Consider the following 57,050-nt stretch of genomic DNA (forward strand, 5'->3'; position numbering starts at 1 on the left):
ACGAAAGGGCTCCCACTTCCTCGCCTTCCTCGGCCTCGCAGCTGCCCTGACCTGCTACAAGAAGCTCGCAAAAATCGCCACATGAGACACGCTCTTAGCGCGAACTCACCGAAGGAATCTCCCTGAATCTCCATCGGTGCATCCGTACTTCGCCAGACTTCCCAGATCATCACTGGGTACTCTCCGCGGTCATCGGGACGGGAGGAATCCAGGACATAGATGCCTCCCATTCCATCCTGCTGGATCGCGATCAACTCATGCGCCATTCCAACATTCCTGGCGTTAAGGGTCTCGTGAGAACTTCCCCAGAGCGTGTCGCCACCCATCGGCGTCTTGTATACGCCCAGAAAATCCTCAGCCGCAATGTCCAGCGAACCGAACTCTTCGATGAAGCGTCGATACGACGGAGGAAATCGCACCCCCATAGCCTGTTCCGCTGCATCGATCAGGCGAAAATCACAGACGCCAAGGTGGTTGGCTTCGTCCTCATTCGCATGAACAAGGCTGATCAACTCCTCCACGGCTTCCAATGCACGGGAGGTCATCCGCCTAGCTCCTTCAGTCTTGCGCGCCAATATTTCTTCCGTCAGTTTTTGGAAGCGGGGCGGTAAATTCTGCTTGGAATATCGGTTCCACTCTTCCAGTGGAGCTGATGTGAATTTCCAGAGTGCATGCTACCCGAGACCTCTCCGACGGGTCCATCCTGCATCTGGAGCATGTGGCGAAGGTTGCCGTAAGGGGAGGCTCAGCCGCAGCGGAACTGGGAGGTCGTTGGGTGAATGGTGAGCAGGGTCGACCTCGTTTTCGTCGCCGTGTGAAGGAGTTTTGCGCGCCGGCTACGCCGGAGGGTTTGTTCGGGGAGCTGCCGCGTACGCGCGCGCCGGACGTGTCCGTGAAAGGCGGTTGAGGACCTTGTCGTGGCGGGTGGCGATGCCGCGCCATTGCTTGAGGCGGTTGAAGCACCGTTCCGCGACGTTGCGTTGTTTGTAGGGGTCTTTGTCGAAGCGGGGCGGGCGTCCGCCCCGGCTGCCGCGCCGGGCCCGGTTGCGGACCGGGTCGGCCCGTTCGGGGATGGTGTGGCCGATGCCGTGGCGACGCAGCCAGGCCCGGATCGCCTTGGAGCTGTAGCCCTTGTCGCCCAGCAGATGGGCGGGCCGCACCCGGGGGCGCCCCGGGCCGGTCCGGGGCACCCGTATCGCCTCCATCACGGCGGTGAACTGGGTGCAGTCGTTGGTGTTCCCGCCCGTGAGAGTAAAGGCGAGCGGGCGGCCGAGCCCGTCGCAGGCCAGGTGGATCTTGCTGGTCAGGCCGCCGCGCGAGCGTCCGAGCGCCGGAAGGCAGAGCCCCCTTTTCGCGCTCCGGCGGCATGCTGGTGGGCACGCACGACGGTGGAGTCGACCGACACCAGCCAGTCGATGTCGCCGATCGCGTCCGCCTTCGCCTGCGCGACCCGGAGCATCCGCTCGAAGGTGCCGTCCCTGGCCCACCGGCGGAACCGGGTGTGCAGCGTGGCCCACGACCCGTACCGCTCGGGCACATCCCGCCAGGCCACCCCGGTGCGGAACTTCCACACGATCCCGTTGAGGACCCTTCGGTCGTCCAACCGCTTGCGGCCCCGGGACGATACCGGCAGCAGCGGACGGACGAACTCCCACTCGGCATCGGACAGTTCATGGCGACGAATCACCCGACCGTGATCCACCACTCAAGATCACCATTTGACGACAGGCCCTAGCCCGCCCCACAGCGTCGCGAGTTCGGCGAGCTGTGCGAGCTGCTCCGCGCTGAGTCTGCCGCGTCGGCTTTTCTGGTTGAGACCTGGATGCCGCGGCGTGCGGATGTCCTGTTGGGGGAGGCGTGTCCTGGTGTCGGGCCTGGAGTGTCAGGCAGGCGGAGTGGGGTTGTCGACGTCAGCCGACGCCGTCCTCGCGACCGTCGTCGGCTTTGATGCCGGGGCTGTTTGAACGGCTGGCTGAAGGAAGTTGCTCGTGAAAGCCTATTGGTCCTGGCCGCCCCGAAGGGATGACCAGAACCAATAGGGAGAAAGCCGCGAGGCTTTAACTAGTTCCTTGTGCCTACCAGTTCCACTTGTTCGAGTTCTTCATGTATTTGTAGCACGCGATGGCCAGTGCGAGAGAGGCTACGCCTATCCCTGCCGCCACCAGTCGCCCGCCGATTCCGAGACCGGATATTGGGCTTACGGAAGTTCCGAACCCTCCCAGTACCCCAATACAGGCGAGGAACAGTGACCGCCAGTCAAAGATGATTGGACTGGCCGCGTTTATGACTCTTTTGGTGGCCCTTCCAGATTTGGTTGAGTTGAGCCAGGGGTTCATGGGTTTCATGGCGTTGGGTTTCAGATGATGGGGGGCTTGGGCCGCTGGTCGAGCGGGCCGGGTTCGAGGTAGCGTACAGGCCCGCCGGCGGGGAGCAGATAGTCGACGATGGTGCAACCGAACGCGACGGGCGAGCCGAAGACCCTGGCTGCCATAGCTCCGCCCGGTCCTACGACGAGTCCTACTTTCTGGCCGCCGCTGATCGCGTACCCGAACCCCTTGCCTGTGATGTATGGGCCGATGAAGCCCTTGAAGGACTCCTTCGCTTCGTCGGTCCGCCCGATCAACGAGAGGGCCGCAGCGTCAAGTGCTCCTCGATAGCTGAAGAACCCGACGACGTTGCGTACGCCACTGGGTATTCCTGCGTCACTGTGTGAGGGGAATTGCGAGGAGTGGTCGTTCTTGGGGTCGTCCTGTGGCTTGTAGTTAATCTTGGCGTTCTCTTCCGCCTTCTTCCGGGCGGCTTCGGCCGCGGTGCGCTGTTCCTGGTTGCGCTTCTCGGTGGCGGAGGCAAGTGCCTGCTGAGCGGCACGGCTGGCTTCGGCCGCGTCCTTGCCTGCATCCAGGGCGGCCTGGCGTGCCGTGGCCGCTGAGGCTGCGGCGGAGTCGGCGTAATTGCTGGCCTGGGCGGCGGAGTTGGTGGCCTGGGCTGCCGAGTAGTTGGCTGCCCTGCTGGCTTTCTGTGCGGTTGCTGCGGCGTCCTTGGCGAGTTTCGCGGAGGCGGCTGCTTCGGCGGCCGACCTGTCGGCAGCCTGCGCGCTTTCCTTGGCTCGCAGAGCGTGGCCCTGGGCGTCCGCGGCGGACTTCTTGGCAGCGGCCTCGTACTGTTTGGCGTCCTCGGCCCGGCCGCGGGCAAAGGCCGCTGCCTCGGCTGCAGTGTTGGCGTTCTCGTATGCCTCGGCAGTGGTGCGGGCCGCGATGCTGATCTGGGTGCTGATGGCTGCTTCGTGGGTGTAGGTGTCCTGGTCGGCCTGGGCGGCCTTGTACTGGATCCGGGTGACGAAGACGTTCCTCATCCAGTCCGGTCCAGCCATGGCGATGCGGGCGGCGGCCTTCACATACGGTCCGCCCTTTTCCAGGATGCGGAGGGTTTCCACCTTGTTGTCGTCGGCCAGGACGCGCGGGTACTCGGTGGTGAGAAAGGTGTACAGGGCCTTGGCCGAACCGTCGTTGAGTGCCTTCTTCCCTGCTTCCCGCACACCCTTGCCGGCGCCTTCCATGACGCGTAGGACCTGGATGCGGTATTCGTCTCGCTGGCCTTCGAACATGCCAGTGGTCAGGAACTCCTCGACCGCCCGGGGGCCGTCCGTGAGGGCCTTCTCGGCCGCGGCCGCGGTCTTGGCGGCGCCGATGGTGGCGAGGTGGACGACGGTTTCGCGGTCGTCCTCCTGCTCTGCCGCAAGGCGCCCGGAGCTGAGCCAGGCGAGCGTGTCCGTGTTCGTACCGGACAGGGCGTTGCCCGCGGCCTTCTGGGTCCAGGGCCCGTCGCTGCCGAGCAGGTTGAGCGCGGCCCGGCGCGCCAGAGCCACCCCTGCTGTCTTGTCGCTCGCCGCCTTCTCTGTCGCGTCGGCCAGGAGCTTCTTGGTCTCCTCGCTCATCCGGGCACCCTGGGTCTGCGCGCGGTCCTTGGCCTGGCCGATTTCCTGGCCGAGGGCCGTGAGCTGTTTGGCGTCTGCGGTTGCGGCGGCTTCGTCCTGTTCGAGCCGGTACTGCTCGGCCTCTCGGGCGACCTTGCTGACGGTAGTGGCTTCGGTGGTGGCCTTGGCAGCGGCCTCGGCGGCCTTCAGCGCCGCCTCCGCGTGGGCGGTGGCCTTCTTGGCCTCCGTGTCGGCCTCGCCCGCATGGTCGGCCGCCTCGTCGGCGGCCTCGGCTGCCTGCTGGGCGTGGCCGGCCGAGGAGTTGGCGTATTGATGGGCTGCGCGCGCGGCGCTGGCGGCCTGGGCGGCCAGGTTTTGCGCACGACTCGCGGCCCGGGTGGCCTGGCCCGCTGCAGTACGAGCGGTCGCGGCTGCTTCACGAGCGCGCTTGGCCTCGCTCGCAGCAACCCCGGACTGCTCACTGGCGCTGGCGGACGCGGCGGCGGCCGCGGCGGCGTTCTGCCCCGCCCGTGCGGCTGCTGCGGCCGAATCCCCGGCAGCAGCACTCGCGTCCGCCGCGTGACTCGCGGCTGCGGCGGCATCCTTGGCCCCGGCGGCTGCCTCCCGCGCTAGTTGGGCTGCTTTGCGGGCATCGGCGGCCTTGTTCCGGTCTCCGATCGCCGCGTTCGCCGCGTTGTAGGCCCGGGCCGCTGCTTGGCCCGCCGCTGCAGCCGCGGACGCCGCGTTCGAGGCGGCCCTCGCCGCGGTCCGGGCTGCGGCGACCGCGGTGTTGGATGCGTCTACCGCGGCCCGTGCCGCTCCCGCTGCTCCTTCGGCGGCCTGTGCCGCTCGGCTCGCCGCCTCACCGGCCTTGTCGGCATCCCCCTCGGCCTCAGTGGTCTCCTTGGCCGCTTTCTCCGCTGCCTTCTTCGCCAGGTCGGCGGCCACATCAGCCCGGGACGCGGCCTCCTTGGCCTGCTCAGTCGCGGCCTTGGCCTCCTTACCAGCCTCCGTCGCGGCCTTGGCCAGCTGAGTTACGGTCATCAGCTCCTGGTCACGCGCCTGTGCCAGATACTGACCGTTTTCCAGGAAAGCGACAAGGTCCTGAGGCGTGCCGTTCATGGCGCGCTTCCCAGCTTCCCTCAGTGCGGGACCTCCCGTTTCCATCAACTGCAGGACTCTGATTCGGTTGTCCTCGAAGGCGGCCTCAGACCAGCCGCTTTGCAAGAACGCGTCCAATGCCTCCGGACTGCCGTCGTTCAGCGCCTTCTTGCCTTCGCGGTTGACCCCTCGGCCACCCTCGCTCATCGCCCTCAAGACCGCGATCCTGCGGTCGTCCTGCAGAGGCTTATCAAAGCCGGACTTCACGAAGTCCAGTACGTCCTGAGGGGAACCCGACAGAGCCTTCCGTGCAGCCTCGGACACCCCCTTCCCGGCAGTGGGCATCATCTTCAGGATCGTCACCCGCGCATCCTCCACCGAAGCGCGGCGAAGGCCTGTGGCGAAGAACTTCCGCAACTCTTCGTCACTGCCCAACAGGGCCTTGGCTGCTTCGCGTTTCACCCCCTTCCCGCCCGCCAGCCACTCATCCACCGCTTGCGCACGACTGCCCGCAGGCGGGGTATAGCCCGGCTCCGCCGGTGCGGCCTGTGCCGCCGTGGTGGAGAACACGACTGCCGACATGCCGAGCGCGACCAGTGACGCGCGCTTACCTCGTATGCCAGACACGGCGTAGCGAGGCCGCTTGGACCATTTCATGATGGGGTGTCACCATCCTAAACGAGACGGTAAGGAACGGGAGTTCAGTCAGGACTGCCTGAGCGTCAACCTCGAAACACCATCACGTCTAAGTCACAGGTAAATAAAGGACCAAAGGCCCGTGTGGCACCCGCTCAAGGGTGGGGGGTGACGGGCTGGAGTCGCTTTGACCTGCACCTTTGATGCAGGGTCTTTGGTCCCGCAAGGAGCGGCCGAACTGGCGGTAACCGGGTACGGGTTGATGTTGATCACAGCGAGTTAACCGGTTGGACTCCAAATCCTCGTGCTACTTCTGGAGTGTGACGCCGCCTCGGCCTGGGCTCGGAGCCTGACGTCTCCTTGCCCGGTTGGCGGTGTTTTCCTGAACTCCCAATAAATCTAGAGAGGGTCGTTTGTGATGCGTGTGCGATGGCGGTGGATGATTCCGGCTGTGGCGAGCGCCAGCCTGCTGGTCGCGGGGATAGCCGTCGCGGCAGACCTCGACACCGACGAGTCCGCCGGTTCCGGGAAGACTGCCGATACGGCGATGCCCTCGACGGTGGAAACCTTCGACTACCCGGATGCCGCGAAGATCCTCAAGGAGAAGAACCTCAAACTCAAGCGCGGGGACGGGCACATCGTGCTGGCTGAATGCGGAAGCGCCCCGAACCTCATGCAGTTCATCGGCCGTGATCAAGACGACTTCTGCTTCCGAACCATCGGCGACAACGGCTACCTCAGCCTGGAAGCCCCGGCCGTCGCCGGTGTGCAGACCACCGACCATACGGCGCACATCAACATGACGGTCGATGACAAGACCAAGTCTTACGACATAGGCAAGAACGACTTCCGGGGCATCGGCGAGACCACCGACCCCGAGGGCCGCAACCACACCCTCGTCGAAATCCGCACCGCCAAGTAGCCCAGCCCCGCACGGTTCTACGGACTAGCGACTGTGCCCTTGTTCCCTTATGCCGCTACTTTCACTCTCGCCCAAGGAAGCCTTGATATGCCCTTCACTCCCGCCCGCACCGTCGGCGCCGCCGGGCTCATAACCGCGGCGCTCGCCGCCAGTCTGGTCACCGCGGCTCCGGCCGGTGCTGTCGTCGGTGAGAAGGCCACAGATGCCGCGTACGCGGCGATGGCCCAGCTGAAGATCGGCGACACCCAGCGGGCCTGCTCCGGAGTGCTGGTCGGGGCGCAGTGGGTGCTGACCGCGAAGAGCTGCTTCACCGACGGGACTGGTGAGGCCAAGCTCACGGCCGGGGCGCCGAAGCGGAAGACCACCGTCACCGTGGGAGGTTCCGACCTGACGCAGAAGGGGGGCGCCACCCTGGCGGCGACCTGGCTCGTGCCGCGCCAGGACCGGAACGTGGTGTTGGTCAAACTCGCCCGCCGCGTCCAGGGCGTCACCCCCCTGCCTCTTGCCACCAGCGCTCCGAAGACAGGCGAGCAGATCAGTGCGCTCGGATTCGGACGGACCGCCGACAGCTGGGTCCCCGACAAGCTCCACCAGGCCACGTTCACCCTCAGCGCCGTCGACGCAACCAGCATGCAGCTCAACGGATCCACCAAGGCCACCCTGTGCCAGGGAGACGCCGGAGGCCCGGCCCTGCGCACCAAGAACGGCGGCTACGAGGTTGTCTCCGTCAACTCCCGCTCCTGGCAGGGTGGATGCCTGGGCACTGACCCGACAGAGACCCGCACCAGCGCCAGCAACACCCGTGTCGACGACATCGGCGACTGGACCCGGCAAGGGATCGGCGTACCGGGCGACCTCACAGGCAGCGGCCACCCCGACATGCTGGCCATCGACGATAAGGGGCAGCTGCGGCTATACCCCGGGCTCGGCAACGGCCAGCTCGGCGACATGAAGGTCATCGGCACCGGCGGCTGGAGCGGTGCATCGATCGCGCACCGCGGCGACTTCACCGGCAACGGGCACGAGGACGTCGTCGCCCGCATCGGCACCACCTTGCGCGTCTACCCGAACCAGGGTGACGGCACCCTCGGCTCCCCGATCACCATCCGCACCGGCCTCCCCACCGAGGCGCAGGTGGTGGCCACGGGCGACATGACCGGCGACCGGATCCCAGACCTCATGATCCGCCAGGGCGACCAGCTTTACTTCTACGCAGGCGACCCCGACCATCGGCCCTTCGTGAAGGACCCCGTACTGCTCGGCGGCGGCTGGTCCCCCTACACACTCTCCTCGCTCGGGGACGTCAACGGCGATGGCATCCCCGACCTGCTCGCCCGCAACACCAGCACCCACCAGCTGCTTTTCTACCCCGGCCACGCCGACGGGCGCTTCGGTGACCGCAGCGTCTTCGGCGCCGGCGGCTGGGGCACCTCCTGGCGGCCCCTGGTCACCGGCACGGCCGACGCCGCCGCTACCGGCAGCCCCAGCCTGTGGGCCACCACCCAGGACGGCAAGCTCCTGTACTACGCGGGCGGAAAGAATGCCGACAGTACCCCCAGCCACGGCACCGCGACCGTCATCGGCAGAGGAGGCTGGAGCACCATCCGCGCCATCAGCTGACCCGGGCTGACTCCCGCCCGCTCATGACAACCAGGCTTTCGGCCTCAGTAGAGAAAGTGTGCACGGCCGGGTCGGTCATCCCGTCCCGGGCTGTTGGGCGACGCTCAGCTTGAGTACGTACTCGGGGGTTGGCGGCGTTCGCGGTGGCCACGGCCGGAGTGCGTCGTGTTGAGGTTCGTGTGCGACGACATCGTGCACATCAACCTTGCCTTTGCCGGAAATCTCGTCCGTGCAGGTCAGGCCGTATTCTGGTACTGATGGAGGCTGCCGCCGAGGCGATCGCGTCGTCGTATGTCGAGGCGGTCTATGACGTCCGGATCGGTGATCGGCACCGGCAACGGTTGCAGCGGGCGGGTGTTGGCGATGCCCTGATGGGGCCGGTGGGAGTTGTAGAAGTCTTCGAACTCCCGCAGCGAGTGCAGCAGGTGGCGCTGGTTCCAGATCAAGGTGCGGTCCAGCAGCTCGCGTCGGCAGGTCTGCCCCCACCGTTGCGTGATCGAGTTCATGCGCGGCGTCCGCACGCCGCTGAGCACGACCTCGATCCCCGCGTCCTTGAGGACGGTGTCGAACAGGGCGGGGTACTTCCCGTCGCGGTCCCGGATGATGAATCTCGCCCGGCAACCGGCGTCTTCGAGATCCATGACGAGGTTCCTCGCGGTCTGTGTCACCCAGGATCCGGTCGGGTGCGCGGTGGCACCGAGAATCCGGATCCGCCGGCCGGCGTGCTCGATCACCGCGAACACGTAGAGGAGCACTCCGGACAAGGTGACGTCTCCAGGAAGTCGCACGCCAACAGGGCGTCGGCCTGGGAGCGCAGAAAGTCCGCCCACGTGCTGGAGGCCCGTTCGGGCGCCGGGTCGATCCCGGCATCCTTCAGGATTTCCCAGACGGTGGATGCGGCCACCTTGATCCCGAGAACAAGCAGTTCGCCGTGGATGCGACGGTATCCCCAGCTCGGATTCTCGTGGGCAAGCCGCAGAACCAGGGAGCGGATAGAGCGCACGGTCCGCGGTCTTCCCGAGGGCTTCGGCCGGGAAGCGGCAGCGTGGCGGCGTGCGAGAAGGTCCCGGTGTCAGCGCAGCACCGTGTCCGGGCGCACCACCAGTCGCACCCTGTGCAGCGCCTCCGACGTCAGGCGGTGCGGCAATGCCGCCAGGAACGCACGGTCGCCCGGGGTGAACCGCGCTCTCTCGTTCCCGAGTTGGTGCTGCAGCACCGTGATCTGATGGCGCAGGGCGAGGATCTCTACGTCCTTGTCTCCGTCGCTCATCGGCAGCAGACGCAGCATGGCGAACGCGTTCGTCACGGTCAGGTAAGCCAGTCGCAGCAGCACGATCGACCATCATGCCGGGACGATCACCAGCGGCGTGAGAGGAGCAATTCGAGATCCCGCGGCCGAGACCCCGCATACCCCCCGCACCAGCTCTCACCACAGCGGATGAGGTTTTCGGCAAGGGCAGCTCAACAACTTGCGCCAGATCGTCGGTTCGGCGGCGGGGAGGGCGTTGAGGCAGGCAGGACGACAGTGGCCCGGAGGGCGAAGCCTCCGGGCCACTTTGGTTTCGGCATGTCGAGCCTGCCGAAATGCGTTGCGGGGGCCCTCGCGCCAACGCGGCCGCCGCGATTGTCCCGTATGTCGAGGTTGGAGCCACAGACCGGCGGGAGTATCCGTACCTGTGCGCGTGTGCACGCGAACAAGGCTGTGCCCAGAATCACGGCCTTGAGCGGGTGGCTCAACTGTGTTTGGGACGCTCCTGCGCATTCATTTCTGGATCAAGGTTCTGATCTGCAGCGATGCTTTCCCCTCGGAGTGAAAGGAGCGTGCCCAGCTTGAGACGCGGGTGCTCGCTATCGGGGCCTGTGCGGTGCTGGTACGTCGTGGGCGGCTGATGGTGCGACAACATCTGATGAGTGCCACTCGCACGGGCGACGCCAACCGCCCCTGGGTGCACGCCAGTTGGAGCCACAACCGATGGAGGAACCATGCCCAGCCGTCCCGTTCGCGCGGCGTGTGTGCAGTCCGGGCCCGCCCCGCTGACCGCCCCCGAGACGACGATCGTCGTCATCGTGCTGATCCTGGCCACGATCCTGGCGCTGGCCGGCTTGCCCAGCCTGTCCGTCACCGTCCTGCTGACCGAGGCTGCCGCTACCGGAGTGAAGCTCGCCCATAAGTTGCGCTGCGTCCAGTCGGCCGCACTGTCGGGGAGCTGACGATGGGACGACGGGAGAACCCGATAGCCCCGTGCGACAAGGCGCTCTTCGCGCTGGCGCGCTGGCTGCGCAGTCAGCGCGAAGCCGCTGGGCTGAACTACACCCAGCTGGCCCGCCGTACGGAGAGGGTCCGCTGGGCTTCGCTCCCCGCGGAGGAATCGGCCAAGTGCAGCGCAGACACGCTGTTGCGTGCCGCCTCCGGGGCCAGGGGGGTTCCGAGGCGCAAGGTGGTGCTGGCGTATGCCGCCGCGTGCGATGCGAATCTGGCCGAGGCCGATCGGCTGTGGCGCCGAGCGCGCTACCGGCAGATCCAGGAGGCTGAGCCGCTGAAGGAGAAGCCCAGGCACATCGCCTACGTGCGGGACTTCGCCGACTTGCTGCTTGCCATGATCGATCAGTACCGCAAGGCGGGCTGTCGCTCCTACCAGGAGCTGGAGGACCTCAGTGGTGGCAAGCTGTCGCACTCCACGGTCTGGCGGGTGCTCACCGAGCAGACCAAGCGACCCACCCGGGACTTTGTCCTCCACTTCGCTCGGGCTTGCGGGGTGCGCGGCATCGCCCTCAGGGAATGGGCACAGGCCTGGGAGCGGGCAGAAGACCGGCGCACCGGCGGCGCCCGACGCCCCAACAGCCGCGGCCCGGTCGTTCCGGTGAACCGGGGCTCCCTCCCCGGCACTCGGGGGTCTCTGGTTGAGGGGTTCTACCTCGACCGTGCTCGCCATCCCACTGGCCAGGATGTGTGGACGCTGAGCCGAAGCAGGGTGATCTCCGAAACGGCGCTACGGCAGCGGCAGGAGGAAATCGTTCTTGGGCGCCGCGTTCTGCCCGCCGAGGAATTGGTGGCGGCGCGCAGCCTCAGTGCCCGTGCCAGAACTCCTTGAGCGTAGGCCCGGGCGGCACCGCGGCTCTGAAACCACGGTGCCGCCTCACGGCGTGAGCCCGGCCGTGCTCACAGGGTTCAGGCTCTCTAATGGAGGGAAGGGCCAGGCCACCTACCGTCAGTGTTGCGCCATCTTGTCGACGCGCTTGCGCAGTCGTTTGCTCTCTTCGTGCAGGAGGCGTAGGCGGCGGAGGTGTGCGCCGGCGGCAAGGAGGATGCCGGCGGCCAGGCTGCCGAGGAATTCGGGCAGGGCGGCGTTGATCACAGTCACTTGCCCACCACCTGGGAGACAGTCGTAACGCGAGCCGTGTGCCGGGCTCCGAGCCGCTTGAGTTTGCGGCGGACGCGCTCTCCGTAAGCTGGTGGGCAGCCAGTGGCGAGCGCCGCCTGGTCCCAGGTCTGCGCCGTTGTGGCCCAGGCCCGGGCCGTTGAAGCCTCGTCTGGCTCAAGGCTGCGGAGGACGGCACCCAGTCGGCTGTCGGCCAGCTCGGCGGCCAGAACCTCGGACTCGGGGGTTCGGTGCTCGACCAGCAGATCCTCAACCGTCCATGCAGTCCCCACCGGCTGGCTGAGTAGCGCGGTGCGCTTGCCCCGTACTCGGCGTTCCCACAAAGGCAGCAGCGCTCGGTGCTCAGCATCGGTGTGTCTGCGTAGCAGGTCCAGGATGAAGGGGTTGTCCGCGCAGCCGCGGCCGAGCACCTGGACCCAGTCACCGAGCAGAGCCATCTCCACGGCTTCCCGCCACAGCTCCGGCCGGGACAGACCCAGCCAGTTCCGGCTGAACATGTCGACTGCCCCGGTGTCGCCGTCGATGACGGCGCAGCGCGCGGCGAGCGCGGCTACAAGCGCCTCCCGGGGCTGCGGACCTGGCCGGAGCGAGTGCCGGGTGATGATCTTGGCGAAGCGGTCCAGGTACCGCACGAAAATCACGAACATGGGACGGAGCAGCTCGTCTTCCCGTGTGTCGTCATCGGCGAGGCTGTACAGACCGAAGGTCAACCACTCCTTGAGGGTCACGTCGGGCAGACCCATGCCAATACGGCTGAGCTCGATCTTTTCGTCAAGGACTGGCCTGCCATCTTGATGGCACGTCGGGCTGGGGCCGTGAAGCCCGGTGGTCGGCATGAGGAGGGGGCGCGTGCACAGCTCGGTGGCGTCGGTCGGGACGGCGGGTGTCATGGGCGGGCTCCTTGGCGGGATGGGAGAAGGCTCTGTCATCTCCAGACGTGGCACAGGGAACTTCCGGCAAACAATCTTGGGAACTGCCGTGTGCTGTACGTCACTTGAGGGGCGACTGGTGCCGTGCGGCTCAACTGCGTTGCCCATCCAGGCTGTTGACGTGCCGATTCCTGATGCATTCGCGTCTGGGCCACCGCTTGACGGGATGCTCTTGGCGGTCCTTCAAAAAATTTTGTTCCAGGCGGCGACGAAACCGGCGCTGGGTCGCACTACCTAGGTGCCAGGGCAGCGGCGGTGTCGCTGGAAGGTGTTGGTGCTTCACCCGGGGTCCCGGTCCTTGGTGCTGTCGCTACTAGCGCGGGTTCACCTCGCACGACGTTTTGAAAGGAACCGCCCATGGCAGCGCAACGCACCGAGCCGGGCGATATGCCTGGTTCACGCGTGAGGGTGCCGACGAAAAGCGGCCCAGCGCCCTACAAGTGGGGAGAGGAGGAAACCGCCGGCGCCTTCGTCGAGCACCTGACCGTTGTTGCGGCACGACGACTCGATGACCTCGACAAGGCCGTCGAGCTCGGGCAGGAGGCCTACAAGCTCCTGGGCGAGGCCCTCGCCAAGGGCGTCACCATCGCCACGAACGAGCAGGCGTACGCCGCCGGCATCCTCTACCACCTGATCAACGCCCATCTGCGGGAGCAGTACCGCCTCAGCGATGAGGAGGTGCCGGAACGGGCCGTATTCGTCAACCTCGGAGCGTCCGTCGAATTCGAGGAGACCCTCGCCGCGGTACGCAAGGTGCTGACACCCGATCAGTACGCCTGCTACGTGCTCCATTATGTCGACGACCTCGCCGCACCGGACATCGCCGAAATACTCGGCCTGCCTGTCGCCAAGGTGCACGGCTATCTGACCCGCGCCCGCGCGGCCCTCAGGCAGCCCGAGATCAAGGAACTGCTCGACCCGCAGGTATGACCTTCCAGTTCCCGCTTCGGGATCACGTCCCGCGGTGTGCGAGAGCCGCTGCACGCCGCGGATCGTGATCCCTTAACGGGGCCTGGCCGGCCCCGACGCAGAAACACTCGGAACCCAGGGAGAACCATGTCGGACCTGCACACACTGCTCCTGGAGCAGATTCGAGAGAGGGATGCACGCGTGCGTGATGCGCTGGCAGCCTCTCAAGCTGACTCTTCAGGCGGCCCTCCTCCTGAAGACGGCTCCAACGACAACATGCCGGATACTGCGGGCGACGTGACCAGCCCGGAGGAGACCGAGCACGGCCGTGACTGGAGGGGCAGCACACCGGTGCCCCGTGCCCGTAGCGGTTCGGCGATGAGGCGTCAGCTTGTCGCCACGGCCGCGCTCGCCGGACTCGGAGCGATGTCGGCCAACATGGTGGTGGCTGTGACCAACCTGAGCGTCCAGGCACTGACCTGGCTGGTGGTTCCGGTTGCTGTGGCTGCCCTTGTCCGTCATCAAGGAGGCCAGTTCGCTCGGGGGGACACCAAGGGCTGGCAGCCCCACGGCAGTGTGAACTGCTGACGCTGGCCCGCTGCGCTCCATTTCCTTACCCAGGCAGCGGGTCTGAGGGACACTGCGGGGAACGACCGTTGGGAGGTCGCCTACCTGATCACCGCTCAGCCAGGTCATGGTGGCTGAGTCGGCATGCACCGGCCCTGCCCGGGGCGTGCGCACGACCGCTAAGGGGGGTTGTCGTGCGCGCCCGACTGTGAGCAGGCGATCAGCGAGGACCGGTGGGCATCAACGCAACATGTGGGGGTTGGCAGGGGGCCGACTGCCCCGGTCCTTCACATCGGTCACGCTCCTGTACGGCGTGGCCTGCGAACTGTGCTGGTGGGTGACGAGTACGGGGAGTTGTCACCCACCAGCACGGGCAACACCACGCCGTGCCGCACCTGGCAATGGCGGAGAAGAGACCGGATGACTGAAAGAGAGCCCGCGATGCCGGAGATATCTATGACTGACCTGACCCGGCCGGCCCCAGCACCGGGGCCGGCCTTCTGCTTACCCGCGTTTCCCCGTCGATGGCTTTGGACCAGCAGCCCCACGTTGTGAGGCTTGGGCCGTGCCGCGACTCCACCGGAAACGCACTGCTTTCCTCAGTGGCTGTTGACGCCTGGCGTACCGCCACCACCAGTGTCCTCGCCGCAGTGCGCAGCTCGTCACCCGAGCGGTGGGAGGCGAGGACGTCCGCAATGGCCAACCGGCGGCGACTGTGAAAATCGCTGTCCGATCACCGGAGCACGGTGATAGACATCCGGCATGGAAAAGAATCTTGAGTTCCCTGACCTGTTGCGACTGATCGATGAACGGTCGACCGCCTTCCGCGCCGTGGTCGCCGCCGCGCCCGGTCTCGACGCGCAGGTGCCGACCTGCCCCGGGTGGACGCTGTTCGATCTGGTGAAGCACCTGGGTGGGGGAGACCGTTTCTGGGCCGCCATCGTCGGCGCGGGGCCTGCCGACGCTCCCCCGGCCGAGGCCGTCGCCGCGCGCGCCGCGCTGGAAGTGCCGCAGGAGCGTGAGGCCCTGCTGGCCTGGCTGGACGCGTCGACGCAGCTTCTGCTGGGCGCCCTGCGCACGGCGGGACCGGAGAGCGGTTGCTGGACGTGGTGGCCCGCGTCGCAGTCACCGCAGACCGCCGGCGGCACCGCCCGGCACCGGGTCCAGGAGACCGCGGTGCACACCTACGACGCCCAGCTCGCCGGGGGCGCCCCGCAGCCGCTGCCGGTCGAGCTGGCACTCGACGGTGTGGAGGAGTTCCTGCTCACCGTCTGCGCAACGCCGAGTGCCTGGCCGCACACGCCCACGGCCTTCGACTTCCACGCCGCCGAGGGCCGCTCCTGGCGCCTCACCGTCGACGGCGACGGCGCACGCACCACCCGCATCCCCGCGCCCACCGCCGCGACCGGCGAAGACTCGGACACAGCCGGCGCCTCCGTCCACGGCACGGCCAGTGAGCTGGTCCTCTACCTGTACGACCGGATCAAGGCCGACACCTTGCACGTTGACGGAGACGCAGGGCTCCTCGACCTGCTCCGCGCCTGGGAGCCGGAGGAGAAGTAGGACGTAGCGGGGGCCGTTGGCCGCGCCTCAAACCGGTAAGACACGACTCTTCGCCAGGTTCGTCAGTCGCGGCACCCCGGCTCAAACTCGCGAGGCGGCCTCGGGACGTCACCAAGCCGACCGTCTGCCTGGATGGCAGTGCGCATTTGTCCGTCCCAGCGATCACGAGAAGCGACGCGACTGCCGTCGTCCCGATCTCGTCGAGAAGTCAGTCGATCGGGAGACTGCGGTGGCTGCCGTGCATGAGAGCAGGGCCTCTTGATAGCTCGAAGGGTGTCGAAGCCAACGTGCGGGCGAACGCGTACGAGACCCGTTCGACAGCAGCGGATTGAAGATCAGGCTAAACAGTCCGAGTGCGCTATCGACCTGACGCCATCTCAGGCTCCCCGGACACCAGGGGATGGGAGGCATCATCCGAGCCAAGACGCAGGTGGCAACGTCTCGTCCTCGGGGGTCGCCGAAATTCACAGCGCTCACAGCCATCAATAGAGGCTGTTCTCGACACTTCCATGTCGAACGCGCCAAGGGCCTCTTGGCTGCGGTTGACCTTGGAGGACGACGATGGACCTTGAGATGGTCCGCAAGCAGGCCCGCGTGTACGTAGCCGATGTGCTGTTGATGAGCGCCTATACCCTCGGCTACGTGCTGACGGTGGCCGGCGGCGTGTTCGGCGCATATTGGCTGGTCTTGCTGAACGGGTCGCTGGCCGCTGCGGGCCTCGGTGGTGCTGGTGCGCTTGCCCAGGCCTCACGGACCGTGCAGAAGCATGTGCGCCAGCGGAGGGCTGCTCGCGTTGCCGCCTGGGCGGCGCATACCCCGCCGATTATCGAGGCCGACTTGGTTGGGGAGATCCGGTCGCTGCTGGGCGACTGGGTGCGTCTGGTGTCGCTGGTGTGCTCGGCAGTCCTGTGTCTGGTGGGGATTGGTGCCGGCGTCTTCTTCCTGGTCTGCCAAAACGCGGCGATGGGCGGGGGGTGCCTGGTCGGGGCGGCGCTCATGTTCAGGTTGGCGTGGTGGTTCTCGCAGCAGCTGGGGAAGCGGCGGGCTGGACGTGCAGTCCGGCTCCTCCCGGGCTGAACCGGTGCACGAACCGCCCATGCACCGCACTCAGTTCCCCAGCCCACGTCCTGACATCAGTAAGGACCCCACCCATAACCGCATCAACGACGAAGCTGGCCACCAGGCGTGGCAAGCACCGTTGTTGCGGTACTAACCCGGTATCGGATCGTGGCACAGTGGACCGCTGCGGAGCACGAGGGGGCCGCACGCTGACGCACTGCACGTACGCGCGGTCGTTGCAGGAGGCCGTGGCGAAGGTAGGCGCAGCGCACGAGAAGCCCGGCGGCGTTTACGGGGACCAGGGTCTGTACCGGGTCGTGGAGGTCTGCGAGGCCGGGCCGCAGGGCCGGGTGCACCAGGAGGAGGACGCCTGCCGGCGGTTTGTCAGCACGGTCATGCTGGCCGGGAGGCCGCTCAGGAGCTCACTCAACTGCCGCACCCGGAGATGTTCGGCATCCTCTGTGACTTCTTCACCCGCGCCATCGTCTTCCCCGGCCGGTTCGGCTTCCCCAGCGGCACTGCCGCCGGCGACATCCAGCCGCACACCAGCGACCCTGCCCGCGCACTGTCCCGCCTGCTCCTGGAACACCTCACCCAACACGCCCTGGACCTGGTGGAGGCCGACGACCGGGCCCCCGCCGGCCTCCCGGAATGGGAAGCCGAGGGCCAGCCCCTGGCGCCCCGCGACGATGAGGACAACGAGGCGTCAGCGGACCTCATCGAACAGGTCCTCGGTGTCTGCGAGTAGCACTACGCGGCCCTGACCGGCACCAACTCCGGGCAGTGGAACAGGGAATCGGCCCGGGATCTCGTGGACGTCGCCCTGCGGACCGTGCACATGGCGGAGCAGGAGACCTACCCGCAGGCGCTGGACACGTACCTGCACGAGCGCCGGGCGCGGCTGGAACGGCTCTGGCGCCGCTACAGGCCCGGCGGCATGTTCGCGGGCGAGCTCGTGCTGATCGACCTGTCCGGATGCCTCGTGCTGTGCGAGAGGATCGAGACGACCTGCTCAGGCTCGAAGGGATCTGGGCGAAGCACGGCCAGGAGGAAACCACGCTCGAAATGCTTCAGGCAGCTGGCTGTACGACACGGGTAAAAAGGACGGACGATGAGCAGGATTCCACTCAAGAAACACCAGATCGAGCAGAAGTCGAGTTTCCGTCGGTGGGTCGGATTCCCTGCAAGGTCATCCGTGCCCCCTCAGGGTGCCCGTGGCACGATCGTGTCAGCGACCGGGTCCGGGAAGACGATCATGGCCTCTGCGTGCGCGCTGGAGTGCTTCCCCGAGAGCCGGATCCTGGTGACCGTGCCGACCCTGGACCTGCTCGTGCAGACCGCCCAGGCGTGGCGGGCGGTGGGTCATCGCTCCCCCATGGTCGCGGTGTGTTCGCTGGACAACGACCCGGTGCTGACCGAGCTGGGGGGTGCGCACCACCACCAACCCGATCCAACTGGCCCTGTGGGCCGGGCACGGGCCCGTGGTCGCGTTCGCCACGTACGCCTCCCTCGTGGACCGAGAGGACTTCGAGAGCCCGATGGGTCAGGGGAAGGTTCGTGGGCCGCTGGAGGCTGCTCTGGCGGGCGGAGAGCGCCTGTACGGCCAGCGCATGGACGGTTTTTCACTCGCCATCGTGGACGAAGCCCACTCAACCGCAGGTGATCTCGGGCGGCCGTGGGCGGCAATCCACGACAACGCCCGCATCCCCGCAGACTTCCGGCTCTACCTCACCGCGACCCCGCGCATCCTCGCCTCGCCCCGCCCGCAGAAAGGCGCGGACGGCCAGGAGCTGGAGGTCGCGTCGATGGGCCAGGACTCGGAAACCTACGGGCCGTGGCTGGCCGAGCTCGGGCTCTCCGAGGCGATCGAGCGCGAGATCCTCGCCGGGTTCGAAATCGACGTACTGGAGATCCGCGACCCCTCCCCCGTCCTCGGGGAGTCGGAGGAGGCGCAGCGGGGCCGGCGCCTGGCCCTGTTGCAGACCGCGCTGCTGCAGCACGCCGCCCGCCTCAATCTCAAGACCGTCATGACGTTCCATCAGAAGGTGGAGGAGGCCGCCGCGTTCGCTACGAGGCTGCCGGAGACCGCTGCCTCGCTGTACGTGAACGACGTCTCCGACGACGACCTGGCCGCCGCTGACAAGCTGCCGAAGTCCTCCATCGACGCGGCCTTCTACGAGCTGGAGGCCGGCCGCCACGTCCCGCCGGACCGGGTGTGGTCGGCATGGCTGTGCGGCGACCACCTCGTCACGGAACGCCGACCGCCCAGGCATCCGACGCGGCGATCGACACCGCCTGCCGAATGGTGCGGCTGCCGACCATGCGGGCCCAGCCCGCTGACGCCATCGCGCGCGCCGAACGCAAGGGCCTGTCCTACACCGGGTTCCTCGCCGAGCTTTTGATGGCCGAGTGCGAGGACCGAGACCGTCGCAGGGCCGAACGCCGCATCCGCGCCGCACCCTTCCCCCGCGATAAGTCTCTGCGGGAGTTCGACTACACCGCCAACCCGAATGTCACCCCGGCGGTCATCCACGGCCTCGCTACCTGCGAATGGATCGCCAAGGGCTACCCGTTGTGTCTGATCGAGGACCCCGGCACCGGCAAATCACACCTGCTGATCGCGCTGGGCACCGCAGCCGCCATGGCCGGCTACCGCGTCCGCTACACCACCGCCGCCGCCCTGGTGAACGAGCTGGCCGAAGCCGCCCACGACAAGCAGCTCGGCAAGACCATCGCCCGCTACGGACGCGTCGACCTCCTGGAGATCGACGAACTCGGCTACCTCGAACTCGACCGCCGCGGCGCCGAGATGCTCTTCCAAGTTCTGACGGAAAGGGAGGAAAAGAACAGTATCGCCCTCGCCTCGAACGAGGCGTTCACAGGCTGGAGCAAAACCTTCACCGACCCGAGGCTCTGCGCGGCCATCGTGGACCGGCTCACCTTCAACGCCACCCTCATCGAGACCGGCACTGAGTCCTACCGCCTCGCCCGCACCAGGGCCAAGAACAACGGCACTACATAAGTAGCCCGTCCTCGAACAGCGGCGCATTCAACTCCCTTACCGTGTTTGACTTTCCCGCATGTCAACACCTCTCGGCGTTTCCCGACCTGACCAGGCTGCTTACATGCTGCGAGCCGCCACCAGCGCCGCCGGCCACGGCTACAAGCAGGAGCTGATGGAGCTACTGGACGTCCAGCCGGGCCAGACCGCGCTCGACGTGGGATGCGGCCCGGGCACGGACCTGCCGGCACTGGCAGAACGCGTCGGCGCGAGCGGCACAGTGATCGGCGTGGACCGCGACCCGGCGATGCTGGCCGAAGCCCGCCACCGCACCAGCGACCTGCCTGCGGTCCAGATCCGTGAAGCAGATGCCCACACCCTCCCCGTCGCACCCGCCACGGTGGACCGGGCCAAGATCGACCGGGTTCTCATGCATGTCACCGAGCCGGCTGGTGTGCTGGCACAACTCCACCTGGCCACCCGGCCAGGATCACGGATCGCCCTGGCCGAGCCGGACTGGGACACCCTGGCCATCGACGCGGAGGACCTCGAAACGAGCCGCGCGTTCACGCGTTACACCACGTCGGAAGTGGTCCGCCATGCCACGATCGGCCGCAGCCTCGCCCGTCACGCGGAGCAGGCGGGCTTCGTCGTCGAGACAGTACGAGCCACCACACCCGTCTTCCTGGACTTCCACGACGCGGACCACACCCTCGGGCTCGGTCGCAACATGCAGCAGGCCATCCAGAACGGACACATCGACGAAGCACGCGGCCGCCGATGGTTCGCGTCCCTCTCGAAAGGCCCCTTCTACGCGTCCTTCACTCTCGTCACCGTGATCTGCTCCCGCTGACGAAGCACCGGGACTCGCCCAGCGACACCCGCGAGTCCCGGTCATCGATCCCCGAGCCCGGCAGTCCCCAATCAAGCCGCCCCCAGGTCCACCTCACAACGCCCGATCTCCGCGAATCACCCACAAAATGGGGCCAGTTGGCGTCGCCTTGGTGGGGCCGATGATGAACGCCCTAGCCATCGTTAGGGTGAACGATGTCCGGGGCGGGTGGCTGGCAAGCCTGCCGGTGACGGAACTCCCGTTCCGGACAGTCCGGCTTCCACGCTATCGATCCTGGGGACACGCGCGTGAGTGACATCAAGGCTGCGGCGCATCCGGTGGCACCCGCCCTGCCCTGCCCGATCGGCGACCATCCCCGCCGGGACCTGGCCGTGCTCCTCGACATGCTCTGGGCCGTACTGTGCGGACTCATCGGCCTGTTCATCGGCGTGGTCGTACAGGAGAGCCTGGCGGCACACACCGGCGCGGACGTCTCATGGAAGGCGATCGGCCTGCGGGGCCTGGTGATCGCGGTGGCCGCGATGCTCGGCGCGTCCTTCGCCAACCAGGTTCTGCTGACCATGTGGACGGGGGCCAGTGTGGGAAAGCACGTCACGCTGCTGCGGGTGGTGCGGGTGGACACCATCGCGCGGCCCTGCTTCGCGCAGACGGTGCGCCGCTGGCTGTACGGCCTGGTCTTCGTCATCGCCGTCCTGCCCCTCGCCGCCCTGCAAGTCACGGACATCGGTGGGCCGGACGGGCCGCGCCACGACGCCATGGGACTGCGCATCGTCCGCCGCACATGCCTCGACCTGCGCGGACAGTGCCCGGACTGCAAGCAGGGCCACCCACGCCGGCGTGCTACCCGGACCCCCGCGCAGCGCTAGAGGGGCATTCCACCCGCCGCGCCCCTACCGTCGAGGCAGTCGGCGAGTACGTGGCGCTGTTCGGTTCAGACGGCAGAGTCACGGTGAGCAGCACCCGCCGTGCCCTGTGCGGGACTGTTCGGTAGCGCCCGCTACCGTTACGGCATCAACGACACAGATTCATGGGGGACGGCATTGGCCAGCGCGAGCGATGGGACTGCGGCAGTAGCCGGGACAGCGGGCGCGCTGCCCACTGTTGTGAAGGCCGGGGCAACCATCGCGCTGCTCGCAGCTCTGGCAGCGGTCGCTCTCGCTCTTATACCGGTGTTGGCAACGGCCCAGGGCGTGGACTCCTACGATCCCGACGGCACCGAGGAAGTGACCTGCGGATCAGTCCTGATGCCCTCAGGGGACGACGCCCTGGCCCACAGCACAAGCAGGACTGCGGCAGTGGTCTGCAGCTCTGCGAGGGTTCAGCGAGCGGGATGGTCCGGCGTAACCCTTGGCGGCTCCATCGTCGTCCTCGTCTTCTCGCTGCTGATGGGAGACGGCATGGCCAGCGGCCCTGACACGGGATCGCCACAGGCACGGCGTTCGCCCGCCCCGGACCCCGCCGAGTAGCGGATCAGTTCGCGTTCCGTGCGTCGCCTGTCCGGTCTGCCGGCACACCCGGCTGACGTCGCAGGCGACGTGATCCGGGCCGTCCCTCCTCCAGGGCCACCCGTGCGGGGTTCATCAGGGCGCCTGCAGACCAGTGCCTCGCCCCGGTCTCACCCGGTCCGGACCGGGTTCCGGTTTCGGCGGGCCGGTCGCCGAGATCAGCCAGGCAACGCACCAGCAGCAGACCCAGCTTCGCCATCTGCTGCGTCCGCGCCACCGTATGGGACCGCCCCGGAGACACCAGAAGACGTCGCGCCTCAGCCACCCCTAGCAGGAGCTGAGAGCGCAGCTCGTCGTCCCCGGGCAGCGGGGCCGCGGCTGCCTCCACCGCGGCGGACCGCCGGGTCAGATGACGGCGCATGCGGGCCCAGGATTTCCTCCGCCTGGTCAAGGCGTTCCACCGCCGGAGCACCCTGGCTGAGCGGGCCCCGGCAATACCCCCGTACGCGCCTGGCCGGGAACTCCGGTCCGACGACGTATTCATGAGCACCCCACGCTCGACCGAGGGAGCTCCCGGGGACAACTCCCGTGCCCACAAAGGCAGATATGCGGAGAATGCGCCGCCCGCCAGCCTCCACCGTGCCGGGTGTCGACCACGACTAGCACCACGACAGCGCCCAACAGCCCGACGTCGAGCACCACCGCTTCGGCCAGGCCTCGATCCCGTCGTCGTAGCGGCCTGTCGTCGGCAACTCCCGCGCTGAGACTCAGCCCTGCCCGTCCCGTGTCGGCGCCTCGATCCGGGGATGCTTCGAGTCCCGGCCTGGTTCGGCGAGTTCCCCGGCCAGGTCGGCCGGCTCCTGCCCCTCAGCACGTAACCACCAGGCAAGGACGGAAGTCTCTTCAGCACGTGCGCACACATGGGCGACATAGAGCGTGCCGCCCGCGAACTGGTCGTACACCGGCTCGGGATGCCACCCGAACGCGTCCACATCCACGTCATCAGCCGGTGACCACACCTGATTGAACAACAGGCAAGTGAACCGTTCCAGGTTCGGATGGAGCCCCTACCGAACCCTACCGAACGGCTCATCGGCGGTTCGCCGAGTGGAGTGCCTCACCGTCCCGCCATGGCGGCACAGCAGGTGGCCGCCCCGCGTCGGCCGCCGCCGTGATCGCTAGGGTGTCCCCATGATTCTTCACCGGGGGAGGGTGCGCCTCGCGGCGTACGCGGGGGTCGCCGTACTGATGCTTTCGATGTCGGCTTGCGGCACGCGCACGGCCGGCTCACCGCCCGGAGTGGGCGGTGCGGGGGCCGAGAAGCTGGGTTTCGAGCGCTACGCCGACCGTGTGCAGTGGCCCGGATCCAAGGACGAGGACTATGTCGCGCCAGGCGAGGGACTGCAACTCCTCGCCCGGCAGGGGAACTGCGTACTGGGCATCGGCACGTACGCCAACGGCTACGGGTACGTGCCCGTCAACTGGTCCGGCAACGCGGACTGCACCAAGCTCACCCTGCATCCCGACCCCGCTGGTTCACCCAAGGACGAATCCGGCGTGCCGAACTCGATGCGGCACGGAGCTCCCGGCGGCGGAGTGCCGGCCCAGGCGGTGGTCGACTGGGGTGACGGGTCGCAGTTCTTCGTCTCCAGCGTGGTCCGTGTCCGCGAACGCGACGGACAGGTACGGCAGTTGGCTGATCTCAAGTTGCCCTGGGCCCTCAAGGAGTCGGACACCTCGGACCGCGGGACGGTCAGCTCGGCGGTTCGCAGCGGGAGCCGGCTCCTCATCGGAGGCAGCGAGACCGTCTCGGGCACCACCGGACCCTTCCTGTACGCCTCCGACGACCGCGGTGCGACCGTGCACCGGGTGACACTGCCGGCACAGGCGGGCAGCGGGAGCCGGACACCGGTCGGCCCGATGGCGGCCGATGGCCGGGAGGTGATCGCCATCGGCAGCTACTCCTCCAACGCCTTTACAAACGAAGCCACAGGCACTCTGGTGGTCTGGCACTCCGCCGACAGCGGAGCGCATTGGACCAGCGCCATCGTGAACGGACTGCCGACGGGCACGAGAATGCGCGGCGCGTTCCGGGTGGCCGGACGCTGGTTCGCCGTGGGGGACATCTCGGGGGCTCCCACGAAGCCCAATGTGCCCGTGCTCCTCACCAGCACCGATGGCGCCACCTGGACGAAGACCGACACCGCAGCGATGGGTGCCGGTGGCGTCGTCGCGGCGACCGTCGACGCCCAGGGGCACCCGATCATGGTGGGCAGCCTGCGGGTGCCGGGGAAGTCCCCGCAGGCTCCGGCGACGTACTGCGGTGCGGTCTGGACCGGCGACGGAACCCCGGCAGGATGGCAGCGCGGCGAACTCGGCTGCCACTCCCAGCCACCCGCTGCCGTAACGACCCTGGCGAACGGAACGGTGGTCATCGCCGGTAACAGCGACCTGTGGCTGCGGCACTGACAGGGACTGCCGGGTTGAAGGAGATCGGCAGCCACAACGTGTTGTCGACTGATGGGCGGCAAGCGTCGCGATCGGCTGCTGGCCGGGTCGCGCTCGCCGCAGCCGCCGACGACCAGTGCACCTGCTCAGCGCTCCACCAACCTCCGCAACCTTGCCCGGAGTTGGAAACTCCCCAGGCCAAACCCTCACGCACTCCGGACTCTGCGCAGATTCAGCGAGCCACCAGGCCCGCACCTAGTTCGACCAAACTGCACAACACCCGGCCAGAAGCGTGACGACTGCTCAGTTTCGCTGACCGACGGCAGCACGCTACGGATGCACTGTGCAGCATTACGAAGTAAATGCGATGGCGGAGAGTGGGCCGCCAGCTGTGGCTGTCGCGGATGTGGGCAGCGCCGGCAGGACCGTGGTGGCAAACACCGAGCTGAAACCCAACACCGAACCACTGAAAACCCAACGCCGAGCATCACCGGCGGCAGACGATGGCGCTCGGGGACTGGTTCCGGCAGGTGACCCCGCTCCCAGGGCCGATGAGGTGCGAGAGGCGCGGTGCGAGGTCCCGCTCGCAGGACAAGGCCGGGCCCTCATCGGGCTCGGCGTTCGCCTCCCGGCAGACCCTGTCGATGACGCTGCTGCTGTCGACCTTCGGACCGGGCGGAGGCGGGTCCGCGGAAGCCGACGGGGCGAGCAGGCCCAGGCCGAGCACCGATGCGGTGAGCAGCGCTGCGACTTGGGCGCGGGTCGGCCTCAGGGTCCGTCGCGACATGACTTTCCTTTCGACTGGTTCATGCGGATTTCATGCGAAGCAAGGCCATGATCGACCGCAGCGGCATCGTGCGGCATGGACACGCTCGGAGCGTTCGCGTGAACTCCGGGGTGAGCGACGTCCGCGTCGTCCTCGGCATCGGGGACGGCTGACCCCGGCGGCCGGAATCCGTGACGAGTACTGGCATCTTTCGCTGTCGCCGAATTCGCTGTTTCCCCGCGGCGGGCGGAAAAGCTGGCCGCGCGTTCGCCCAAACCGGGCGTGGCCACAAGCTTTCTGGAACTGAATATAACCAAGTCCAAGAACGCGACTCGTCTCAAACGGTGGTCCAAGCCGGCGGCTGCGCCAGTCGGTGTGGTGCCTATCGACGCCAAGACGCTTTCCCCCATGCACGCCACGGTCCAGGCCACCACTTGGAATGAGGGGAACACGATCAAGGCCGGGCACGTGGAATATCGCCAATGTCACCAGCGAAAATCCGGACTACCGGTAGTTCGTTAAATCCGGCGGTGGTGTGGGTTGACGGCTGGCCGGGTTGGCCATAGGCCGGTGGTGGAAGTCAACTGGACTGGTGGAGGCTGCAGATGACCGCTCGCCGTCCGCGCCCGCCCGCGCCGGGGCCGTTGTACGCGGCCCGGTTCGACGACCTCTTCTTCAGCCTGGCGCAACGGCGGGGCTTTCGCGAGTACCTGACAGGGTTGCTGGCTCCGCGGGACCGGAACAAGACGCTGACCTGGCCGGTGCGGAGCCGGTGGCGGGTGCGGGAATGCCGGGGGTGCAGCGGCTGCAGTTCTTCCTGTCCGAGTCTCCCTGGGAGGCCGAGCTGGTCCACGACCGGCGGCTTGAGCTGCTGCGCGAGCGGCGGGCGACGGCTCCGCACGACGGCGGGGTCATCGTGATCGACGATTCCGGGGACCGCAAGGACGGCACCGCCACTGCACACATGGGCCGGCAGTGGCTGGGCCGGTACGGAAAGACCGACAACGGTGTGGTCACCGTGACCACGGCGTGGACCGACGGACGGATCTACTACCCGCTGCACGCACAGCCCTGCACACCCGCCCACCACTTCGCCCGCGGCCGGGCCGATCCCGCCTTCTGCGGCGTCTGGCAGTCGGCCCGGCGGCAGGTAGCCGCCGGGCCGCGAACGCGAACTGAGAGAGGGTCAGCCGATGTACTCGTGCTCGCGTCGTGCTGCGGGGGCCGACGTCAGGTACTTGCCCAGCTTCTCCCCCTCGACGTCGACGTTGGGCAGGACGGCGCCGAGCCAGCGCGGCAGCCACCATGCCGACCTGCCGAGCAGGGCGAACAGGGCCGGGACGATGGCCATCCGGACCACGAAGGCGTCGAAGAGGACGGCGGTCGCCAGGGCGAAGCCGATCATCTTGACGAGGGAGTTGTCATCCAGGATGAAGCCCGAGAAGACGCTGGCCATGATGACGGCCGCCGCGCTGACGACCCGGCCACCGTAGCGGAAGCCGATAACGACCGCCTCGTCGGGGCTCGCGCCGTGGGCGTAGGCCTCGCGCATCCGGGAGACGAGGAAGACCTCGTAGTCCATGGCCAGGCCGAACACGACACCGATCATGAAGATCGGCATGGTGCTCATGATCGGGCCGGGCTGCTCGACGTTGAACGCCTCCTTCAGCCAGCCCCACTGGAATATCGCTACCACCGCGCCGAGCGACGCGCTGACCGACAGCAGGAAGCCGAGGGCCGCCTTCAGCGGGACCAGAACGGAGCGGAAGACGAGCATCAGGAGGAGGAAGGCGAGGCCGACCACGAGGCCCAGGTAGGGCAGCAGAGCGTCGTCGAGGGTTTTGGAGAAGTCGATGAACATGGCCGTCTGGCCGGTCACGAGGATCTCCGTGGCGCCCGTCTTCGCCTCTTCACCGTTGGCGAGGCCGCGCAGCGCGTGGACGAGGTCCTCGGTCTTGCTGTCGGTGGGGCCGGTCTTCGGTACGACGTTGATGATGGCGGTGTCGTTGGCCTGGTTGGGGCTGGGCGGGGAGACGGACTCAACGCCGTTCTGCTTGGCGAGGTCGGTGCCCAGCGTGGTGGCGGCGCTCTTGGCGTCCTTGCCGGAGACGGTGATCATCAAGGGGCCGTTGAAGCCGGAGCCGAAGGACTCCGACAGCATGTCGTAGGCCTTGCGCTGGGTGGTGGTCTTGGCCATCGTCCCCTCGCCGGGCAGCCCCAGTTCCAGGCTGGCCGCCGGAATGGCGAGGGCGCCGAGGCCCACCACGCCGACCAGGAGCACGGCCACCGGGTGGCGCAGGACGTAACCGGCCCAGCGGGAACCGAGGTTGGGCTTGGTACGCGCGGCGCGCTTGGCGGCCTTGCGCTGCTGGCGGACAGAGAGCGGCTTGCCCTTCTGCTGCATGCGGTCGACGCGGCGCAGGATACGGAAGGGGGCCCAGCCAAGGAGGGCGGGGACCAGAGTGAGTGCGATGAGCACCGCGATCGCGACCGTGCCCGCGGCCGCCATGCCCATCTTCGTCAGCATCGGGATGTTGACGACAGCGAGGCCCGCCAGGGCGATGATCACGGTGAGGCCCGCGAAGACGACGGCGGATCCGGCGGTGCCGACGGCGCGGCCGGCGGCCTCGGCGCGCTCGCGGCCTTCGGCGATTTCGGAGCGGTAGCGGGAAATGATGAAGAGGGCGTAGTCGATGCCGACGGCCAGGCCGATCATCATCGCCAGCGTGGACGTGGTGCTGGACAGGCCGAGCGTGGCGCCGAGCGCGGTGATCGCGGAGATGCCGATGCCGACGCCGAAGAGCGCGGTGAGCAGGGGCATTCCGGCGGCGATGAGCGAGCCGAAGGTGAGGAACAGGACGAGCGCGGAGACCAGGATGCCCATCTGCTCGCCGCCGCCCGCGGCGGCCTCGATCTTGACGGCGTCGCCGCCCGCCTCGACGGTCAGGCCGCTGTCCCGGCCCTTGCCGAGAGCAGCATCGAGGCCGTCGTGCTCCTTGTCGGCCAGCTTGGGGGCCGCGTCCTTGTAGGTGACAACCGTGTAGGCGGTGGTGCCGTCCTTGCTGACGGACTTGGCCTGGTACGGGTCGGCGGCGCCGATGACGCCAGGAGCCTTCTTCAGGTCGGCGACGAGGGTCTCGACCTTGTTCTTCGCCTCAGGGCCGGAGATCTTCTGGCCCTGAGGCGCACGGATGACGACGCGGGCGCTGGCGCCTTCGGCGCCGACGGCGGGGAACCTCTTCTGGAGGAGGTCGAACGCCTTCTGGGATTCGGTGCCGGGCATGGAGAACGTGTCCGCCGGCGGAGTGGCGGCGACCGAGGCGGCATAGCCGACGCCGGCGAAGACCAGCACCCACAGGAGCGTCATCACCCCCCGCCGTCGGAAGGCGAGTCGGCCCAGTTTGTAGAGGAACGTAGCCACGGCGAAGGGACTCCCGTCGGGGTCAGCAGGACAAGCAGGACTCTTGGACTACAAAAAACCGCTAGAGCGGTTTGTGAAGTTGCAAAACTGGATGACGTAACGATCAGCTCACGGATACGAAAACCGGGCGTGACTCCGGGAACTCCCTCGGGACGCAGGGATGCTGGGTCGGCATACGGCAGTGTGGGCGACCCGAGCGCCCGGCGACCGTTCCTGGGCGCCGGTGAGGATCGGCCCGCCTCCCCAGCCGCATGAGGGCACCGCGAAGAGGGCGGGCAGTCCGAGGCCGCGGGGTGGGTTCCGCGAACACCGCCATACGCATCGCGAGACAGCGGCCGATCCCGACGAGCGCGGTGGCCGACAGGTACACCGTCTGCTGCAGGACGAGTCCGGCGCCGGGAGGGAGCGCCGCCAGCGAGCCGACGGCGGCGGACGTGACCAGCCAGGCGAGGGCAACGGTGACCGCGCCCTTCAGGTGGCCGGTCAGACCGGGCCGGCCGTGGCCGAACGAGACCCTGGCATGCAGCTCGGTGGCAACCACCGCGGAGGCGACCGTGGTCAGCGCGTTCACCGCCACCCACAGGACCCACTGCGAAAGCAGGACCAGGACCGCCGAGGCCGCCAGGGTAACCCCGCTGCCCAGATCGGCGAACCGCCCGGAAGCCGCCGCATGCCGACGGATCAGTCGCGGGCCGTTCATGGTCGTCCCCTCCCGGTCTACTGCCCCCAGCGGGGGCGTCTTGTGCCGCAGAGCGTGACTGACCCCCCATTCAGCGCGGTTTCAGCGCGGTTTCAGAGGTACCCGCGGCGATGAAGCCGGTGTGGCGACACAACACCGCCCACCTCGACCGTGACCGGCGTTCAGCGAACCAGAGTTGGAAAGTGCCCGGGGTGTGCCCCGCGTCAGCCGTGCCGGCCGGCTGGACCGCCGTCACCGTCGAAGCCGCCCCGCGACACGGACGAGCAGGCTTCAGCTTGCTCCGGCACCGCATCGGTGACCATCACATCCCAGGGCGTTCTGCGCGACGGCCGGGGGTTCGTCGATCTCACCCTGCCGGACGCCGACCCGCAGCAGCGGCGCGAACTGAAGTGCAGCGACTGGTTCCAGTACGCGTTGCACAACGAGGACCGGCTGCTCTACGGGTCTCCGCGGCTGACGCTCGCGGGCACCCACCGAGAGAGACCGCCGCTGGCGAAACTGGCGGACTGGAGCACGCCGTATGGCGGTTCAAGTCGCAGACCCGCACCTAGATCCCATGAAGGCACAGGGGTTCGGCGCTGTCGAGTACATACGCCCGGGCGCTCTGACTGCTCGGACGTTCGAGCGGGGAAAGCGGCGCTGCTGGTGGGGAATTACGGGCTCAGTCGCTGATCTTGTGATCGGGGTTGAGCAGCCGTCTGGCAACTCAACCGTGCTGAGTGTGTGCACTCCCCGGCGGGCAGGGGCGAGCTCGGCTGATCGGCCGGGCGGTGCGGGGCCGGTACGGGCAGTCCCGGTAGCGTGCCAGGATGGGAAAGACTGTCACGTATCTGGAGATGACCGATCGCGGCGAGCTGAAGCCCGGTCGGATCGTGCCTTCGTTGAGTCTTCGGCGCGAGGAGGGACTGTCGGCGCTGGCGCGTTCGGTGCAGGCCCAGGTCGGAGCAGCCTACGGGTGGCGCAGTTCGACGCGCTCCGACCTGGAGTGGCAGGAGTTGGCGCGGGCCCACCCGCACCGCCAGTACTGGCTGATCGAGCTGGCGGGCGAGACGGCCGGGATCGCCGCGCTGGAGCCCCAGCCCGGTGGGGTCGTGGAGATCCGTACCTTCGGACTCCTGCCGGAATACGTCGGCCAGGGGCTCGGCGGGCATGCCCTGACACTGGCGCTGCAACAGGCCTGGGCGACCGAACCGTTGGAAGCGGAGACCGTCCGCAGGGTGTGGCTGCACACCAACTCCAACGATCACCCGAGTGCGCTTCTCAACTACCAGAGCCGGGGCCTGCGGGTCTACCGCACCGAGGTCGAGGAGTAGTGCGCACCCCCGGGCCGTGCCTCGCCCGACGGCTGGGGCGGCCGCGGGCCGGGGACTATTGCCCGGGTGACCGCGACGGACATGGCGGCCACGACTGCCACGGCCTGAGACATTCACGCAGGGGCACTGATCTGCGTGCGCACAGGCAGTTGACCCCGGCGCCAGAGCGGTGGTCGCAAGTGGCCCACGGCGAGGATTTCGACGACGTACTCCGCACAGCCCTGAGCTGACGGCCCGGCCCGGCCCACGATGGGACGCCTCCTGTGGGGACCGGCGCCGAGGTTCGCCGTGTGGGGCCTGCGCGACGCGTCCTTCCACGTCCTGCACCCCGCAACCGGCGCCCTGCTGTGCCGCCACCGCCCCGCCAGCATATCCTCGCTGCCGCCCCCCGGCGAGCGGTGCGACGACAGCCGAGCCTGGCCACCGGGCAAGGCCTACCGTCCCACCCGCTGCCTGGGCCCGCTGAGCCCCGCGTGCCCGCCCGTACATGCGCGCGACAATGCGTTCGGCGGTGAAGACCATGGGCCACCAACACGGGAGCCGGGCTGACGGGGAAGTGCAGAGGCCGAGGGGGGAGACCGCGCCGTCTGCCGTCAAGTCCCAGTCACCCGAAGGGATTACCGCGCGGTTACGACGCCCCAGGCCTTGCACCTGTGCCGTAGCGTTTGCCAACTGCCGCCTGCCCAGGGCGGAATGCGGCAGGCCGGATCGGGAGAGGACGGCATCGGGGTGGTTACGGACGATGATGAGGGAGCCTGGACTGACCGGGCGGTCTGCCGGACTGTCGATCCTGAAGAGCTGTTCGTCGACGGCGCGGCCCAGCATCAGGCGAAGGCGGTGTGTACCGGCTGTCCTGTACGCACCGAGTGCCTCGCCTACGCCCTCGACCACCGGATCGACCATGGCGTCTGGGGCGGCATGACAAGCCGGGAACGGCGCGGACTGCTGCGCCGGCGCCCGATGGTGACCTCCTGGCGGCGCCTGTTGGAGGAAGCCCGCACCGAGCACGAACGCCAAACGCGCCCCGCAGACGGCCCGTGGCGGCACGAAGCCGGATGAGTGGCCCAGAGCCCGTCTACCGGACCGGCCGCCTGCGGTCCTCGAAGTCCGTGACCTCATCGCCATAGTCTTCGGCGGCTTGGCGCGGCTCACGGTGCGGAGGCGTCGTGTTCGAGTCCGGGCGGCACGGCGGCGAAGTCCCGTTGCACGAGGGCCGGTTTGTCGGTCTGGCGGGTAGTGATGAAGCGCCCCTTGTACGCGATCACGTAAAGCGCGGGCCCATCTGGGCTCTGTACCTCCAGCGGCGAGGACGAGGGCGGGACGGCAGTATCGAGGGCGTCCAGGGCCTGGCGAAGGCGGTCCAGGTCGGCTGGGGACATGTGTCCGCCTGAGGTCGGGTCCATTCCGGACACGGAGGAGGTTCCGGCATCGTAGAGGCCGTCCTTGAGGACCTCGATCTCACGGCCGGTGGTACCGCCAGGGGTGAGCCGGGAGATGTGCACGAGCACGTCGTCGCGCGGGCTGCCGACGGGCCGGTTCGGGTGGTGCGGGTCGCCGCCTGGGCCCGCGTCGGAAGGGAGTCCGCCGCACCCGGTCACCAGCGCCGCAAGGACCACCATCAGCAGACCGCCCCGCCGCATCATCCCCGAATTCCCCTTCCGCGCCTGCCTTGCCGTCCCGAGCGGCCGTGACTTTCGGTGTTCACTCAAGCAGGCCGCCAGGGCCATCGCGTGAGTCCGCGTACTCATTTCGTACGGTCCGGTCCTGGCGCGGATCTGGACATCCGGGTGCGGCAGGTGCAGCTCCACAGCCACTCGGAGCGGCGCTTCGCATCACCCGAGCACTCAATGGTCTGCCCTGGTCAGTTGGTGCCGAGGACGGCGAACAGGTAGTGGGGGCTGGCTTTGTTCACGAGAACCGGGCTCTGCCAGAGATCTTGGGGAGTGGTCGCGGAGGGTTACAGTGCCGTTCGATTTCGCTGGGCTGCTGTCGGGTGGGACCGCGTGCGCCGCGTCGCCGAGCCTGGATAGGTGACGCTCCATCAGGTAGTCGCCGCAGGGCAGCTGTGCCGGGTGTCCCCGCTGACGGTGCTGTTCATGGAGGCCAACGCATCGTTGTGGGAGTCGCCGGTGTTCGCTGGCATCGACGAGGTGGCCGTCGAGGCGGCGGCCACCGTCTTCGGCACGGTCGGCATCGTGGCCAGAGGACGGTCGGCCGGTGCGTCGTGTCCGGCCTGCGGGCAATTCTCCGCGCGGGTGCGCGACGCCTACCAGCGCCACCTGCGGGATCTTCCGCTCAGCGGCCAGCGCGTCGTCATCCACCTGCGGATCCGCCGCTTCATCTGCGGCTCGCCGCACTGCGCGCGCCGCACCTTCGCGGAACGGTTCTCCCGCCTGACAGCCCCGTACGCCCGCTTCACCAGCCGGGCGAACCACACGCTGGAGCGCATCGGGCTCGCGCTGGCCGGGCGGCCCGGTGCCCGCCTGGCCGCCCAACTGGGCCGCGCACGCCCTGGTCCACGAGTTGCTCGCGCAGGGCCACTCGCGCCGTGCGATCGCCCGGCACCTCGGCTGGGGGGCCTCAACACCGTGCTGCGGTACGCGCGTGCTCCGCGCCGGCAGGACCCCCTCGGTGAAAACCGGCCCCGGCCCAGCAGGCTGGACCCCTACAAGCCCTGTCTGAAGCGGCGGTTCGCCGAAGGATGCACCAGCGTCACCCGGCTGCAACGCGAACTGCTCGCCGAGAACGCCCCCGTCACCTACCAGATGGTCCGCGCCTATCGCCACCCTGCGCAACGCTCCCGCGCACATACCGCCCCCGCCACCAACAGTGCGGCAAGTGACAGGCTGGCTCACCCGCCACCCCACCACCTTGAGCGAGGAGGACCGCACCGCCCTGAAGGCCGTCCTGACGCCCTGCCCCGAACTGGACACGGCCGCCGGGCACATCCACGACTTCGGCGAGATGCTCACCGACCGCCGCGGCGCCGAGCCCCCACCTGGATCGACACCGTCGAGACCAGCCAACTGCCCGGCCTCACCGGCTTCGCAAACCACCTGCGCCGCGACCTGGACGCCGTGAGAGCCGGACTCAGCCTGGAGCGGAGCTCCGGCGTCACCGAGGGCGCCGTGAACCCCATCAAGAAGATCAAGACGCAGCTCTACGGACGGACCGGATTCGAACTGCTCCGCAAGATGATCCTGCTCCAGTGATCCTCTGCGACCGCTCCCCAAGATCTGTGCCAGACCCCGATGGCGAACGCCCCTAGCCAGTGGGACGCTCGGTCGTGCGGTTCGGGACCGGTCCGGCCTGGACCCGCACAGCATGCCGGGAAGGCCGGGGACCAAAAACCTGGCTGCGTATGGCCCACACTCGGCTTCCGCCCTACCGAACTTCTCGCTGCGGAGGCGGGTGCGTTCAGGGCGCTGAGCGGCCAGGACATCGGGATGGCGTGCGTTCTGGTTGCGCCAGCGCAGACAACGATGCAACTCCCGCGTCTGGACGATGTGGTTGGGGTGATTCGAGTTGGCCAGGGTGAACTGCCGCAGAGGCCCGAAGTGCGCCTCGATCGGGTTCGCCCAGGACGCGTAGGCCGGGGTGAAGCACAGCTCGGCCCGGATCTTCTTGGCTCAGCGGCGAGCCTTCTCACTCAAACCCGTTTAGCGTCTGCGCCGCGCTGGTGGGAGAGCGGTCAGGAGATCCCGTTGGGTGTCCGTCAGGGCGTGGGAGCGCTTTCGCGTGAGGGTGAATGGTGGGTGGGCCTGGCGTCAGGCCAGGTGATGGCTACGGATCCCCATGTCAGGCCACCTCCGAATGCGGTGAGCAGTGTGCGGGTTCCGGGTGCGACGCGGCTGCTGGTCGGGTCGGACATGGCCAGCGGGATGGATGCCGCGGCGGTGTTGCCGTGGTGGCCGATGGTGAGGATTACCGAGGTGTCGGGGATGCCGACGCGTTGGGCAACGGCGTTGAGGATGCGGGCGTTGGCCTGGTGGGCGACGAACGCGCCTACCGAGCGCGCATCCCAGCGCATGGCGGTCAGGGCGCGGCGGCTGGCCTGGGTCATCTCGGCGATGGCGCGCGCGTAGACGGAGCGGCCTTTCATGGTGAAGTACGGGTGGCCGTCGGGGATGCAGATCATGCCGTTGCCGGTGCCGTCGGAGCCGAGGTAGCTGAAGAGGATGGCGCCCGGTTCGTCGGAGGTGCCGGGGCGCAGGGTGCACGCGGCGGCGCCGTCCGCGAAGATGACGGCTGTGTTGCGGTCGGTGGGGTCGATGATCCGTGAGTAGGTCTCCGCGCCGATGATCAGCGGGTTGGTGTACTGGCCGGAGGTGACCAGGGACTGTCCGAGGGTGAGGGCGTACAGGAAGCCGGAGCATACGGCGGATACGTCGAAGGCGGGGACGCCGGTGAGGTCGAGGTGGGAGGCGACGGCGGGCGCGGTGGCAGGGCATCGCTGGTCGGGTGTGGTGGTGGCCAGGATGAGGCAGTCGCAGTCGGGTAGGCCGGCGGACTGCAGGGCGGCGCGGCCGGCGGAGTGGGCCAGGTGGGAGGTGCGGGTGGCGGCGCCGGCGATGTGGCGCTGGCGGATGCCGGTGCGTTGCTGGATCCATTCGTCCGAGGTGTCGAGGCCGGTTGCGGTGAGGGAGGCGTTGGTGACGATGTTGGACGGCAGACTGTAGCCGAGGCCGGTGATGACGGCGGCTTTGCTCACGTCTGGCTCCAGACGGTCTGTCTGGTCGTCTGGAGAGGCCAGGCCGGCAGCACGCTCATGGTCGTGTCTCCAGGAGGCTGTCCGTGCGGGTTCCGAGGCCGGGCAGGTGCTGTTCGATGTCACCGATGCCGTCTTGGTACAGGTGCGCGGCTTCTTCCACGTGGTCCCATTGCGCTGTCTCCGGGCCTGAGGCGGCATCGTGGACATGGTCAAGGGCGCGGGCCAGGTTGTGGGAGGCGTGGTGGCAGGCGTGTGCGTTGGCGGGGATGCGCTGGTGGACGATGCCGGAGGCGATGGTCCACATGGCGGCCCGCGCGAGCGGGGCGTGGGTGGCGTCCGCGGGGCCGGTGGCGTGGTCGGGCAGATCGTAGACGGAACAGGAGAAGCGGCTTGCCAGGTCGGGGCCGCACAGGTCGTGAAGGACTGCTGTCACATAGGGGGTCTGACGCAGGCTGCGGCGTCCGAGGAAGTCTTCCAGTGCTTCGTTGGCGCCTTCGAAGATGCGGAAGACGCGCAGGTCCCGGTACATGCGGGCGGCTGGGTTGGCTTCGTCGTATCCACGTGAGCCCAGCAGCTGCATGAGGGTGTCGGCTGCGTGGACGGCCCATTCGGAGGCGAACACCTTGACGGCGATGATCGGTTCCATCGCGACGGTTTGGCCGCCATCGAGCCGTTCGGCGAGGTCGTACACGAGGGCGTGGAGGATGTCTGTCCGGGCGACGGTCTCGTTCAGCCGGGTGCGCACGACGGTCCGGTCCTTGAGGGGCAGGCCGGAGACGGTGCGGCGTTCAGCGAAGCGGACACCGAGCTGGACGAGTCGTTTGAGTGCTCCGAGTGCCGCCGCGGCGAGGGCGAGGCGGGAGGCGTTCATGGAGTCCATGGCGACGTTGCGGGCGTTTCCTTGGCCGAGTACGGCGGTGTCGGGAACGCTCACGTGGTCGAAGTACATGCGGTTCTGGACCATGCCGCGTTGCCCGAAGGACAGGTGTTCTTCGCCGAGGACGACGCCGGGGCTGTCGGTGGGTACCGCGAGTGCGAGCAGCGGGGATCCGGCTGGTCGGGCGGGGTCGGCGCGTTGGGCGATGACGGTGCAGATTCCGGCCCATGCGCCGTTGCCGATCCAGTGTTTGTCGCCGGTCAGCAGCCATCCTCCGTCCTGTCGTGTGGCGGTGGTGGTCACGCGGGAGAAGTCGCTTCCCACGGCTGGTTCGGTCTGCGCGTAGGAGCCGAGAGTGCGGCCGGTGGCCAGCAGCGGAAGCCACTCCTGCTTGACCGGCTCCGTGGCCCATACGGACAGGGCGCGGGTGCCGGGGAACAGGGAGGTTCCCATCCAGGTTGCGAGGCCGGTGTCGATGGCGGCGAGCTGTTCGGAGACCCGGAACATGTCGGTGAACGTCAAGGCGGTTCCGCCGTAGTCCTCCTCGATGAGGGGTCCGAACAGACCGGCTCGGCCGAAGTCCTGCACGATGTACGGCGGGATGCAGCGTCGCTCGTCGATGACACGGGAGTTCAGCCGGCGGGGGGCGTACTGGCGTAGCCATGCGATCTGTGTGTCGGCGCGCTCGCGGCTGACGTGTGGTGGGGCTGTGCGGGTGTGGCGGGAGAGGCCCCAGCGCGGGCCGCTGACGGTGCGCACCGGCCGGTCGGAACGGTTCACCTTGACCTCCGGGGTCAGGGCGCGGAGAGCGCTACGACGGCGTTCTGTCCGCCGAAGCCGCTGGAGTGGCTGAGGGCCAGCCGAATGGGCTGTCTGCGCGGTGTGCTGGTGGCTACGTCGATGCCGATGCGGGGGTCGAGCTGGTCGAGGTTGGCGGTCGGCGGGATGATCTGGTCCTGCAGGGCTCGTACCGTCAGGGCGGCTTCGATGGCTCCGGCGGCGCCCATGGTGTGGCCGAGGACGCCTTTGGGTGCGGTCACGACGGGTCGGTGCCTGAACAGCCGGGCGATGAGCGTGCCTTCGGCCAAATCGCCTTTGGGGGTACTGGTGGCATGGGCATTGATGTGGTCGACGTCTGCCGTGCCGGCTCCGGCCTCGGTGAGGGCGGTGTGGATGGCGTGTTGCAGACCGGAGCCGTCGGGGTGGGGGTCGGTGAGGTGGTGGGCGTCTGCCGAGGCTCCGAAGCCTGCGAGGAAGGCGAGCGGTGCCGCGCGACGGGCGACGGCATCGGCGTGGCGTTCCAGGACGAGCATTCCGGCTCCTTCGCCGAGGACGAAGCCGTCACGGCTGGTGTCGAACGGGCGGGAGGCGACCTGTGGTTCGCTGCGGTGTCTGGAGAGGGCTCCCATGCGGGCGAAGGAGGCGGCGATCACTCGGGCCATGGGGGCGTCAGTGCCGCCGGCCAGGACGATGTCGCAGGTGTCCTCGCGCAGTAGCTTGGCTGCGAAGCCGATCGCGGTGGCTCCGGAGGCGCACGCTGCGCCGAGCGCCAGGCTTGGGCCCCGTGCGCGCCAGGCGAGGGAGAGCTGTCCAGCGACCATGCTGGTGGCGGTCATCGGGACCGTGAGCGCGGAGGCGCGACCTTTCCGGCTCACGCTGAGGGTCTGCTGTTCCAAGGTGGTGATGCCGCCGAAGGCGGTGCCGACGATGACGCCGACGCGGGTACTTTCCCACTCGTCGGGGTCGAGGCCGGCTGTGGTGAACGCCTCCTGGGCTGCGGCGAACGCCAGTTGGCTGCAGCGGTCGGTGCGGCATACCCAGGTGCCCGGCATGAAGGCGTCGGGGGTGAAGCCGGGCACGCGGCAGGAGAAGTCCACGGCGAGGCCGGACAGTTCCTCATCCGCGTGGGCCGGTGAGAGACCGGACAGGATCGTCTTCCACGTCCGCTCGACGCCGATGCCTGCGGCGCTGACGATCCCGGTGCCGGTGATCACCACGTCCGCGGGTGCGTTCATGGCGTCTGGGCCGCCTGCAATACCTGCACGGCCTGCGTGATGGTCATGGACAGGTTGAAGGCGTCGTCGTCGAGTGTCACGCCGAGTCGGCCGCTGAGGATGTCGACCAGTTCCACGGCTGCGAGGGAGTCCAGGCCGAGATCGTTCAGGGTCGCGTCATTCGTGATCCCTTCCGGGTCGATTCTCATGTCTGTGAGCGCGTCGGTCAGGGCCTGTTGCAGCGGATCGGGAACAGCCATGACGGCCTCCGGAACGGGGTGGGGCGGGGATGATGCCCTGGTCGATGAGGTGGGTGAACAGGCGGGCGAAGTAGGCGTCGTCCAGCGCGGGAGCCGTCACGCCGAGGCCGGTCAGGACTGTGGAGGCGTGGTCGGTGTGGAAGTCGGGCAGCAACGTTTCATCCGTCAGGCCGAGCAAGTAGCGGGCAACGCCGAGGAGTGCGCGCATCGCGGTGCCGCTGCGGTGCTGCCCGAGTTCCTTCAGCGCGCTTGCCCAGCCGACGGCCGTGGCGGGGGTGATCGGGTAGCCGAAGGTGCGGGCTTGCCGGTAGAACTCCTCGCATGCGAACGGCTCGCCGCTTGTCAGGTGCCAGGCGTGGCCGTCGCCTTCGGGCTGGATGGACAAAGCAGCGATGGCCCGCGCGGCGTGGTCGACGGTGATGACGCGCAGCACGTTGCCGGTGTGGGGGAAGCGGCCGGTGGCGACCATGGCGGTGATCAGGCGGCCCGTGAAGTCGTCTTCTGGGCCGACGCCGGTGCGTGAGTCGGCCAGGACGACCGCCGGTCGGTATACGCGTACCGGGAGTCCTTCGGTGGCTGCTTCTCGTACCAGGAGTTCTGCCTCGTACTTAGAGCGGGGGTAGCCGACTTCGCTACAGGTCACCGCGGTCGGCACGGCGTCTTCGGGGACGGTCGCCAGGCCCGCTTTGCGGGCGGCGATGAACACACCCAGGGTGGACACGTGGTGCAGCCGGCGGCCAGCGTCCAGGCGGCAGAACTGGAGCACTTGCGCGGTCCCGGCGACGTTGACGGGGGCCAGCACCTCGTAGGGGGATCCCATGTTCACTGCCGCCCCGCAGTGGTACACCTCCGTAACCCTCCTGGCCAGTTGACGGTGAGTGGGCGCGTCCAGGCCGAGGCAGGGCTGTGTGAAGTCGCCGGTCACGAAGCGCAGCCGGTCGGAGTTGGCGGTGTCGGGGGCCTGACGGGACAGGGTGGCGCGCAGCCGGTGCTCGGCTTCCTTGTCGCTGGGGGCCCGTACGAGGCAGACGATCTGATGGTCGGTTCGGCGCAGCAGTTCAGTGCACAAGCGTGATCCGAGGAATCCTGTGGCGCCGGTGAGAAGGGCGTACATGGGGGGCGTCCCTTGGTTGCGGCCGAAAGGAACTCATCTCTGAGCCCGGCATTTAACCTCTGGTGTCGAACAGCACGTCGCACAGGCTCACTCACCTGGGCATGTGCCGGACAGGCAGCCGCCCCTCCCCCGCCGGAGACAGCCTGTCACCCGTACACGATTCAACTTGCTTTGCGTCAGTCCATTGGGCAATCCCTGCGGACAGGGCGCACAGAGCACACCGATGCACCGCACATGACAGTGGCACACCCCGCTCCACCGAACACGCCTTGCACGCCCCCGACCTCCCGATGCCCGTGCACTGGCTCTGGCTCTGGCTCTGGCTCTGGCCACGCCGCGACCGGCGCACCGCTCGATCGGCACGGTGGTTCTGAACGATTCATAGAGCGCGTATGGTGGTCATCACCGACGCGGGGTGGAGCAGCTCGGTAGCTCGCTGGGCTCATAACCCAGAGGTCGCAGGTTCAAATCCTGTCCCCGCTACTGCACGAAACGGCCCGGATCCTTTGTGGATCCGGGCTTTTTCTGTCATCCACCCCCCGTTCATCCCGCTGCTGCGCGGGCAAGACGCCTCCGTGTGAGGTGTGGGCGCGCGTCACGGATCTGGCGCCGGCGGTCTAGGCGGTGAGAGGGGGCAGCCGACGTAGGCGGCGGCCCCCTCACTACCCAGGCGGCGCGCGTGACAGGTGCTCAGGCGGTGATCTCGTAGTCCTTGGAGCAGGTGTAGGCGCCCTGGATCGAGACACACGCGTGCATCAGGTACTTGTTGCCGGCCGGGAGCTTGCCCGTTTTACAGACGTCGGCCGGGGCGGTCCGTCCGACTGTGGAGACGTAGCGCCCGGTTTCCAGACTGGCGTGTATGGCGTAGCCGTCACGGGAAGCGTCGCTCGCGCACAGGTTTTCTGTCATGTGGACCCAACTCACGCTCCCGGCATAGTTGCCGTCGATTTTGATGCTGATGACGGACTCGACGGAATCGCCGTGGCCGCCGTTCTTGTTGAAGCTGTAGGTGACCCTGGGCGTGGCCGTCGCGGTGGGTGCCATGGCCGCGAGCAGGGCGGTCGATGCCAGGGCGGCTCCGAGCGCGGCGGCGAGGCGGGTTCGTGTACGCACAGGGGTGTCTTTCTTGATCCGCATAATGAAAGCCTTTCTGCTGACTTGGGCGTGCGGGACCCCGGCTTTCGGGGTCCCGCACCAATGCGCTGTATGGGGCAGCACACAGCAGTGCTATGAGCCACCTATGCGCACTACGATCCGGCCTTACTCACTGCGGTGTAGTAGTAGGACGCCTGGGTCTTGCAGAAGGCTCGCTCGGGGTTGCCGTATTTGTCGCACACCTCGAACATGTCCATGAGAAATTTGGCGTCTACCCGCTTCTTGTACGTCTCGGAGAAGCGGTGTTGCTTCTTGAGGTTGCGGTATCCGAAGTCATGTCGCTGACAGGCCGGAAGGAAGTTGAAACCGTACGGCTTGTCTGGCGCCCAGCTGCATCCGTCAGAGGACCAGTCAATCCCCTTGCTCTCCCACACCCGGGCTTTTCGAGCACGCTGAAAATCACCCATGGGCGCGGCGATAAGCTCGTTGGTCTTCTCCATGACCGCAGTCGAGACAGCGGCAGCCGACTGAGCTTCCGCAGCAGCTGCTTCACCGGCCGTGGCCAGGCCCCCCGCAGTGGCTATGAGTATCAACGCAGCGGCAGACATCATCTGTTTCCGCAATTGGGTCCCCCTATTGAACTCGTCCGACGCAACATTTCGCCGAACAGATGTAGTTCAAGGATCCCAAAACCTCGCGGGACGGTCGTTAGCACACGGTCCACAAGTTCCTTAGCTGTGGGTCGCGTCCAGATATCCTTGCTGAGCGACTCTCTGGGTGGTCACGAAGGTGGGGGCAGCGTGGTCGGGTCGATGTCATTGGCCTCCAGGGGCTGGCGGTGAACACGTTGGCAGGCCGCGAAGCACCGTTCGCCCTGCATCGCCTGACACTTCGGGCGTGGGCCCTGCCGCCGCGCGTCCGGCGGCTGTTGGTGCCCGCGAAACATCGCCATCAGGGTTCCGTGCCTTCCACGCTGTCGCGTCACGCATCCCTCAACGCACGAGGCCGGATCTCGTTCCGGCCGCCACAACACCTCGCCTGCGATTTTCGAAGCGCCTCCCGACCGGTCGCCCGCCGGTCGGCATCTCCAGCCGATGACGCGCCTGGACTGGCCCACAGCGGTCTATTGCCGTCACACCATTGGCCTCGCTCACACGAGTCAACTTGGCGTTCACCGGCCGCCAACCGCTGCACAGCACGGGCTTGAGGGGCTCAGGAGGGGTTGGGTTTCCTGGATGCTGCGAGTGATGGTCGGGGAGCTGGTGCCGAAGAAGGCTCGCCACGACAAACTCAGCGGCCCGCAGCGGGCCGCGCTCTCCGAACTCGGCGTCGGCTGGGCATAGTCCGCTCCGCCCTCGCCCCTCGGCTGCCCGCGAGCCCTCGTCACATCACGCCTGGCAGGGGTATTCGGGGAGTTGCGATATCAAGGCCGCGCGGGCCCACTTCGTGCTCACAACCGAAGAACCCGTGCGGTAGTGATCGAGCGATGATCGGTCGTGGCGACGGACCCGCGAGGGCGGTTTGCCGTCCGGGGGCTGAGTAGTGCCCAGGCGCTCGGCCGAGAATTGACAGTTTGTTACTCGCTACCACTGGGTTCTCTGGTACGTCTGGCCGAAACGGTCGAAACCTGACAGGGCGCACATGCCCCACACCTCCGGATTCCGGACCGAGGCGTGTTGCGTTGGAGCGCACTTCAACTCCTAGGTTCGGAAGCATGCGATACATCAAACTCGGAACGACCGGACTGGAAGTCTCCGCCATCGCTCTCGGCTGCATGAGCTTTGGCGAGCCGGACCGGGGCGGCGAGCCCTGGTCGCTGGGCGCGGACGCCAGCCGGGGCATCATCAGGCAGGCCTTCGAGGGCGGCGTCAACTTCCTCGACACGGCCAATGGGTACAGCGCCGGAAGCAGCGAGGAGATCGTCGGCCAGGCGGTCAAGGACTTCGCCCGGCGCGAGGAGGTCGTTGTTTCCACCAAGGTCTGGATGCGGATGCGCCCCGGCCCGAACGGCGCCGGGCTGTCCCGCAAGGCGATCTTCGCCGAGCTCGACGCCTCCCTGAAGCGGCTGGGGACCGACTACATCGACCTGTACCAGATCCATCGCTGGGACTACGACACCCCGATCGAGGAAACCCTTGAGGCGCTGCACGACGCGGTCAAGTCCGGGAAGGTCCGCTACATCGGGGCCTCTTCCATGTATGCCTGGCAGTTCGCCAAGGCCCTGTACCTGGCTGACCTGAACGGCTGGACCCGGTTCGTGTCGATGCAGGACCACTACAACCTCATTCACCGGGAAGCGGAACGGGAGATGTTCCCGCTCTGCGCCGACCAGGGCATCGGCGTGATCCCGTGGAGCCCGCTGGCGCGGGGCAGGCTGACGCGGGGCCTGGACACCGCCACGGCGCGTGCCGAGACCGACGCGGGCGGCAAAATCCTCTACCGCGACGAGGACCAGGCGGTGGCCGAGCGCGTCCGCGAGATCGCGGGCAAGCGGGGTCTGTCCCCGGCCCAGGTCGCCCTGGCCTGGGTCATGCGCAACCCGGTGGTGACCTCGCCCATCGTCGGGGTCACCAAGCCGGCCCAGCTGGCCGACGCGATCGCCGCGGTGGACGTCGAACTCGACGAAGACGAGGCCGCCTACTTGGAGGAGCCCTACCAGCCGCACGCGGCCGCCTACCTGGAGGAGTCCTTCTACAAGCGGCAGCCTGTGGCGGGCTCCCGGTAGTCCGGGCCACCGCCGGGTCTTCGACGAGCCCTTGGCCCGGCCCAGCAGCCCTGCAGTCGGCCCCGCGGTGCTTACGGGCGGTCACGCGCAACTGCATGATCCGGGGCGCTGCCCGCCAAACGCGGTGAGCAGGATGCTCCCCCACCGCGGCCAGCAGGCTCAGAGACTTCCTGGCGCACCGCGAAACGCCCCTGCCCAGATCGCGCCACAGCCAGCCCCGCAAGGCCGGAGTGCTCACCCGTGACGTGGCCGGACCGGACGGGCTCCGAGCCGGACCGGGCCGCCCGGGGCTTGCCGAACAAGGGCCCGGGGCGGCCCGGCGGGTTTCAGGGACTGACGGTGTTCCAGCGTTCGGCTGGGATGTCCTGGCACTTGTAGAGGTTGACGACGCCGTGGTCGGCGTCGGGGGACAGCAGGCACAGGTGGTTGGCTTCGTTGCGGTAGCGGATGGATCCGTCCGGGTATGCCTCGGCCAGCCAGCGTTGGCCGGCTCCGGCGACCCCGCGGGCATCGTCACACCCATACAGCAGGGCGGCCGTCTGGGTGGTGGCGTGGACGTCCTGGCTGCCCAGGCACTGGTTGGTGCCGCTCAGGCTCTGGATGCGGACCAGGTTGTCGTCCCGGCTGATCCGCTGGATGTTCCAGCCGAAGTCCTGCCGCTCGTAGAACAGCCAGTAGATCCACCACGAGCGGGGCGGTGTGGGGGCGGTGTAGACGAAGGTCCCGGGGACGTTGCCGGCCCTGCGCAGCCGGCCGCCGAGCCAGGAGGATTCCAGACGGACGTTGCCGCCGGTGGTCTGCCAGCTCGCGGGCGGGGACGCGGCGTTGTCCCACCACAGCTGGCCGGCGTCCTGGGTGCACGGCGCGGCGGCCACCGTAGTGCCGTTCGGGGTCAGGCAAAGGCCGGGGACGGCCACGTTCCGCCAGCGTTGTGGTCCGCCGTTGTCGTCGTTCCAGGCCGGTGGGTCGTCGAGGTGGGCGATGGTCCACTGCGCGCGCGGATCGTCGCACTTGCCGGCGACGACCGGGGTGGAGGCATCCCGGCGGGCGCTGGGCGCGATCGCGATGCAGTCTCCGGTGCCAATGTTCTGGAGGTAGTGGGTGAGCGCGTCGGTGGTGAACATCTGGAAGGTCTGGCTGCCGTTGTAGCGGGCGTCCCCGATGGTGATCGAGCGGTTCGGGTTCTCCTGCAGCAGACCGCCCGTCGGGGAGGCCAGCACGCTGTGGAAGACGTGGGACGGGAGCGGCGCCCGGACCGGCGGCGGGGTGCGGGCGAACTCGACGGGCACATGGTCGGATCCGCCGCCCCTCGGGACGGTCGCGGTGAACCCGCCGGGCACGCCACGCGTGATCGCGTAGTCCAGCTCGCTGGGGGTGTCGCCGCCGATGTACGTCGGCTGGCCGGTACGCAGCAGGGCCTCGTCTCCGCGCAGATGCAGCGAGTCGCGGGCCTGGGCGTCGGTGCGGTTGAGGATGTTGACGTTGAAGTCCCCGGCCAGCACCCAGTTCCGCCCGTCGGTGGCCGCGAAGTCGCGGACCCGGCCGAGCAGTCCTTGTACGTCCTCGCCGCGGGCGTGGGTGTTCCAGTACCAGGTGTTCCCGAACCGCAGACCGAGCAGGGGCCGTGCCCGGTAGCGGTTGTTGGGGGCGTTGGGGTCCGGGTTGTAGGCGGGGTTCTCCAGTACCCGGACCTGATCGGCCGGGGTGTCGGTGACGAACGCCAGGTTCATCTGGCCGCCGTCCCAGGTGTCCAGATTCGTCCCCGCGACCCGGCGCGGGTCGGTCTGCAGGAAGTACACATACCGGTTGCTGCCGTTGGGACCGCCCGCCCAGGTCACCCGCTGGACAGAACTGGGTTGCGGGGCGCGGTTGGGAGTGAGCCGGATCTGCTGGAACTCGCTCCGGTCGTTGTCGTGCGCCGGCAGCGGCGGCCCGGCACCGGCCTCCTGCAGCGCCACCACCTGGTTGGTCGCGGCCAACGGCGCCACCTCCGACGTCCACCGGGAACCGTTGTCGGAGCCGTGCATGTTGTACGTGGCGAACGGCGAAGTGCCGTCACCGTTCACGGCCCGCGCCGTGCCGGTAGTCGTGGCGATCCCCGCACAGGCCAGCAGGAAAGCTGTCAGGACGGACAGGAGCGGGCGTAAGCGCCGGGCGATACCCGGCGGGTGGGCGACGGCGCCGGTGCGCCGAAGAAGCCGATGAGTGTGCATCAACATTCCCCTCGGTCGGGACACTTGAGAGCACAACAGCCCGGTGGTCGGCCGGCAGCCGACTCGCGAGCCCGGCGCCCAGCGATCCAGGACGCCATGGAGGGAAACGGCTTTCGCCCCACAGCGGTTCACCGCTTTCCCGCCAACCCCCACACCCTCGACGGATATCAGCCACCCACTCGCAGACCTGCAAGAACAGGAGCAAGACGAGCTACCACCGACTGGGGCATCAATCTGCCCCGCGGAACACCATGAGAAAGTGTCAAAACCTGCGGACCATGCGTTCTATAGACTCCCTGGGTGATCAGCGATCTTCTCCGCCTCACCGTCCTGGGGTGTGCGACGCCTTATGCCGACGTGGACAACCCGTGCTCCGGCTACCTGGTGTCCAGCGGCGAGACTCAAGTCTGGGTAGACGCGGGCAGCGGGACACTGGCGCAGCTGCAGCGGCATGTGCGGCTCGATGAGGTGGACGCGATCTGGATCTCGCACCTGCATGCCGATCACAGCGCGGACCTGCTCACCGCCTATTACGCGGCGCTCTTCGCGGACATTCAGCTTGCCGCACCCATCCCCTTGTACGGACCGCCGGGCATCGCCGACCGGCTGGCCCACTTCCTGACCAACAGCTCGACGCGCAGCCCGGTCGAGTCCGCCTTCGCCGTCCATGAGTTGCATGACGGGCATCAGGCGCGCGTCGGCGCCCTCACCATGACCAGCCGGGCAGTGGAACACGGCATCCCGGCCTTCGCCGTGCGCATCGAGACCGAGGGCCGATCACTGGTCTACTCCGGGGACACCGCACCGTGCGCGAACCTCACACGACTGGCCGACGGGTGCGATGTGCTGCTGTGCGAGGCCGAGAGTGACCAGGCGCCGGCCCAGGGCGAACAGGTGCACCACACACCCGAAGACACCGGCGCCACGGCCGGCGCGGCCCGGGCAGGCCGGCTGATCGTCACCCACGTCGGCCGATTCCTCACCCCGCAACAAGCCGTCGCACGCGCCTCGGCCCGGTTCGACGGTCCCGTCGACTACGCCGCACCTGGTGCCGTCTTCTCGATTGGTTAGGCCGCAACCTCCTCGGGCCGTTCGGCGAGGCGGCCGCGTTCGAAGCGGGCTCCGGCGCGGACGAGGGCGATGAGTTGGGGTGCGTTCACGGCCCGCCAGCGGGCCTGGGCGGACTCGACGAACTTGAACACCATCGCCAGGACGGCGGCTCGGGATCCGGCACCCTTGGTTGGTCCGCGGACTCGGTCGCGAAGGTCGATTCGATCGGGTTCGTGGTCCCAGGTGGACCCACCGCGCGGCGCGGAAATCGCAGAATGCCAGCAGCTCGTCCTCGTCATCGACGATCTTCCTGACGGCCATCAATCGGCCGTCTGGTGAGAACGCCACCTCCCAAACCCCATCAAGGCCATCCGCCATGGGAAACACCTGCATGCGATCACCACGCCGCATAGCAGACAGAACGACCTGCTCGGCAAGTCCCTGAGCGGTAGCGCTGGAGACCGATACCGACCGACGAGGGCGAGTGACAATCCTGTGCTGCTCCTTCAGCTCCTGGACACGCCGCCAGCGCTCGCGCCAGAGCGAGATGTCCGGATGCTTCAGGGAAGCGCTATCGCCTGCGCCAAAGGTGAAGATCAAGCAAGGCAAGCACCACACCCGGGCCATCCTCTGCCTCGCAAGACGACGGGCCGACGTCCTCTTCGCCATGCTCCGCGACGGCACCTTCTACCAGCCCCAACCCGCCCCATCAGCTTGACCAAACCCATAAGGGCCCCACAACCACCAACCCCCCGAAGAACCGGCCCGCACCGTGGAAGAACGCCTCGCCTACCACTCCGCGTTCGTCACCGTACGGACCCCGGCCATGGACACCCTCACAACGAACGTACGCGCTGATGATCCTGGGCGGGCACCAACAGACCACCGCCCGGCCCTCGCCGTAGCCGCAGCGGTCGCGGGTCGGGAAACTCCTTACTCCGTGCCGCACCGGGCCCCATAGGCGGAACGCCCTGCCCAGCTTGGCTCCGCCCCCTGAGGGAAGCGGCAGTGGGGCGGAGTCATCGGGACCCAGAGCAACCAGAGAGGTGCAAGAAGACCGCACCGGAGCCCGACAACTGCCCCACCATCATCCCTCCACTCACCACACCGACCAGCACAACACGAACACGCCAGAAACATCTCCCGCTGATGGCTCGTCACGAGACGACGCCCGGGCAGAGGATCAGACCGACGGTGCCGCCAGCACGGCCGAAAGATCTGAACCAATAGCGGGAATCAGGCCGCGACGAGCTCCCGCTCGCGGTCCGGCGTCTTGACCCTGGGCTTCTTGTTCGGCAGCGAGAGACGGAAGACCTTGCGCCATGCGGAGAACACCTGCTTGGGCAGCGGCCCGGTGACGTACTCCAGCTCGTACTTCTCGAACAGCGCGCGCACCTTCACCGCGACCTCGGCGTACCGGTTGCTCGGCAGGTCCGGGAAGAGGTGGTGCTCGATCTGGTGCGACAGGTTGCCGGTCATGAAGTGCATGGCCCTGCTGCCGCTGATGTTCGCCGAGCCCATCATCTGGCGCAGGTACCACTGGCCGCGCGTCTCGCCCTTGATCGACCGGCGCTCGAAGACCTGGACGCCCTCGGGGAAGTGCCCGCACATGATCACCGAGTGGGACCAGATGTTGCGGACCAGGTTCGCGGTGAACGTGGCGGCGAGCGTGGGGAGGAACGACGGGCCCGACAGCAGCGGGTGGATCACGTAGTCCTTGAGCACCTGCTTGCGGATCTTGCGGCCCACGGCCTTGGCCCGCGCGCGGAACTCCGGGTTGTTGCGGCGGCGCTTGTGGAGGTTCTTGCCGAGCTCCAGGTCGTACGCTGCGATGCCGTACTCGAAGAAGCAGGCGTTGATGAAGTTCCACAGCGGCTGGCCGAGGTGGAACGGGTGCCACTTCTGGTCCTCGTCGACGCGCATGATGCCGTAGCCGAGGTCGTTGTCCTTGCCGATCACGTTGGTGTACGTGTGGTGGAGCTCGTTGTGCGAGTGCTTCCACTGGTCGGCCGGTGAGACGTGATCCCACTCCCAGGTGGTGGAGTGGATCTTCGGGTCCCGCATCCAGTCCCACTGGCCGTGCAGGATGTTGTGACCGATCTCCATGTTGTCCATGATCTTCGCCACGGACAGACCGGCGGTGCCGATCAGCCACGCGGGCGGGAAGATCGAGAACAGCAGCACGCCCCTGCTGGCCAGTTCGAGCTTGCGCTGCGCCGAGATGACCTTACGGATGTAGGCGGCGTCTTCCTCGCCGCGGCCGGCGATCACCTCGTCGCGGATCGCGTCCAGCTCGCGGCCGAGCTCCTCGATCTGCTCCGCGGTCAGGTGGGCGGTGGGGTCGATGGCGGTCAAGGTGCTCCTACCGTTCGATGTCGCAGGGGCCCGCCGCGGCGGACACGCAGGTCTGGATGAGGACGCCGGGCTCGGCCTCGGTGATCTCGCCGGTGCGCAGGTCGCGGACGGCGCCCGCCTTGAGCGGCGTGACGCAGCCGAAGCAGATGCCCATGCGGCACCCGGAGGGCATGAGCACTCCGGCCTCCTCGCCGACGTCCAGCAACGGCGTGGCGCCGTCCGCGTCGACGGTCCTGCCGGTGGCGCTGAACGTGACCTCGCCGCCCTCACCGGCGACGACGATGCCGGGGCGGAAGCGTTCGGTGTGCAGGCGCTCCGGTACGCCGTGCTCGGTCCAGTGCTCTTCGGCGGCGTCGAGCAGGCCCGCGGGCCCGCAGGCCCAGGTCTCGCGCTCGGCCCAGTCGGGCACGAGTTCGTCGAGACGGGCGATGTCGAGCATGCCGTCGGTGTCGGTGTGCACCTCGGTGAGCCGCAGCTTCTTGTCCGCGACCAGGTCGTGCAGTTCGTTGCGGAAGATCACGTCTTGCGGCTGTGGCGCGCAGTGGACCATGACGACGTCGTTGAACTCGGTGTCGCGCAGCATGCCCATCACGGGTGTGATGCCGCTGCCGGCCGTCAGGTAGAGCACCTTGGCGGGCTTGGCCTGCGGCAGCACGAAGTCACCGGTCGCCTGGTCGAGCTGGATCAGGGTGCCCGGTGTCGCCCTGCGGACCAGGTGGTTGCTGACCTTGCCGTCCGGGATCGCCTTCACGGTGATCGTGACGCGGCCGTCCTGGCGGTTTGTCGGCGAGGTGATGGAGTAGGCACGCCACAGGCGCACCCCGTCGACGTCGACCCCGATCCGCACATACTGACCGGCTGTGTGGCCGCGCCAGCCTCGTCCCGGCCTGATCACGATGGTCGCGGCATCGCCCGTCTCGGGGTGCACGGCCTCGATGCGCCCACGCAGCTCAGCGCCCGCACGCAGCGGGCTGACCAGGTCGAGGTAGTCCGACGGCAGCAGCGGCGTCGTGACCATCTCCAGCAGTTTCCACGCCCTGCTGCGGAGGGCTGTACTCGTCATGGCTTCAGCTTGCTGCGCCTCAGGGCGTAAAGTCCTGACCGCAGGACGTGAATCTGGTCGGCATAATTGTTCGCAGGGAATAAAAGACGTGAGCCATGCAATGCGGAGGGTCAGCGAGCTGGCCCTGGATGAGACGACGGTCACCGCACTTCGGGGCGCGCTGAAGACCACCGCCGACGAGGTCGTCCAGGCGATCATCGACGAAGTCCCTCCCTACGCCAACGCCCTTTCGGGCCGCATGGGCGCCACCATCCGCCGAGCCGTCCGCACCGCCCTGGGGCACTACCTGGACCTCGCGAGCGGGAACGCCACAGGCGGCGACGCCGGTGACGCGGCCTACGAGCTGGGCCGCGGCGAGGTCCGGGACGGCCGTTCGATGGACGCCCTGCTCAGCGCCTACCGCGTCGGCGCCCGCGTGGCCTGGCGATGCCTGGCAGCGGGTGCCGTACCCGCAGGTCTGCCCGCCGCCGAGGTCGCCAAGTTCGCCGAACTGACCTTCGCCTACATCGACGAGCTTTCCGCCGCGAGCGCCGCAGGCCACGCCGACGAACTGGCCGCCCGGGGCCGGGAGCACGAGCGCCACCTGGAACACCTGGCCCGCGACCTCCTCGCCGGCGCGAGCCCGGACGTGCTGCTGGCCTCTGCTCAACGGGCCGGGTGGCACCCTCCGGTTTCGCTGACCGCGGTCCTGCTGCCCGCCGCCCAGGCCCGGCCCGCCTACCGCGTGCTCGACCCGAGCACCCTCGTCCTCGACGATCTGCCGGACGCCACCGGTGTGCTGCTCGTCCCCGATGCCGACCGATCACATCTCTTGCGGCAGCTGACCGACCGCACCGCCGTGGTCGGCCCGGCCCGGCCATGGACTCGTGCGTCCGCCTCGTACGCACGAGCCGTACGTGCACGCTCCCTCTCCTCCGATATCCGCGACACCGAGGACCACCTGCCCGAGCTGGTGCTGAGCGCCGACGTGGACGCCTTCGCAGACCTGCGTGCCCGAGCCCTCGCACCGTTGCGGACCTTGCCCACCGCGACCGCACGGCGACTGGAGGAGACATTGCGGGAGTGGCTGCTGCACCAGGGCAGGCGGGATGAGGTGGCGGCGGCGTTGTTCGTCCATCCCCAGACTGTCCGGTACCGGATGTCGCAGTTGCGGGAGCTGTTTCCGGATCTCGCATCGCCACACCGGGTCCTTGAACTGACGCTGGCGATCGGTCTTCGGGTCAGCTGACGCGTACTTCGACCGTCCACGACCGCGTCCGCGAGCGGTTCCTTCACCCGCGCCCGCAGCTGCCGGTTCTCCTTCTCCATCGCGCCGGCCTCGCCCACGCCGGGCCGGGCGGCCTGCTCGGCATCCCGCACCCAGGTGCGCAGCGTCTCGTGGTTGACGCCCAGGCCCTTGGCCACCGACGCGTACGTCCCACCCGGGCCGGCGTGGTACAGGGCGACGGCATCGGCCCGGAACTCAGGCGAGTACTTCGACGTCCCCAACGGGAACTCCCCGTTCTTTGGATCCTCACGACCCAATGACCAGGGTGTCCACGATCAAGAGGCAACGCCCTTGTTCTTCGCGCGTCTCCCAGCCGTTGTCTGCGCCGTGAACCTGGCCCCAAACTCTGGGCACACGACCGTGGTTGCCGTCGGCGACCGGGCCAGTGACAGAAGGGAGCGGATCATGTGAGCCGACACGTCGCCGGATCGTAGGCCCCGCCTCGCGAGGCCCGGCGGCAAAGGTCAAGGCCGCCCCCTGATACTTCTGGGCGGAAGCAGAGAGCTGCCCTCCCCGTGCAGTGGTTCACCGCCGATTCCGGCCCGGCCCACTGCCCGGCGTGCCGACCAAGGCAGTGAGGATTCCCCGAATTCGGCGCGCCGTCAGGAGCTTGAGGGATGCGTCGTATTACCTCTGTGACCACACGAAGTCGATCTGTCGCAGATCGCGTCCATTTTTCTCCACCGGAGATGACATGCACAAGTTTCGTAAGGCCGCCGTGCTGGTCGCTGCCCTCGGCAGCCTCGGAATGCTGGCCACCGGCACAGCCCAGGCACACGACGGGGGTCACGGGAAGCACGGCGACCGTTTCAACATCGGACAGAGCACCACCTGCAGGTCGCACGACCTGAACCTCAACATTCTCGGCCAAGTCGGCATCCTCAACGGCCTGCTGGGCAACGCACTCAACGGCGAAGGCAACCCGAGCTCGCAGCAGACCTCCATGGGCTCCAGCATGGGCTGCAACAACACCGCGTTCAGGAAGTAACGTCACCATCTCCTCGGTGCCCCAGCCACCAGCCGGGCACCGAGGCAGGTGACCCCGTAGTGACCTTGAGGCGAAAACCTTCCGCAGCCGGCCGTCAGTCTGCGGAAGGTTCGACGGTGACCGCGGTTCCGAGACCGTTTCGGAACTCTCCCGCTGAGCCGTCGGGAGTTGTCCGGGGCAGGTGATACGCAGCGCGAGTACAGGTCGGCTGGAGTGTCGGCGGGATGTGAACCCGCGGACGGATGGGAGCAGGTCCGCCCCGTCTCCGTCAATCGCCGCGAGAGAGACCTCCCCCACGTCGATCACAATCGTCCGCTCTGCCACGGCACCGCAACCTGCGGGACTGCGCGCCATCCCGCGCCGACTCAGGGTAGAGACATCATCCACCCCGGAGGAATCCCTATCCGTGACACCGGCAACCGCTGTCACGGATCCGCAGAAGCCCTGGGGTCCCCACGCCGGGGTCGGGCTCGTTCGCGTCTGGAAGTTCGTTGTCTCCTGGCCGGCGGATCAGCACTCGCACGAGGTGTGCACTGCCATCAGGCACCCGGCGACGGGTGCCGGGCCGCAGGCTCGGCACTGCGGCAGACCTCAAGAACTCCCAGGCGAAGCCAGGGCCTCCATCCCCCGCAGACACCGGGTTCGGATTTCAAACACAGGTTATGAAGGGCGGCCGCCCTCGCCCCGTTCTCCGGCCATACGCGCAGGACCACACGCTCCCCGTACACCTCGCGCAGTTCACCGGCTAGCCGGTGGGCGAGCGCGTCGTCCCCGCTGACGACCATGTGCCCGACGGGCGGCCCCGCCCACTGCTGCGACGGGAGCGGCAGTTGGGGGAGGAACACCCGGGACCTTGCCCCATCAGGGGGCGGCGCCGCGTCGACGGGCCGCCGGTCCGGGGAGCGGAGCCTGAATGTCCTTGTGGGAGGCGGACGTTGCGAACAGGGCTTGCAGCAGGACGGCGGCGAGCGTTCCGGCGACGACCCCGCTGCCCGCGATGGTGCGCACCCAGCCGGGGAATCCGCCGTACAGGCCGGGGGCGAGCAGGGGCAGCAGGCCCACGGCCAATGCCAGTGCGGCGATCAGGGAGTTCGAGCGTGCGCCGAGTTCCGCGCGGCTGAGCATCTCGACGCCCATGACGCCGATGACCGCGTACACGACGAGGGCCGAGCCGCCGACGACCGCGGCCGGCAGCCCGGCCACGAGGCGCGAGAGCGGGGTGACAAGGCCGGCCAGGACAAGGAGGCCGCCCGCGCCTGCGGTCACATATCGGCTGCGGACCCCGGTGAGGCGGCCGATGCCGATGTTCTCGGAGCTGGTCACCATCAGCGACGTACCGAAGAGCCCGCCGACCAGCGAGACGAGGGCGTCGGCGCGGGCCACCCTCGGCACATCGCGTCCCGGGTCGGGCACGCGCCCGGCGGTCTCGCTGCTCAGCACGGTTTGGCCGGTGATCTCGGCCAGCGTGGTGAGGCTGAACACGAGCAACGGCAGGGCCGCGACCAGGTCGAACTTCGGCGCGCCATAAGGGAGGAGTGAGGGCAGCGAGAGGCCGGAGCCCGCGGCCGGAGTGAACGCGCCGAGCCCCGTCGTCACCGCGACGAGCGTGCCCACCGCCATGCCGACGAGGACGGCCGTACGCTGCCACACCCCGCGCAGCACGAGGTGGGCCAGGACCGTGACCGCCACGGTCACCCCGGCCAGGGCGACCGCGTTCGGCGGTGCCGTGCTGCCGGGACCCGTGACGAGCTGGGCGGCGACCCGGATCATGGAGATCCCGATCAGGAGCACGGTCACCCCCATCACCAGCGGCGGGAAGAGCCGCACCACGCGGGCGTACAGCGGGAGCACGGCGAGGAGGAGCGCGGCCGCGAGCAGCACCGAGCCGCTCGCCACCGCAGGGCCGTGATCGTGGGCGATCTGGAGGAACAGCGCGGCCGCCGCCCCGCCGGGCAGCATCACGAACGGCAGCCGGGCCCCGAAGGTCCAGACGCCGAGCGACTGAAGCAGCGACCCCGCGCCGCACAGGACCAGCACCGCGCTGAGCAGCGAGGCGGTCCGGTCGGGCGGCAGACGCAGGGCGGCCGCCGTCAGGAAGACGGTGGAGACGGGGGCCGCGACCATGGCGAGCACATGTTGCACGGCGAGCGGGGCGAGCCGTCCCAGCGGGAGGCGCTCGTCGACGGGAGACGTCATGGGCGTGCCGCCAGCCAGGGCAGCTCCTCGGCCGCGTAACGGTAGGCGCGGAACACCGCGTTCGGCTCGGCCGGGAAGAGCCGGCGTACCTCCGACTCCTCGTAGCCGCCGAACTGCGGCACGATGAACTCCCAGCACAGATAGCCCTGTTGGGTCACCTCGAAGAGACGGCCCGCCGGGGAGTCAGTGACGAGGGTGTTGCCGTTGGGCAGCCGCTGTGCCGATCCCATGAACGGCGCGAAGAACGATTCGCGGGCCGGGTCGTGATACTCCCACACCACCGTGCCGCCGACGCGCTCGATCTCGACGACGCGCGAGTACGGCACGTCGCGGCCCGGCCGGAAGACGCCGTTGTCGAAGACCAGGACGTTGCCGTTGGCCAGCTCGGTGGGATGGTGCTGCTGGGAGACCGTGCCGGGGCCCGTGCGCCACAGGATCTCGCCGGTGGCCCGGCTGATGACGACCACCGCGGACACACTGCGCAGGCTGGCCAGGATGTTTCCGTCGGCGAGCGGGGTGACACTGTTGATGAGCGGCCAGTGCTCACGCGCGTAGGCGGGGTGCAGCGCGTACTCGGCCCGATCGAGGTGGTCGGCGGCCCGCCAGGACCACAGCTCGCGGCCGTCGGGCGCGACCTCCCTGATGGTGTCGGCCCACACCGTCCCTCCGTCCGCCTCGGAACCGGCCACCCCGCCGAGGACCCCGGCCGCCTCGGCGCCGCGCAGCGGTTCGAGGCCGGTGTAGAGGATGCGGCCGTCGTCGAGGTGGTGGGCGTCGTGGTGCTGGAGGGGGTCGCGGTGTTCGCGCAGGACCGTGCCGTCGGGCGCGACCTCCAGCATCACGCCGCCCCGGTACTTGTGCCACATGGGGAACAGCGCGTCCTGGCCCGGCAGTACGCCGTTGTAGGCGAGGTTCCCGTTGCCGAGGATCCGGGCGTGCCGCCCCGGCCGGTAGGGGAGGTGCCAGGTGTGGACGGCCTCGCCGCGCAGGTCCACCAGATACACCTCGCCGCCCCCGGTCAGCGGGGCGTACAGCGTGAAGCCCGGGCTGGCCGCTGCCGGGTCGAGCGCGATGAGACCGGTGCCGCGTCGGCGGCGCTGGTTCTGGTCGACGACGGTGGGACGAGCGGTCATGACGACGCTCCTTCAAAGTTTTTTTGATGTCCTCAAACAGCTTCGAAGGTAGAGGCGTTGTGTGTCGGCGGTGTGACGGGCGTACGAAACCGTCCCGCGCGGTGCGTAAGGTGATCCCCAGGGAGGGCGGTGCCGATGAACGACACAGGTGGGACGGATGCGGGGCCGCGCCTGGGCGGCGCGGTACGCCGTCGGCGCCGGGCGCTCGACCTCACGCTCGCGGCCGTCGCGGAACGCAGTGGCCTGTCCGTGCCGTTCCTCAGCCAGATCGAGAACGAGCGGGCCCGCCCCAGCATGCGCTCCCTCCAGCGCATGGCGGACGCCCTGAACACCACGGCCGTGGAACTGCTCGCCGCCGCCGACGCGAGTGACCGCAGGGTCGACGTCGTACGCGCCGACGACGACGCGGGCCTCTCACCCGAAGCGGGGGTACGCCCGCTGGTCCGCGGCCGCCATCAGATGCACGCCCTGGAGTTCACCGGCGAGCGAGCGGCGGATCGCGAATTCCTGCACCACAACGACGAGTTGATGTATGTGGCCGACGGTGCCGCCGAGGTCGAGGCGGAGGGGCGCGGCTACACCCTGTCGAAGGGCGACACCCTCTATCTCACCGGCGGGGTGCGCCACCGCTGGCGCGCGACGCTGCCCGGCACCCGGGTCCTCGTCGTCGCCGTATCGGACCACATCGAGGGATCCTAAAACCCGACGGAAGGCCTCAGGCGGCGCGCGCGGCGCGTCAGCAGTTGCCCGACGTGCAATGAGGGAGGGGCGGGGCGCCGAGGTCCGGCGCCCCGCCTTCCGTGCGGCCTTTGTGTCATGCCTCCGGGGTGTGGACCGAGGTGTAGTGCGAGGCGTCGCCCGCGATCGCGTAGCTCTCCTTGCCCTCGATGCCGACCGGTATGTCACCGGCGACCGTCACGCGGTGCAGGCGACGCGGCAGGCCGTTGTAGTTGTCGATGGCGTAGTGCTGGGTGATCCGGTTGTCGAACAGGACGAGCTGGTTCGGGGACCAGCGCCAGCGCAGGACGTTCTCCGGCCGGGTGACGTACGCCTGGAGCAGGTCGAGGATCTTGCGGGACTCCGCCACCGACAGGCCGACGATCCGCTGGGCGAACCCCCCGATGAACAGGCCGCGTTCACCCGTCAGCGGGTGGACGCGGACGACCGGGTGGGCGGTCCGGAAGTTGATGGAAGTGAACTGGGCGCGCTGCTCGGCCTTGTCCTCGTCGACCTCCTCGTCCGGCACCGCGTAGTCGTGGTCGTTGGTGTGCTCGGCCCAGAGCGTGTCGGCGAGCAGGCGCAGCGGCTCCGGCAGACTCCGGTACGCGGAGGCGGAGTTGGCGATCAGCGTCTCACCTCCGTACGGCGGAACGGTGATGCTGCGCAGAGTGCTGGCCTGCGGTGGGTTGAGGACGAAGGTGACGTCGGTGTGCCAGTGGTTGGCGCGCCCGCGCTCGCTGTCC

The 57,050-nt window shown here is 68.2% G+C and carries 46 protein-coding genes, 1 tRNA gene and 8 pseudogenes (1 of these 55 running past the window's edge); 27 read left to right on the plus strand and 28 right to left on the minus strand.

Features of this window, described 5'->3' with window-relative positions:
• The 4 genes from ACWC2B_RS32010 to ACWC2B_RS32025 form a co-directional block, all read right to left on the minus strand.
• Positions 1-545: SMI1/KNR4 family protein (locus tag ACWC2B_RS32010; protein WP_450722780.1), on the minus strand; the 545-nt coding region annotated here is incomplete at its 3' end.
• Positions 546-586: 41 nt separating this feature from the next.
• The gene (locus ACWC2B_RS32015) at positions 587-718 is read right to left on the minus strand and encodes a hypothetical protein (protein WP_450722782.1); all 132 of its coding nucleotides are present in this window, start codon (positions 716-718) and stop codon (positions 587-589) included.
• Positions 719-836: 118 nt separating this feature from the next.
• Positions 837-1,684 (minus strand): IS5 family transposase gene (locus ACWC2B_RS32020; protein ID WP_450722893.1). Its coding sequence is split into 2 segments (ribosomal slippage): positions 837-1,330 and positions 1,330-1,684, totalling 849 coding nucleotides; the frame shifts between segments, so codons are not numbered across the junction.
• A gap of 672 nt (positions 1,685-2,356) precedes the next feature.
• The gene (locus ACWC2B_RS32025) at positions 2,357-5,671 is read right to left on the minus strand and encodes an ALF repeat-containing protein (protein WP_450722784.1); all 3,315 of its coding nucleotides are present in this window, start codon (positions 5,669-5,671) and stop codon (positions 2,357-2,359) included.
• Between the two features lie 430 nt (positions 5,672-6,101).
• Between ACWC2B_RS32025 and ACWC2B_RS32030 the strand changes: the two genes are divergently transcribed.
• Together ACWC2B_RS32030 and ACWC2B_RS32035 are read left to right on the plus strand one after the other, a co-directional pair.
• On the plus strand, positions 6,102-6,572 hold the full coding sequence (locus ACWC2B_RS32030) for a hypothetical protein (RefSeq protein WP_450722786.1): 471 nt from the start codon (positions 6,102-6,104) through the stop codon (positions 6,570-6,572).
• Positions 6,573-6,659: 87 nt separating this feature from the next.
• The gene (locus tag ACWC2B_RS32035) at positions 6,660-8,192 is read left to right on the plus strand and encodes a trypsin-like serine protease (protein ID WP_450722788.1); all 1,533 of its coding nucleotides are present in this window, start codon (positions 6,660-6,662) and stop codon (positions 8,190-8,192) included.
• 236 nt (positions 8,193-8,428) lie between these two features.
• Here ACWC2B_RS32035 and ACWC2B_RS32040 read toward each other — a convergent pair.
• Positions 8,429-9,525: pseudogene (locus ACWC2B_RS32040) on the minus strand (integrase core domain-containing protein).
• 650 nt (positions 9,526-10,175) lie between these two features.
• On the opposite strand from ACWC2B_RS32040, the gene ACWC2B_RS32045 reads away from it, so the two are divergent.
• The gene (locus ACWC2B_RS32045; protein ID WP_450722790.1) at positions 10,176-10,403 is read left to right on the plus strand and encodes a hypothetical protein; all 228 of its coding nucleotides are present in this window, start codon (positions 10,176-10,178) and stop codon (positions 10,401-10,403) included.
• Between the two features lie 2 nt (positions 10,404-10,405).
• Positions 10,406-11,284, plus strand: a complete 879-nt coding sequence (locus ACWC2B_RS32050) for a helix-turn-helix domain-containing protein (RefSeq protein WP_450722792.1) — start codon at positions 10,406-10,408, stop codon at positions 11,282-11,284.
• A 117-nt stretch (positions 11,285-11,401) separates the two neighbouring features.
• Here the strand turns inward: ACWC2B_RS32050 and ACWC2B_RS32055 are convergent, their stop codons facing one another.
• Both ACWC2B_RS32055 and ACWC2B_RS32060 read right to left on the minus strand, forming a co-directional pair.
• Complete coding sequence (locus ACWC2B_RS32055; RefSeq protein ID WP_450722794.1) at positions 11,402-11,554, minus strand: hypothetical protein; 153 nt, start codon at positions 11,552-11,554, stop codon at positions 11,402-11,404.
• Positions 11,551-12,462, minus strand: coding sequence for a hypothetical protein (locus ACWC2B_RS32060; RefSeq protein ID WP_450722796.1), 912 nt, complete (start codon positions 12,460-12,462; stop codon positions 11,551-11,553). Before ACWC2B_RS32060 ends, ACWC2B_RS32055 begins: the two co-directional genes overlap by 4 nt.
• 396 nt (positions 12,463-12,858) lie before the next feature.
• On the opposite strand from ACWC2B_RS32060, the gene ACWC2B_RS32065 reads away from it, so the two are divergent.
• The 11 genes and pseudogenes from ACWC2B_RS32065 (at position 12,859) to ACWC2B_RS32115 (ending at position 21,919) form a co-directional block, all read left to right on the plus strand.
• Positions 12,859-13,431, plus strand: coding sequence for an RNA polymerase sigma factor (locus tag ACWC2B_RS32065; protein WP_450722798.1), 573 nt, complete (start codon positions 12,859-12,861; stop codon positions 13,429-13,431).
• Between the two features lie 126 nt (positions 13,432-13,557).
• Positions 13,558-13,998 (plus strand): hypothetical protein, encoded by a 441-nt coding sequence (locus ACWC2B_RS32070; RefSeq protein WP_450722800.1) that lies wholly within the window; start codon positions 13,558-13,560, stop codon positions 13,996-13,998.
• A gap of 741 nt (positions 13,999-14,739) precedes the next feature.
• Positions 14,740-15,540 (plus strand): maleylpyruvate isomerase family mycothiol-dependent enzyme, encoded by an 801-nt coding sequence (locus ACWC2B_RS32075; protein ID WP_450722802.1) that lies wholly within the window; start codon positions 14,740-14,742, stop codon positions 15,538-15,540.
• 561 nt (positions 15,541-16,101) lie between these two features.
• Positions 16,102-16,617: a hypothetical protein gene (locus ACWC2B_RS32080; RefSeq protein WP_450722804.1), complete on the plus strand. Its 516-nt coding sequence runs from the start codon at positions 16,102-16,104 to the stop codon at positions 16,615-16,617.
• 427 nt (positions 16,618-17,044) lie between these two features.
• The gene (locus tag ACWC2B_RS32085) at positions 17,045-17,347 is read left to right on the plus strand and encodes a hypothetical protein (protein WP_450722806.1); all 303 of its coding nucleotides are present in this window, start codon (positions 17,045-17,047) and stop codon (positions 17,345-17,347) included.
• Between the two features lie 90 nt (positions 17,348-17,437).
• Positions 17,438-17,698, plus strand: coding sequence for a hypothetical protein (locus ACWC2B_RS32090; protein WP_450722808.1), 261 nt, complete (start codon positions 17,438-17,440; stop codon positions 17,696-17,698).
• A gap of 12 nt (positions 17,699-17,710) precedes the next feature.
• Positions 17,711-18,860 (plus strand): annotated as a pseudogene (locus tag ACWC2B_RS32095) (DEAD/DEAH box helicase family protein); the annotation flags it as partial.
• Positions 18,824-19,621 (plus strand): IS21-like element helper ATPase IstB, encoded by a 798-nt coding sequence (gene istB, locus ACWC2B_RS32100; RefSeq protein WP_450722810.1) that lies wholly within the window; start codon positions 18,824-18,826, stop codon positions 19,619-19,621. The pseudogene ACWC2B_RS32095 and the gene istB, both read left to right, overlap by 37 nt.
• Positions 19,622-19,724: 103 nt before the next feature.
• Complete coding sequence (locus ACWC2B_RS32105; protein ID WP_450722812.1) at positions 19,725-20,453, plus strand: methyltransferase domain-containing protein; 729 nt, start codon at positions 19,725-19,727, stop codon at positions 20,451-20,453.
• A 287-nt stretch (positions 20,454-20,740) separates the two neighbouring features.
• Positions 20,741-21,319: an RDD family protein gene (locus tag ACWC2B_RS32110; RefSeq protein WP_450722814.1), complete on the plus strand. Its 579-nt coding sequence runs from the start codon at positions 20,741-20,743 to the stop codon at positions 21,317-21,319.
• Positions 21,320-21,493: 174 nt separating this feature from the next.
• Positions 21,494-21,919: a hypothetical protein gene (locus ACWC2B_RS32115; RefSeq protein WP_450722816.1), complete on the plus strand. Its 426-nt coding sequence runs from the start codon at positions 21,494-21,496 to the stop codon at positions 21,917-21,919.
• Between the two features lie 746 nt (positions 21,920-22,665).
• Here ACWC2B_RS32115 and ACWC2B_RS32120 read toward each other — a convergent pair.
• Positions 22,666-22,929 (minus strand): hypothetical protein, encoded by a 264-nt coding sequence (locus ACWC2B_RS32120; protein WP_450722818.1) that lies wholly within the window; start codon positions 22,927-22,929, stop codon positions 22,666-22,668.
• A 160-nt stretch (positions 22,930-23,089) separates the two neighbouring features.
• On the opposite strand from ACWC2B_RS32120, the gene ACWC2B_RS32125 reads away from it, so the two are divergent.
• On the plus strand, positions 23,090-24,367 hold the full coding sequence (locus ACWC2B_RS32125; protein ID WP_450722820.1) for a hypothetical protein: 1,278 nt from the start codon (positions 23,090-23,092) through the stop codon (positions 24,365-24,367).
• A gap of 466 nt (positions 24,368-24,833) precedes the next feature.
• Here the strand turns inward: ACWC2B_RS32125 and ACWC2B_RS32130 are convergent, their stop codons facing one another.
• Positions 24,834-25,133 (minus strand): hypothetical protein, encoded by a 300-nt coding sequence (locus ACWC2B_RS32130; RefSeq protein WP_450722822.1) that lies wholly within the window; start codon positions 25,131-25,133, stop codon positions 24,834-24,836.
• 584 nt (positions 25,134-25,717) lie between these two features.
• Between ACWC2B_RS32130 and ACWC2B_RS32135 the strand changes: the two are divergent.
• Positions 25,718-26,466: pseudogene (locus tag ACWC2B_RS32135) on the plus strand (IS701 family transposase); the annotation flags it as partial.
• Here the strand turns inward: ACWC2B_RS32135 and ACWC2B_RS32140 are convergent.
• Together ACWC2B_RS32140 and ACWC2B_RS32145 are read right to left on the minus strand one after the other, a co-directional pair.
• A pseudogene (locus ACWC2B_RS32140) lies at positions 26,467-28,479 on the minus strand (MMPL family transporter); the annotation flags it as partial.
• 157 nt (positions 28,480-28,636) lie between these two features.
• Entirely contained in the window at positions 28,637-29,233 is a 597-nt protein-coding gene (locus ACWC2B_RS32145; protein WP_450722824.1) for a hypothetical protein, read from the minus strand.
• Between the two features lie 809 nt (positions 29,234-30,042).
• Between ACWC2B_RS32145 and ACWC2B_RS32150 the strand changes: the two genes are divergently transcribed.
• Positions 30,043-30,546, plus strand: a complete 504-nt coding sequence (locus ACWC2B_RS32150) for a GNAT family N-acetyltransferase (protein ID WP_450722826.1) — start codon at positions 30,043-30,045, stop codon at positions 30,544-30,546.
• 693 nt (positions 30,547-31,239) lie between these two features.
• Complete coding sequence (locus ACWC2B_RS32155; RefSeq protein ID WP_450722828.1) at positions 31,240-31,605, plus strand: WhiB family transcriptional regulator; 366 nt, start codon at positions 31,240-31,242, stop codon at positions 31,603-31,605.
• Between the two features lie 89 nt (positions 31,606-31,694).
• Here the strand turns inward: ACWC2B_RS32155 and ACWC2B_RS32160 are convergent, their stop codons facing one another.
• On the minus strand, positions 31,695-32,189 hold the full coding sequence (locus tag ACWC2B_RS32160; protein ID WP_450722830.1) for a hypothetical protein: 495 nt from the start codon (positions 32,187-32,189) through the stop codon (positions 31,695-31,697).
• A 387-nt stretch (positions 32,190-32,576) separates the two neighbouring features.
• Here ACWC2B_RS32160 and ACWC2B_RS32165 point away from each other — a divergent pair, with 387 nt between their 5' ends.
• The gene (locus tag ACWC2B_RS32165) at positions 32,577-33,758 is read left to right on the plus strand and encodes a transposase family protein (RefSeq protein ID WP_450722832.1); all 1,182 of its coding nucleotides are present in this window, start codon (positions 32,577-32,579) and stop codon (positions 33,756-33,758) included.
• Between the two features lie 180 nt (positions 33,759-33,938).
• On the opposite strand, the pseudogene ACWC2B_RS32170 reads toward ACWC2B_RS32165, so the two are convergent.
• From ACWC2B_RS32170 to ACWC2B_RS32195, 6 genes and pseudogenes are all read right to left on the minus strand, one after another.
• Positions 33,939-34,160 (minus strand): annotated as a pseudogene (locus ACWC2B_RS32170) (IS630 family transposase); the annotation flags it as partial.
• A gap of 101 nt (positions 34,161-34,261) precedes the next feature.
• Entirely contained in the window at positions 34,262-35,257 is a 996-nt protein-coding gene (locus ACWC2B_RS32175; protein WP_450722834.1) for a beta-ketoacyl-ACP synthase III, read from the minus strand.
• Between the two features lie 55 nt (positions 35,258-35,312).
• Positions 35,313-36,914, minus strand: coding sequence for an acyl-CoA dehydrogenase family protein (locus ACWC2B_RS32180; protein WP_450722836.1), 1,602 nt, complete (start codon positions 36,912-36,914; stop codon positions 35,313-35,315).
• A 14-nt stretch (positions 36,915-36,928) separates the two neighbouring features.
• Positions 36,929-38,149, minus strand: a complete 1,221-nt coding sequence (locus ACWC2B_RS32185) for a beta-ketoacyl-[acyl-carrier-protein] synthase family protein (RefSeq protein ID WP_450722838.1) — start codon at positions 38,147-38,149, stop codon at positions 36,929-36,931.
• A complete protein-coding gene (locus tag ACWC2B_RS32190) occupies positions 38,146-38,337 on the minus strand; it encodes an acyl carrier protein (protein ID WP_450722840.1) in 192 nt (63 codons plus the stop codon). The genes ACWC2B_RS32185 and ACWC2B_RS32190 overlap by 4 nt, the downstream gene beginning before the upstream one ends.
• A complete protein-coding gene (locus ACWC2B_RS32195; RefSeq protein ID WP_450722842.1) occupies positions 38,306-39,502 on the minus strand; it encodes a thioester reductase domain-containing protein in 1,197 nt (398 codons plus the stop codon). The genes ACWC2B_RS32190 and ACWC2B_RS32195 overlap by 32 nt, the downstream gene beginning before the upstream one ends.
• Before the next feature lie 409 nt (positions 39,503-39,911).
• Between ACWC2B_RS32195 and ACWC2B_RS32200 the strand changes: the two genes are divergently transcribed.
• Positions 39,912-39,985 (plus strand) — tRNA-Met (locus ACWC2B_RS32200).
• Between the two features lie 207 nt (positions 39,986-40,192).
• Here ACWC2B_RS32200 and ACWC2B_RS32205 read toward each other — a convergent pair.
• Both ACWC2B_RS32205 and ACWC2B_RS32210 read right to left on the minus strand, forming a co-directional pair.
• Positions 40,193-40,615 carry a hypothetical protein gene (locus ACWC2B_RS32205; RefSeq protein ID WP_450722844.1) on the minus strand — a complete coding sequence of 141 codons (423 nt, stop codon included), beginning with the start codon at positions 40,613-40,615 and terminating at the stop codon, positions 40,193-40,195.
• A 134-nt stretch (positions 40,616-40,749) separates the two neighbouring features.
• Positions 40,750-41,097, minus strand: a complete 348-nt coding sequence (locus ACWC2B_RS32210) for a phospholipase (protein ID WP_450722846.1) — start codon at positions 41,095-41,097, stop codon at positions 40,750-40,752.
• Positions 41,098-42,311: 1,214 nt separating this feature from the next.
• On the opposite strand from ACWC2B_RS32210, the gene ACWC2B_RS32215 reads away from it, so the two are divergent.
• Positions 42,312-43,322 carry an aldo/keto reductase gene (locus ACWC2B_RS32215; RefSeq protein ID WP_450722848.1) on the plus strand — a complete coding sequence of 337 codons (1,011 nt, stop codon included), beginning with the start codon at positions 42,312-42,314 and terminating at the stop codon, positions 43,320-43,322.
• Between the two features lie 326 nt (positions 43,323-43,648).
• Here the strand turns inward: ACWC2B_RS32215 and ACWC2B_RS32220 are convergent, their stop codons facing one another.
• Complete coding sequence (locus ACWC2B_RS32220; protein ID WP_450722850.1) at positions 43,649-45,535, minus strand: ricin-type beta-trefoil lectin domain protein; 1,887 nt, start codon at positions 45,533-45,535, stop codon at positions 43,649-43,651.
• Positions 45,536-45,835: 300 nt separating this feature from the next.
• Between ACWC2B_RS32220 and ACWC2B_RS32225 the strand changes: the two genes are divergently transcribed.
• Entirely contained in the window at positions 45,836-46,606 is a 771-nt protein-coding gene (locus ACWC2B_RS32225; RefSeq protein ID WP_450722852.1) for an MBL fold metallo-hydrolase, read from the plus strand.
• Here ACWC2B_RS32225 and ACWC2B_RS32230 read toward each other — a convergent pair.
• Positions 46,603-46,903 (minus strand): annotated as a pseudogene (locus ACWC2B_RS32230) (IS256 family transposase); the annotation flags it as partial. The gene ACWC2B_RS32225 and the pseudogene ACWC2B_RS32230 overlap by 4 nt on opposite strands.
• Positions 46,904-47,177: 274 nt before the next feature.
• Between ACWC2B_RS32230 and ACWC2B_RS32235 the strand changes: the two are divergent.
• A pseudogene (locus ACWC2B_RS32235) lies at positions 47,178-47,303 on the plus strand (IS110 family transposase); the annotation flags it as partial.
• 518 nt (positions 47,304-47,821) lie between these two features.
• Here ACWC2B_RS32235 and ACWC2B_RS32240 read toward each other — a convergent pair.
• Both ACWC2B_RS32240 and ACWC2B_RS32245 read right to left on the minus strand, forming a co-directional pair.
• The gene (locus ACWC2B_RS32240; protein ID WP_450722854.1) at positions 47,822-48,940 is read right to left on the minus strand and encodes a fatty acid desaturase family protein; all 1,119 of its coding nucleotides are present in this window, start codon (positions 48,938-48,940) and stop codon (positions 47,822-47,824) included.
• A gap of 7 nt (positions 48,941-48,947) precedes the next feature.
• Entirely contained in the window at positions 48,948-50,003 is a 1,056-nt protein-coding gene (locus tag ACWC2B_RS32245) for a ferredoxin reductase (protein WP_450722856.1), read from the minus strand.
• A gap of 88 nt (positions 50,004-50,091) precedes the next feature.
• Here ACWC2B_RS32245 and ACWC2B_RS32250 point away from each other — a divergent pair, with 88 nt between their 5' ends.
• On the plus strand, positions 50,092-51,231 hold the full coding sequence (locus ACWC2B_RS32250) for a PucR family transcriptional regulator (RefSeq protein ID WP_450722858.1): 1,140 nt from the start codon (positions 50,092-50,094) through the stop codon (positions 51,229-51,231).
• A 56-nt stretch (positions 51,232-51,287) separates the two neighbouring features.
• On the opposite strand, the pseudogene ACWC2B_RS32255 reads toward ACWC2B_RS32250, so the two are convergent.
• A pseudogene (locus ACWC2B_RS32255) lies at positions 51,288-51,527 on the minus strand (transposase); the annotation flags it as partial.
• Positions 51,528-51,964: 437 nt separating this feature from the next.
• Here ACWC2B_RS32255 and ACWC2B_RS32260 point away from each other — a divergent pair.
• On the plus strand, positions 51,965-52,258 hold the full coding sequence (locus ACWC2B_RS32260) for a hypothetical protein (RefSeq protein WP_450722860.1): 294 nt from the start codon (positions 51,965-51,967) through the stop codon (positions 52,256-52,258).
• Between the two features lie 861 nt (positions 52,259-53,119).
• Here ACWC2B_RS32260 and ACWC2B_RS32265 read toward each other — a convergent pair.
• Both ACWC2B_RS32265 and ACWC2B_RS32270 read right to left on the minus strand, forming a co-directional pair.
• Positions 53,120-54,454, minus strand: a complete 1,335-nt coding sequence (locus ACWC2B_RS32265) for a uracil-xanthine permease family protein (protein WP_450722862.1) — start codon at positions 54,452-54,454, stop codon at positions 53,120-53,122.
• Positions 54,451-55,587, minus strand: a complete 1,137-nt coding sequence (locus ACWC2B_RS32270) for an aryl-sulfate sulfotransferase (RefSeq protein ID WP_450722864.1) — start codon at positions 55,585-55,587, stop codon at positions 54,451-54,453. The genes ACWC2B_RS32265 and ACWC2B_RS32270 overlap by 4 nt, the downstream gene beginning before the upstream one ends.
• A 135-nt stretch (positions 55,588-55,722) precedes the next feature.
• Between ACWC2B_RS32270 and ACWC2B_RS32275 the strand changes: the two genes are divergently transcribed.
• On the plus strand, positions 55,723-56,286 hold the full coding sequence (locus tag ACWC2B_RS32275; protein WP_450722866.1) for a helix-turn-helix domain-containing protein: 564 nt from the start codon (positions 55,723-55,725) through the stop codon (positions 56,284-56,286).
• A 115-nt stretch (positions 56,287-56,401) separates the two neighbouring features.
• On the opposite strand, the gene ACWC2B_RS32280 is transcribed toward ACWC2B_RS32275, so the two are convergent.
• Positions 56,402-57,050 carry the 3' portion of a TauD/TfdA dioxygenase family protein gene (locus tag ACWC2B_RS32280; protein WP_450722868.1) on the minus strand. It continues 254 nt past the right edge of the window, so only the last 649 of its 903 coding nucleotides appear in the window; its start codon lies off the right edge, out of view — the gene reads right to left on this strand; the stop codon is at positions 56,402-56,404.

The organism is Streptomyces sp. NPDC001415 (assembly GCF_053597395.1).

Excerpts from the sequence above, each read along its gene's own strand:
- ACWC2B_RS32085 (WP_450722806.1), top strand. The coding sequence starts at position 17,045 with ATGTTCGGCATCCTCTGTGACTTCTTCACCCGCGCCATCGTCTTCCCC.
- ACWC2B_RS32090 (WP_450722808.1), top strand. The coding sequence starts at position 17,438 with ATGGCGGAGCAGGAGACCTACCCGCAGGCGCTGGACACGTACCTGCAC.
- ACWC2B_RS32220 (WP_450722850.1), bottom strand. The coding sequence starts at position 45,535 with ATGCACACTCATCGGCTTCTTCGGCGCACCGGCGCCGTCGCCCACCCG.
- ACWC2B_RS32160 (WP_450722830.1), bottom strand. The coding sequence starts at position 32,189 with ATGATGCGGCGGGGCGGTCTGCTGATGGTGGTCCTTGCGGCGCTGGTG.
- ACWC2B_RS32270 (WP_450722864.1), bottom strand. The coding sequence starts at position 55,587 with ATGACCGCTCGTCCCACCGTCGTCGACCAGAACCAGCGCCGCCGACGC.
- ACWC2B_RS32155 (WP_450722828.1), top strand. The coding sequence starts at position 31,240 with ATGCGGCAGGCCGGATCGGGAGAGGACGGCATCGGGGTGGTTACGGAC.
- ACWC2B_RS32215 (WP_450722848.1), top strand. The coding sequence starts at position 42,312 with ATGCGATACATCAAACTCGGAACGACCGGACTGGAAGTCTCCGCCATC.
- ACWC2B_RS32195 (WP_450722842.1), bottom strand. The coding sequence starts at position 39,502 with ATGTACGCCCTTCTCACCGGCGCCACAGGATTCCTCGGATCACGCTTG.
- ACWC2B_RS32145 (WP_450722824.1), bottom strand. The coding sequence starts at position 29,233 with ATGAACGGCCCGCGACTGATCCGTCGGCATGCGGCGGCTTCCGGGCGG.
- ACWC2B_RS32035 (WP_450722788.1), top strand. The coding sequence starts at position 6,660 with ATGCCCTTCACTCCCGCCCGCACCGTCGGCGCCGCCGGGCTCATAACC.
- ACWC2B_RS32260 (WP_450722860.1), top strand. The coding sequence starts at position 51,965 with ATGCACAAGTTTCGTAAGGCCGCCGTGCTGGTCGCTGCCCTCGGCAGC.
- ACWC2B_RS32185 (WP_450722838.1), bottom strand. The coding sequence starts at position 38,149 with ATGAACGCACCCGCGGACGTGGTGATCACCGGCACCGGGATCGTCAGC.
- ACWC2B_RS32060 (WP_450722796.1), bottom strand. The coding sequence starts at position 12,462 with ATGACACCCGCCGTCCCGACCGACGCCACCGAGCTGTGCACGCGCCCC.
- ACWC2B_RS32070 (WP_450722800.1), top strand. The coding sequence starts at position 13,558 with ATGTCGGACCTGCACACACTGCTCCTGGAGCAGATTCGAGAGAGGGAT.
- ACWC2B_RS32050 (WP_450722792.1), top strand. The coding sequence starts at position 10,406 with ATGGGACGACGGGAGAACCCGATAGCCCCGTGCGACAAGGCGCTCTTC.
- ACWC2B_RS32130 (WP_450722822.1), bottom strand. The coding sequence starts at position 25,133 with ATGTCGCGACGGACCCTGAGGCCGACCCGCGCCCAAGTCGCAGCGCTG.
- ACWC2B_RS32275 (WP_450722866.1), top strand. The coding sequence starts at position 55,723 with ATGAACGACACAGGTGGGACGGATGCGGGGCCGCGCCTGGGCGGCGCG.
- istB (WP_450722810.1), top strand. The coding sequence starts at position 18,824 with ATGGCTGTGCGGCGACCACCTCGTCACGGAACGCCGACCGCCCAGGCA.
- ACWC2B_RS32080 (WP_450722804.1), top strand. The coding sequence starts at position 16,102 with ATGGACCTTGAGATGGTCCGCAAGCAGGCCCGCGTGTACGTAGCCGAT.
- ACWC2B_RS32210 (WP_450722846.1), bottom strand. The coding sequence starts at position 41,097 with ATGGAGAAGACCAACGAGCTTATCGCCGCGCCCATGGGTGATTTTCAG.
- ACWC2B_RS32075 (WP_450722802.1), top strand. The coding sequence starts at position 14,740 with ATGGAAAAGAATCTTGAGTTCCCTGACCTGTTGCGACTGATCGATGAA.
- ACWC2B_RS32025 (WP_450722784.1), bottom strand. The coding sequence starts at position 5,671 with ATGAAATGGTCCAAGCGGCCTCGCTACGCCGTGTCTGGCATACGAGGT.
- ACWC2B_RS32045 (WP_450722790.1), top strand. The coding sequence starts at position 10,176 with ATGCCCAGCCGTCCCGTTCGCGCGGCGTGTGTGCAGTCCGGGCCCGCC.
- ACWC2B_RS32190 (WP_450722840.1), bottom strand. The coding sequence starts at position 38,337 with ATGAGAATCGACCCGGAAGGGATCACGAATGACGCGACCCTGAACGAT.
- ACWC2B_RS32245 (WP_450722856.1), bottom strand. The coding sequence starts at position 50,003 with ATGACGAGTACAGCCCTCCGCAGCAGGGCGTGGAAACTGCTGGAGATG.
- ACWC2B_RS32125 (WP_450722820.1), top strand. The coding sequence starts at position 23,090 with ATGATTCTTCACCGGGGGAGGGTGCGCCTCGCGGCGTACGCGGGGGTC.
- ACWC2B_RS32105 (WP_450722812.1), top strand. The coding sequence starts at position 19,725 with ATGCTGCGAGCCGCCACCAGCGCCGCCGGCCACGGCTACAAGCAGGAG.
- ACWC2B_RS32150 (WP_450722826.1), top strand. The coding sequence starts at position 30,043 with ATGGGAAAGACTGTCACGTATCTGGAGATGACCGATCGCGGCGAGCTG.
- ACWC2B_RS32015 (WP_450722782.1), bottom strand. The coding sequence starts at position 718 with ATGCTCCAGATGCAGGATGGACCCGTCGGAGAGGTCTCGGGTAGCATG.
- ACWC2B_RS32265 (WP_450722862.1), bottom strand. The coding sequence starts at position 54,454 with ATGACGTCTCCCGTCGACGAGCGCCTCCCGCTGGGACGGCTCGCCCCG.
- ACWC2B_RS32065 (WP_450722798.1), top strand. The coding sequence starts at position 12,859 with ATGGCAGCGCAACGCACCGAGCCGGGCGATATGCCTGGTTCACGCGTG.